The organism is Shewanella sp. SM32 (genome assembly GCF_025654235.1).
GTDB lineage: Bacteria > Pseudomonadota > Gammaproteobacteria > Enterobacterales > Shewanellaceae > Shewanella > Shewanella oncorhynchi.
In genome coordinates this window covers 1-57,547 of the sequence record NZ_JAKKRO010000024.1, presented here as the reverse complement: position 1 = coordinate 57,547, position 57,547 = coordinate 1, and the positions used below count along the sequence as shown (strand labels likewise).

The 57,547-nt window shown below is 45.3% G+C and carries 58 protein-coding genes and 2 pseudogenes (1 of these 60 cut by a window edge); 37 read left to right on the top strand and 23 right to left on the bottom strand.

Going from position 1 to position 57,547, the window contains the following annotated elements:
* Together L5M10_RS11800 and L5M10_RS11795 are read left to right on the top strand one after the other, a co-directional pair.
* Positions 1-559: the 3' portion of an OmpA family protein gene (locus L5M10_RS11800; RefSeq protein ID WP_173497922.1), read on the top strand. Its footprint begins 131 nt before the window's first position; only the last 559 of its 690 coding nucleotides appear in the window; its start codon lies off the left edge, out of view; it ends in the stop codon at positions 557-559.
* A gap of 265 nt (positions 560-824) precedes the next feature.
* On the top strand, positions 825-1,661 hold the full coding sequence (locus L5M10_RS11795) for a molybdate ABC transporter substrate-binding protein (protein WP_263164654.1): 837 nt from the start codon (positions 825-827) through the stop codon (positions 1,659-1,661).
* Positions 1,662-1,740: 79 nt separating this feature from the next.
* Here the strand turns inward: L5M10_RS11795 and mgtE are convergent, their stop codons facing one another.
* The 11 genes from mgtE to L5M10_RS11740 form a co-directional block, all read right to left on the bottom strand.
* Positions 1,741-3,105: a magnesium transporter gene (mgtE, locus tag L5M10_RS11790; RefSeq protein ID WP_113939980.1), complete on the bottom strand. Its 1,365-nt coding sequence runs from the start codon at positions 3,103-3,105 to the stop codon at positions 1,741-1,743.
* Positions 3,106-3,361: 256 nt separating this feature from the next.
* Positions 3,362-3,637, bottom strand: a complete 276-nt coding sequence (locus L5M10_RS11785; RefSeq protein ID WP_006083073.1) for an HPr family phosphocarrier protein — start codon at positions 3,635-3,637, stop codon at positions 3,362-3,364.
* Positions 3,624-4,478, bottom strand: a complete 855-nt coding sequence (gene rapZ, locus L5M10_RS11780) for an RNase adapter RapZ (protein ID WP_263255297.1) — start codon at positions 4,476-4,478, stop codon at positions 3,624-3,626. The genes L5M10_RS11785 and rapZ overlap by 14 nt, the downstream gene beginning before the upstream one ends.
* The gene (gene ptsN / locus L5M10_RS11775; RefSeq protein WP_006083071.1) at positions 4,475-4,918 is read right to left on the bottom strand and encodes a PTS IIA-like nitrogen regulatory protein PtsN; all 444 of its coding nucleotides are present in this window, start codon (positions 4,916-4,918) and stop codon (positions 4,475-4,477) included. Before ptsN ends, rapZ begins: the two co-directional genes overlap by 4 nt.
* 2 nt (positions 4,919-4,920) lie before the next feature.
* Entirely contained in the window at positions 4,921-5,208 is a 288-nt protein-coding gene (hpf, locus tag L5M10_RS11770; protein WP_006083070.1) for a ribosome hibernation promoting factor, read from the bottom strand.
* Between the two features lie 28 nt (positions 5,209-5,236).
* Positions 5,237-6,715, bottom strand: coding sequence for an RNA polymerase factor sigma-54 (locus L5M10_RS11765; RefSeq protein ID WP_105251391.1), 1,479 nt, complete (start codon positions 6,713-6,715; stop codon positions 5,237-5,239).
* A gap of 107 nt (positions 6,716-6,822) precedes the next feature.
* Positions 6,823-7,554, bottom strand: coding sequence for an LPS export ABC transporter ATP-binding protein (gene lptB, locus L5M10_RS11760; RefSeq protein ID WP_105251392.1), 732 nt, complete (start codon positions 7,552-7,554; stop codon positions 6,823-6,825).
* Positions 7,551-8,105, bottom strand: coding sequence for a lipopolysaccharide transport periplasmic protein LptA (gene lptA, locus L5M10_RS11755; RefSeq protein ID WP_105251393.1), 555 nt, complete (start codon positions 8,103-8,105; stop codon positions 7,551-7,553). Before lptA ends, lptB begins: the two co-directional genes overlap by 4 nt.
* A complete protein-coding gene (gene lptC / locus L5M10_RS11750; protein WP_105251394.1) occupies positions 8,092-8,652 on the bottom strand; it encodes an LPS export ABC transporter periplasmic protein LptC in 561 nt (186 codons plus the stop codon). Before lptC ends, lptA begins: the two co-directional genes overlap by 14 nt.
* Positions 8,649-9,200 (bottom strand): 3-deoxy-manno-octulosonate-8-phosphatase KdsC, encoded by a 552-nt coding sequence (kdsC, locus tag L5M10_RS11745; protein WP_028759542.1) that lies wholly within the window; start codon positions 9,198-9,200, stop codon positions 8,649-8,651. Before kdsC ends, lptC begins: the two co-directional genes overlap by 4 nt.
* Positions 9,200-10,177, bottom strand: coding sequence for a KpsF/GutQ family sugar-phosphate isomerase (locus L5M10_RS11740; RefSeq protein ID WP_168825500.1), 978 nt, complete (start codon positions 10,175-10,177; stop codon positions 9,200-9,202). Before L5M10_RS11740 ends, kdsC begins: the two co-directional genes overlap by 1 nt.
* A gap of 643 nt (positions 10,178-10,820) precedes the next feature.
* On the opposite strand from L5M10_RS11740, the gene mlaF reads away from it, so the two are divergent.
* From mlaF to murA, 7 genes are read left to right on the top strand one after another with little or no spacing between them, the layout of a single operon-like run.
* Positions 10,821-11,639 carry a phospholipid ABC transporter ATP-binding protein MlaF gene (gene mlaF / locus L5M10_RS11735; protein ID WP_263164658.1) on the top strand — a complete coding sequence of 273 codons (819 nt, stop codon included), beginning with the start codon at positions 10,821-10,823 and terminating at the stop codon, positions 11,637-11,639.
* A complete protein-coding gene (gene mlaE / locus L5M10_RS11730; protein WP_105251396.1) occupies positions 11,636-12,421 on the top strand; it encodes a lipid asymmetry maintenance ABC transporter permease subunit MlaE in 786 nt (261 codons plus the stop codon). The genes mlaF and mlaE overlap by 4 nt, the downstream gene beginning before the upstream one ends.
* 56 nt (positions 12,422-12,477) lie before the next feature.
* A complete protein-coding gene (gene mlaD, locus L5M10_RS11725; RefSeq protein WP_028759401.1) occupies positions 12,478-12,951 on the top strand; it encodes an outer membrane lipid asymmetry maintenance protein MlaD in 474 nt (157 codons plus the stop codon).
* An 11-nt stretch (positions 12,952-12,962) separates the two neighbouring features.
* On the top strand, positions 12,963-13,625 hold the full coding sequence (locus L5M10_RS11720) for a phospholipid-binding protein MlaC (RefSeq protein ID WP_105251397.1): 663 nt from the start codon (positions 12,963-12,965) through the stop codon (positions 13,623-13,625).
* Complete coding sequence (locus L5M10_RS11715; RefSeq protein WP_105251398.1) at positions 13,622-13,906, top strand: lipid asymmetry maintenance protein MlaB; 285 nt, start codon at positions 13,622-13,624, stop codon at positions 13,904-13,906. The genes L5M10_RS11720 and L5M10_RS11715 overlap by 4 nt, the downstream gene beginning before the upstream one ends.
* Positions 13,907-13,925: 19 nt before the next feature.
* The gene (locus L5M10_RS11710) at positions 13,926-14,183 is read left to right on the top strand and encodes a BolA family protein (protein WP_006086065.1); all 258 of its coding nucleotides are present in this window, start codon (positions 13,926-13,928) and stop codon (positions 14,181-14,183) included.
* 9 nt (positions 14,184-14,192) lie between these two features.
* The gene (murA, locus tag L5M10_RS11705; protein WP_105251399.1) at positions 14,193-15,452 is read left to right on the top strand and encodes a UDP-N-acetylglucosamine 1-carboxyvinyltransferase; all 1,260 of its coding nucleotides are present in this window, start codon (positions 14,193-14,195) and stop codon (positions 15,450-15,452) included.
* Positions 15,453-15,550: 98 nt separating this feature from the next.
* Here murA and degS read toward each other — a convergent pair whose 3' ends face one another.
* Together degS and degQ are read right to left on the bottom strand one after the other, a co-directional pair.
* Positions 15,551-16,633, bottom strand: coding sequence for an outer membrane-stress sensor serine endopeptidase DegS (gene degS, locus L5M10_RS11700; RefSeq protein WP_105251400.1), 1,083 nt, complete (start codon positions 16,631-16,633; stop codon positions 15,551-15,553).
* A 115-nt stretch (positions 16,634-16,748) separates the two neighbouring features.
* Positions 16,749-18,101 carry a Do family serine endopeptidase DegQ gene (degQ, locus tag L5M10_RS11695; RefSeq protein WP_105251401.1) on the bottom strand — a complete coding sequence of 451 codons (1,353 nt, stop codon included), beginning with the start codon at positions 18,099-18,101 and terminating at the stop codon, positions 16,749-16,751.
* Between the two features lie 412 nt (positions 18,102-18,513).
* Here degQ and zapE point away from each other — a divergent pair, with 412 nt between their 5' ends.
* The 8 genes from zapE (at position 18,514) to rlmB (ending at position 26,420) form a co-directional block, all read left to right on the top strand.
* Positions 18,514-19,626: a cell division protein ZapE gene (gene zapE / locus L5M10_RS11690; protein WP_105251402.1), complete on the top strand. Its 1,113-nt coding sequence runs from the start codon at positions 18,514-18,516 to the stop codon at positions 19,624-19,626.
* Positions 19,627-19,916: 290 nt separating this feature from the next.
* The gene (rplM, locus tag L5M10_RS11685; protein WP_105251403.1) at positions 19,917-20,345 is read left to right on the top strand and encodes a 50S ribosomal protein L13; all 429 of its coding nucleotides are present in this window, start codon (positions 19,917-19,919) and stop codon (positions 20,343-20,345) included.
* A gap of 14 nt (positions 20,346-20,359) precedes the next feature.
* Positions 20,360-20,752, top strand: a complete 393-nt coding sequence (gene rpsI, locus L5M10_RS11680; protein WP_006083052.1) for a 30S ribosomal protein S9 — start codon at positions 20,360-20,362, stop codon at positions 20,750-20,752.
* A 138-nt stretch (positions 20,753-20,890) separates the two neighbouring features.
* A complete protein-coding gene (locus L5M10_RS11675; protein ID WP_198573776.1) occupies positions 20,891-21,079 on the top strand; it encodes a DUF2065 domain-containing protein in 189 nt (62 codons plus the stop codon).
* 72 nt (positions 21,080-21,151) lie between these two features.
* Complete coding sequence (locus L5M10_RS11670) at positions 21,152-22,447, top strand: adenylosuccinate synthase (protein ID WP_028759421.1); 1,296 nt, start codon at positions 21,152-21,154, stop codon at positions 22,445-22,447.
* 112 nt (positions 22,448-22,559) lie between these two features.
* Complete coding sequence (gene motX / locus L5M10_RS11665; protein ID WP_113939975.1) at positions 22,560-23,216, top strand: flagellar protein MotX; 657 nt, start codon at positions 22,560-22,562, stop codon at positions 23,214-23,216.
* Positions 23,217-23,255: 39 nt separating this feature from the next.
* On the top strand, positions 23,256-25,679 hold the full coding sequence (gene rnr, locus L5M10_RS11660) for a ribonuclease R (RefSeq protein ID WP_263164663.1): 2,424 nt from the start codon (positions 23,256-23,258) through the stop codon (positions 25,677-25,679).
* Positions 25,680-26,420, top strand: a complete 741-nt coding sequence (gene rlmB, locus L5M10_RS11655) for a 23S rRNA (guanosine(2251)-2'-O)-methyltransferase RlmB (RefSeq protein ID WP_263164665.1) — start codon at positions 25,680-25,682, stop codon at positions 26,418-26,420.
* Between the two features lie 128 nt (positions 26,421-26,548).
* On the opposite strand, the gene L5M10_RS11650 is transcribed toward rlmB, so the two are convergent.
* Positions 26,549-27,991 (bottom strand): MFS transporter, encoded by a 1,443-nt coding sequence (locus tag L5M10_RS11650; protein ID WP_113939972.1) that lies wholly within the window; start codon positions 27,989-27,991, stop codon positions 26,549-26,551.
* Positions 27,992-28,233: 242 nt separating this feature from the next.
* Complete coding sequence (locus L5M10_RS11645) at positions 28,234-28,977, bottom strand: YdiY family protein (protein ID WP_263164667.1); 744 nt, start codon at positions 28,975-28,977, stop codon at positions 28,234-28,236.
* 213 nt (positions 28,978-29,190) lie between these two features.
* Here L5M10_RS11645 and rpsF point away from each other — a divergent pair, with 213 nt between their 5' ends.
* Genes rpsF through rplI form a run of 4 tightly spaced genes read left to right on the top strand, consistent with a single transcriptional unit; the run spans position 29,191 to position 30,629 of the window.
* A complete protein-coding gene (gene rpsF, locus L5M10_RS11640) occupies positions 29,191-29,586 on the top strand; it encodes a 30S ribosomal protein S6 (RefSeq protein WP_105251410.1) in 396 nt (131 codons plus the stop codon).
* An 8-nt stretch (positions 29,587-29,594) separates the two neighbouring features.
* Positions 29,595-29,900: a primosomal replication protein N gene (priB, locus tag L5M10_RS11635; protein WP_105251411.1), complete on the top strand. Its 306-nt coding sequence runs from the start codon at positions 29,595-29,597 to the stop codon at positions 29,898-29,900.
* Positions 29,901-29,912: 12 nt separating this feature from the next.
* Entirely contained in the window at positions 29,913-30,140 is a 228-nt protein-coding gene (gene rpsR / locus L5M10_RS11630; RefSeq protein ID WP_006083042.1) for a 30S ribosomal protein S18, read from the top strand.
* A 36-nt stretch (positions 30,141-30,176) separates the two neighbouring features.
* Positions 30,177-30,629 (top strand): 50S ribosomal protein L9, encoded by a 453-nt coding sequence (rplI, locus tag L5M10_RS11625; protein WP_113939970.1) that lies wholly within the window; start codon positions 30,177-30,179, stop codon positions 30,627-30,629.
* A 542-nt stretch (positions 30,630-31,171) separates the two neighbouring features.
* Here rplI and L5M10_RS11620 read toward each other — a convergent pair.
* Positions 31,172-33,370: a S46 family peptidase gene (locus L5M10_RS11620; protein WP_263164669.1), complete on the bottom strand. Its 2,199-nt coding sequence runs from the start codon at positions 33,368-33,370 to the stop codon at positions 31,172-31,174.
* Positions 33,371-33,495: 125 nt separating this feature from the next.
* On the opposite strand from L5M10_RS11620, the gene dnaB reads away from it, so the two are divergent.
* Both dnaB and alr read left to right on the top strand, forming a co-directional pair.
* Complete coding sequence (gene dnaB, locus L5M10_RS11615) at positions 33,496-34,902, top strand: replicative DNA helicase (protein WP_105251415.1); 1,407 nt, start codon at positions 33,496-33,498, stop codon at positions 34,900-34,902.
* A gap of 102 nt (positions 34,903-35,004) precedes the next feature.
* Positions 35,005-36,081, top strand: coding sequence for an alanine racemase (gene alr, locus L5M10_RS11610; RefSeq protein ID WP_263142828.1), 1,077 nt, complete (start codon positions 35,005-35,007; stop codon positions 36,079-36,081).
* 424 nt (positions 36,082-36,505) lie between these two features.
* On the opposite strand, the gene L5M10_RS11605 is transcribed toward alr, so the two are convergent.
* The gene (locus L5M10_RS11605; protein WP_105251417.1) at positions 36,506-36,970 is read right to left on the bottom strand and encodes a chemotaxis protein CheX; all 465 of its coding nucleotides are present in this window, start codon (positions 36,968-36,970) and stop codon (positions 36,506-36,508) included.
* Positions 36,971-37,704: 734 nt separating this feature from the next.
* Between L5M10_RS11605 and dusA the strand changes: the two genes are divergently transcribed.
* The 3 genes from dusA (at position 37,705) to L5M10_RS11590 (ending at position 39,577) form a co-directional block, all read left to right on the top strand.
* On the top strand, positions 37,705-38,724 hold the full coding sequence (gene dusA / locus L5M10_RS11600) for a tRNA dihydrouridine(20/20a) synthase DusA (RefSeq protein ID WP_263164671.1): 1,020 nt from the start codon (positions 37,705-37,707) through the stop codon (positions 38,722-38,724).
* Between the two features lie 210 nt (positions 38,725-38,934).
* Positions 38,935-39,225 carry a hypothetical protein gene (locus L5M10_RS11595; RefSeq protein ID WP_263164672.1) on the top strand — a complete coding sequence of 97 codons (291 nt, stop codon included), beginning with the start codon at positions 38,935-38,937 and terminating at the stop codon, positions 39,223-39,225.
* Between the two features lie 151 nt (positions 39,226-39,376).
* On the top strand, positions 39,377-39,577 hold the full coding sequence (locus tag L5M10_RS11590; RefSeq protein ID WP_113941528.1) for a PspC domain-containing protein: 201 nt from the start codon (positions 39,377-39,379) through the stop codon (positions 39,575-39,577).
* Between the two features lie 131 nt (positions 39,578-39,708).
* Here the strand turns inward: L5M10_RS11590 and L5M10_RS11585 are convergent, their stop codons facing one another.
* Positions 39,709-40,446 carry an enoyl-CoA hydratase gene (locus tag L5M10_RS11585; protein WP_028761866.1) on the bottom strand — a complete coding sequence of 246 codons (738 nt, stop codon included), beginning with the start codon at positions 40,444-40,446 and terminating at the stop codon, positions 39,709-39,711.
* Positions 40,447-40,479: 33 nt separating this feature from the next.
* On the opposite strand from L5M10_RS11585, the gene L5M10_RS11580 reads away from it, so the two are divergent.
* The 3 genes from L5M10_RS11580 to L5M10_RS11570 are packed head-to-tail and all read left to right on the top strand — an operon-like array spanning position 40,480 to position 42,682.
* Complete coding sequence (locus tag L5M10_RS11580; protein WP_028761867.1) at positions 40,480-40,962, top strand: copper chaperone PCu(A)C; 483 nt, start codon at positions 40,480-40,482, stop codon at positions 40,960-40,962.
* 11 nt (positions 40,963-40,973) lie between these two features.
* Positions 40,974-41,942, top strand: a complete 969-nt coding sequence (locus tag L5M10_RS11575; RefSeq protein WP_105251468.1) for a DUF2333 family protein — start codon at positions 40,974-40,976, stop codon at positions 41,940-41,942.
* A gap of 2 nt (positions 41,943-41,944) precedes the next feature.
* Positions 41,945-42,682: a TIGR04219 family outer membrane beta-barrel protein gene (locus L5M10_RS11570; RefSeq protein ID WP_131524113.1), complete on the top strand. Its 738-nt coding sequence runs from the start codon at positions 41,945-41,947 to the stop codon at positions 42,680-42,682.
* A gap of 76 nt (positions 42,683-42,758) precedes the next feature.
* Here L5M10_RS11570 and tolC read toward each other — a convergent pair whose 3' ends face one another.
* A complete protein-coding gene (tolC, locus tag L5M10_RS11565) occupies positions 42,759-44,066 on the bottom strand; it encodes an outer membrane channel protein TolC (protein WP_105251469.1) in 1,308 nt (435 codons plus the stop codon).
* A 244-nt stretch (positions 44,067-44,310) separates the two neighbouring features.
* Here tolC and nudF point away from each other — a divergent pair, with 244 nt between their 5' ends.
* Genes nudF through parC form a run of 7 tightly spaced genes read left to right on the top strand, consistent with a single transcriptional unit; the run spans position 44,311 to position 52,254 of the window.
* Positions 44,311-44,913 (top strand): ADP-ribose diphosphatase, encoded by a 603-nt coding sequence (gene nudF, locus L5M10_RS11560; RefSeq protein ID WP_263164698.1) that lies wholly within the window; start codon positions 44,311-44,313, stop codon positions 44,911-44,913.
* A gap of 6 nt (positions 44,914-44,919) precedes the next feature.
* On the top strand, positions 44,920-45,360 hold the full coding sequence (locus L5M10_RS11555; protein WP_263255296.1) for a DUF1249 domain-containing protein: 441 nt from the start codon (positions 44,920-44,922) through the stop codon (positions 45,358-45,360).
* A gap of 15 nt (positions 45,361-45,375) precedes the next feature.
* Positions 45,376-46,215: a 3',5'-cyclic-AMP phosphodiesterase gene (gene cpdA, locus L5M10_RS11550; protein ID WP_263255295.1), complete on the top strand. Its 840-nt coding sequence runs from the start codon at positions 45,376-45,378 to the stop codon at positions 46,213-46,215.
* A gap of 26 nt (positions 46,216-46,241) precedes the next feature.
* Complete coding sequence (locus L5M10_RS11545) at positions 46,242-46,817, top strand: YqiA/YcfP family alpha/beta fold hydrolase (RefSeq protein WP_263255294.1); 576 nt, start codon at positions 46,242-46,244, stop codon at positions 46,815-46,817.
* Between the two features lie 56 nt (positions 46,818-46,873).
* Positions 46,874-48,760, top strand: coding sequence for a DNA topoisomerase IV subunit B (gene parE, locus L5M10_RS11540; RefSeq protein WP_105251473.1), 1,887 nt, complete (start codon positions 46,874-46,876; stop codon positions 48,758-48,760).
* Between the two features lie 52 nt (positions 48,761-48,812).
* On the top strand, positions 48,813-49,985 hold the full coding sequence (locus tag L5M10_RS11535) for a PQQ-dependent sugar dehydrogenase (RefSeq protein WP_131524110.1): 1,173 nt from the start codon (positions 48,813-48,815) through the stop codon (positions 49,983-49,985).
* Positions 49,978-52,254, top strand: a complete 2,277-nt coding sequence (gene parC / locus L5M10_RS11530) for a DNA topoisomerase IV subunit A (protein WP_198573784.1) — start codon at positions 49,978-49,980, stop codon at positions 52,252-52,254. Before L5M10_RS11535 ends, parC begins: the two co-directional genes overlap by 8 nt.
* A gap of 166 nt (positions 52,255-52,420) precedes the next feature.
* On the opposite strand, the gene L5M10_RS11525 is transcribed toward parC, so the two are convergent.
* On the bottom strand, positions 52,421-53,500 hold the full coding sequence (locus L5M10_RS11525) for a porin (protein ID WP_263255293.1): 1,080 nt from the start codon (positions 53,498-53,500) through the stop codon (positions 52,421-52,423).
* A 435-nt stretch (positions 53,501-53,935) separates the two neighbouring features.
* Positions 53,936-55,000 (bottom strand): porin, encoded by a 1,065-nt coding sequence (locus tag L5M10_RS11520; protein ID WP_263255292.1) that lies wholly within the window; start codon positions 54,998-55,000, stop codon positions 53,936-53,938.
* Between the two features lie 426 nt (positions 55,001-55,426).
* Here L5M10_RS11520 and tcdA point away from each other — a divergent pair, with 426 nt between their 5' ends.
* Positions 55,427-56,236 carry a tRNA cyclic N6-threonylcarbamoyladenosine(37) synthase TcdA gene (gene tcdA, locus L5M10_RS11515; RefSeq protein ID WP_263255291.1) on the top strand — a complete coding sequence of 270 codons (810 nt, stop codon included), beginning with the start codon at positions 55,427-55,429 and terminating at the stop codon, positions 56,234-56,236.
* 86 nt (positions 56,237-56,322) lie between these two features.
* On the opposite strand, the pseudogene L5M10_RS11510 reads toward tcdA, so the two are convergent.
* Both L5M10_RS11510 and L5M10_RS11505 read right to left on the bottom strand, forming a co-directional pair.
* Positions 56,323-57,300, bottom strand: a pseudogene (locus L5M10_RS11510) (sensor histidine kinase); the annotation flags it as partial.
* A 35-nt stretch (positions 57,301-57,335) separates the two neighbouring features.
* A pseudogene (locus L5M10_RS11505) lies at positions 57,336-57,547 on the bottom strand (IS3 family transposase); the annotation flags it as partial.

The window sequence follows — 57,547 nt, the reverse complement described above, 5'->3', positions numbered from 1 at the left end:
CAGTGGCGCATTGATTGGTGCCGTCGCGGGTGCCGCAATTGGAGTGGTATCTTCGAGCAAGAGCGACCGCGGTAAAGGTGCCTTAATTGGTGCAGCATCGGGCGCTGCAGTCGGTGGTGGTATTGGTTATTACATGGATGTGCAAGAGACTAAATTACGCCAACAATTAGCCTCAACGGGCGTGAGTGTGACCCGTAACGGCGATAACATCATTTTGAATATGCCTAATGAAGTGACCTTCGGCGTAGATCAAACCGAGTTAAGTGACGGTGCTAAACGCGTGCTGAATTCAGTGGCGGTTGTGGCCAAGGAATACAGCAAAACGCAGCTCAACATATTAGGTTATACTGACAGTAGTGGTTCAGACTCTTACAATTTACGTCTGTCACAGGTCCGTGCTAGCGAAGTGGGTAATTACTTGATGAATAAAGGCGTTGCCTCTGCCCGTGTAAAATCAAAAGGTATGGGTGAAGCGAGTCCTATTGCATCAAATGCCAATGCAAATGGCCGCGCACAAAACCGCCGCGTTGAGATCGTACTAATACCAACGGGTAAATAGTCTGGTCTAAGCACAAAGTTCTCGCTGAAAAAGTCGCCTTGGGCGACTTTTTTGTTTTCAGTGATGGGCTAATTGAATGATTAGCTTGCTGTGCTTCAATTAGACAATTTGTCCTTTATGAAGCGCACCTTGAGTGACCTGCACCACAAACATATCACTGCTAATTACCTTGGGATGAGTTCAGCTTGATCCCTTTATCGATTTCACGTTCTGTATGGGAATAAGTCCCAAGAATGACTTTTAGTGTCTAAAGGAGAATATGACTATGATAAGCAAAAATGTGTTAGTAGCCTTGAGTTTAAGTCCTGTCATCATGGTGACAGCTGTACAAGGAGTGCCGATGAAAGCCGAACTGACCACAGGAGTCGCGCCGATAGAACTGCGCGCCGCAGGCAGTTTAAAGGCTGCGATGAGTGATATTATTGCTGCTTATCAAGCACAGTCGCAAATGAGTGTTGTAGCGCAATATGCGCCCTCAGGTTTATTGTTAAAACGCATTCAAGAGGGCGAGAAAGTTGATATCTTTGCCTCGGCAAATATGAAACATCCACAGGCATTAGTGGATTCGGGTCAGGGCGAAGCGGTGCAAATGTTTGCCCGTAATCAACTCTGCGCAATTACCCAAGACACAGTTCAGGTGACGAGTGCGACGTTACTCGATACCTTGTTAGATTCTAAGATTAAAGTCGGCACCTCAACCCCGAAAGCCGACCCCGCGGGTGATTATGCCTGGGCCGTTTTTGCTAAGGCCGAAGCGGTAAAACCCAATGCGAAAGCCGCGTTAGAGACCAAGGCATTACAACTGACGGGCGGCCCTGAGAGCGTTAAACCGCCTAAAGATCGCAACCCCTATGGCTGGGTGATGGAAAACAAGCAAGCGGATATCTTTTTAACCTATTGCACTAATGCTGTGCTGGCTAAAAAAGAAGTGCCGAGTTTACAAATCATCGACTTACCGCTGGAACTCGCCGTGGGTGCCGACTATGGTTTACTGGTTTTACAAGGCGCTAATACTGCCGCTAAGCCGTTAGCTGAGTTTATTCTATCGACCAAAGGCCAAGCGATTTTGAGCAGTTATGGTTTTCAACCTCCGGCAAAATAGCCTTCTTTAGTTTTCCAGCGGGATAAAAAACGGCACCTTTGAGGTGCCGTTTTTGTTATTAGCTCAAACGGTTAAAGCGTTAGTTCATCAGGTAGAGCGTCGCTAACCCGAGGAAGGCGAACAGGCCAACCACGTCAGTGACTGTAGTGAGCACCATACCGCCAGCGAGGGCAGGATCGATTTTAAGTCTTTTTAAAATCAATGGAATACTCGCACCTGCAAGCCCTGCTACTGTCATGTTGATCAGCATGGCGCTACCAATTAAGCCCGCCAGTGCCATATCATCCTTCCATAGCCACACGGCGACAAAGACTAAAATCGACCACATCAAACCATTGAGAAAACCAATCGATAGCTCTTTACCGATAAGCCAGCGAGCGTTGCTTTGGCCGATATGGCCTAAAGCAATACCGCGGATCACGAGCGCTAAGGTCTGATTACCGGCAACACCGCCCATGCTAGGGACAATCGTCATTAGGATGGCGATAGTGGCAAATTGCTCAATAGTGCCTTCAAACATATTGCTGACCGACGATGCGAGCAGGGCGGCGAATAAGTTTATGGTGAGCCAGAGCGAGCGACGTAGGGTACTTTTTAGTACAGGACCAAAGGTATCTTCATCTCCGTCCATCCCCGCCATACCCATCATGGAATGTTCAGCATCTTCGCGGATAACATCGACTACGTCATCGATTGTGATACGCCCGAGCAGCTTACCATCACTGTCGACGACAGGTGCCGATACCCAGTCATTGCGTTCGAATTTCTGCGCGACTTCGCTGTCGGACATGCTCACCGGAATACTTTGAATATTGGGATCCATGATATTGCGAATTGTGGTGCTTGGCGCGCAAGTCAGCAGATCTGCCAGCCTAACACCGCCAAGGACTTTGTCCTGTTTGTCGACCACATATAAGGTATCTGTGGTGTCGGGTAGGTTGCCCCTTTGCCGAAGATAGCGCAGCACCACATCGATATTCACATCGGGTCTTAAGGTGACAGTATCCGTGTTCATCAAGCTGCCGGCGGTCTCATCTGGATAAGATAGAGCTTGTTCTACCCTCAGGCGATTTTGCTCCGTCATCGACTGCAACACTTGTTTGTAAACGGCGTCGGGAAGACTTCGCAGAATATAGGCGAGATCGTCGGTGTCCATGCTTGCTGTCGCTTTCGCGACTCGCTCAGGGCTCATGCTGCGGATCAGTGGGTCTTTGAGCTCTTCACTCAACTCATCGAGTATGTCGCCTATTTGTTCCTGATCGATGAGCTGCCACAATACTTGTCTGGCACTTGGCGGTGATGATTCTAAGATCAGCGCGATATCTGAGGCGGCCATTTTTTGCAGCATATTGCGCACGTGTACGAACATGCCGCTGCTAAGCGCTTGGTTTAACTGGTCAAGACTATGTCCGGTGTGATCGTTTTCTGCATTATCTACGGGCATTTGTCCTCCATTGTGCGGCAAATTGGTTTGAGATCTTAGTGTTGGGCTAGGATTTTACGGTGACTAAGCGTCAGTCGATGACACAGATTAAGACGGCTAAGGTAAGGTTAAGGCCAGCGCCAGCGCAATGACCGCTAGTGTAATCGCCTGTGGCTTGTATCGTCGAGCGACAAATGTTTTGCCATGTGTGAATGGCAAGTTTTTTAAACTAGACATGAAGTGAAACTAACGATGAAGTGCTTAGTGTGAAGTGAAACTAACAGGCTTCGTCAAACTTAGCGTCGATTAAGGCACAAATGGCATCGAGAGCCGGCTCTGCATCTGGGCCTTCGGCGATAAGCTTGATGGTCTTACCCATGCCAGTTTCAAGCATCAGTAAGCCAAGTACACTGGCGGCCGATGCTTGTTTATCGCCTTGGATTAAGGTGATGGTCGCATCAAACTCGGAAGCCAGTACCACCAACTTAGTGGCGGCACGGGCATGTAAACCGAGCTTATTACAGATGGTTATCTGACGTTCAAGTTTTGGCATTATTGAGCTCTCGATGACGGGTATAAACTTTATGTTTACCGTTACTAAAGCGTTTGGCCAATTGCTCTGCGACGTAAACCGATCTGTGCTGTCCACCTGTGCAGCCAATGGCTACCGTTAAATAACTGCGATTGTTACGCTCGAGGTGCGGCAGCCAAGTCTCCAGTAAATTTTCGATTTGCCAGATGAACTTATTAACCAGTGGTTGACGATTTAAGAACTCAGCTACGGGTTCATCTAAGCCAGTCAATGGCCGCAGCGCCAACTCCCAGTGGGGATTGGGCAGGAAGCGCACATCGAACATAAAGTCGGCTTCGGTGGGCATTCCGTGCTTAAAGCCAAAGGACTCGAAGTTGATCACGAGTTCTTTATCGACACTACCAAGGAGAATTTGTCTGACTTGGTCGCTTAAATCATAGATATTCAAATTCGACGTATCTATGTAGTGATCGACCAGTTTTGACATAGGCTCGAGCAGTTTCCCCTCCAGCTTTATCGCTTCTTGCAAAGAGACTCGGCTCTTCGACAAAGGATGCAAACGGCGGGTTTCGCTGTAACGCTTGAGCAGAATTTTATCGCTGGAGTTAAGGAAGAAGCTCGTTAACTCAGTATCTGGAGGTAGGCTAGCGAGTTGTTTTACTAAGACCTTATCCTGCTCAGGCATGTTACGCACGTCGACACTGATGGCGACGAGATCGTTTCTGCCTTTGAGTTGCTCAAGCAAACTGCCAATCAATGGCAAGGGAAGGTTATCGACACAATAATAGCCGAGATCTTCGAGTACCCTAAGGGCGACAGATTTGCCTGAGCCTGAGCGGCCCGACACTATGACCAGTTTCATCCAGTGATTACCTGATAGAGTTCCGTTTCATCATGCGTCTTGCGTAATTGCTTTAATATTTGCTTGTCGCTCAGCTTTTCGGCCATGCAAGACAAGGTACTTAAGTGCTGCTGACATTGGTCTGCAGGCACCAGTAGTGCAAATAAAATATCAACAGGTTGCTTATCGATAGCATCAAATGCTATCGGCTCTTCACACTTAATTAGTATGGCAATGGGCTGATCTATATCGGCTAGTCGACCATGTGGAATGGCGATGCCGTTACCTATACCTGTGCTCCCCATCTTTTCGCGCGCCACTAGGCTTTCGAATATCTCTTGAGATGAGAGGGTCGGGTACTGGGCAGCGACTAAGTCGCTGATGAGTTCCAGTACCTTTTTCTTGCTGCCCGGAGTGGCGCAGGTAGTGCACTCCGGCCGCAGTATGGTACAAAGTTCCATTATTAGTGTTTTGTTAACTTCTCTTTGTGTTTAATAACCTGACGGTCAAGCTTGTCAATCAGGGCGTCTATAGCGGCATACATGTCAGCATGCTCTGAAGTAGCAAAAACTTCACCACCTATGAGGTTTATTCTCGCTTCGGCAATCTGTTGCATTTTCTCAACATTGAGCACAACGTGCACATTATTGATCTGTTCGAAATGGCGTTCAAGTTTTGAAAACTTTTCTTCTACATATGCACGTAACGATTCGGTAATTTCGACATGGTGTCCACTTAGGTTTATTTGCATAGAAACGTCCTCCGATATCCACTGTAGGTTATAAACTTTTACGCTGATTAGAAGGTGGAATAAGCATAGCCTCTCGGTACTTCGCAATGGTTCTGCGGGCTACGTTGATCCCTTGTTCTGCCAGAAGTTGTGCCATCTTACTATCGCTTAATGGTTTTTTCTGGTTTTCCGCTGCCACCAGTTTCTTTATAAAGGCTCTGATTGCTGTGGATGAGCACTCACCACCATCGTCAGTACCGACGTGGCTAGAGAAGAAGTATTTTAGTTCAAAAAGTCCCTTAGGGGTATGCATGTATTTTTGAGTTGTGACCCGTGAGATGGTGGACTCATGCATTTCTACCGCTTCGGCAATATCGTTAAGCACCATAGGCTTCATGGCTTCTTCACCATACTCAAAGAAACCTTGCTGATATTGCACTATGCAATTAGCAACTTTAAGCAAAGTATCGTTACGGCTTTCTAAGCTCTTAATAAACCATTTAGCCTCTTGCAGATGGCCGCGAATAAATTGGCTATCGGCTTGGTTTTTGGTACTGCGTGCCATAGAAGCATAATGTTGATTTACATTGATTTTTGGCATGCAGTCAGGATTAAGCTCAACGACCCAGCGGCCATTTTTCTTCGACACAGACACATCTGGGATAACGTATTCGTCATTATTGGGCGTGATCAACAAACCTGGGCGAGGATTGAGGGTTTGGATAAGTGCTATACCATCCCTTAATTCATCTTCTTTTAATTTAGTCTTACGCATCAATAACCTAAAATCACGGGCGGCGATCAGATCTAAATGATCTTTGATCAGCATACGGGCGTTTTCTAGGTTGGGAGTATCAGCGGCGAAATGCGACAGTTGGATCAGCAGGCATTCACTTAAATCGCGGGCGGCAACGCCTATGGGATCAAAATGCTGAATACGCTTGAGTACGGCTTCGACTTCGTCAAGCTCAACTTCAGGATTGCCCATGGCTTCGAGAATTTCTTCAGTGCTTTGGGTGAGATAGCCCTGATCGTCGATGGCATCAATAATGGCGGTGGCAATGGCTAAATCGGTTTCAGAAAACGGCGTGAGGTTTTTTTGCCATTCTAAGTGTTCGTACAAACCTTCACTGGTCTCGCCTTGGAAGGGCATATCGTCTTCACGACTGCCGCCGGGGCCTGAGTTTGGGGAGGCGGTAAACACTTCATCCCATGTGGTGTCCATGGGGAGCTCATCGGGCATGGATTCTTTGGTTAGCGACTCTGCCGTATCTATGGTGGAGCTGTCTTTTTCTGGTGGCAGAGTGCTAGATTCACTGAAATCCGTATCGGATAGCGTTTGGTTTACAGGGGTTTTAGTGGCGTCGAATTGATCCTCTTCCAGCTCGAGAAGGGGATTAGAATCTAATGCTTGCTGGATCTCTTGCTGCAGTTCTAATGACGACAGTTGCAACAGACGTATAGCCTGTTGTAGTTGTGGCGTCATGGTTAACTGTTGACCCAGTTTGAGCTGGAGTGACGCTTTCATGTTACCGCTGATCCCTACGTTATTATTGTTGGATGAGGTCGCTTATTATCATTTTGAGTGAAGCCCAATGGCGGTATAAATTGCCTCCATTGGCTTCGCTCGATTAACTATAGCCTGAATTGTTCACCTAAGTACACAGCCCTAACTTGCTGATTGTCTAAGATCTCTGCTGGAGTTCCTTCGGCAATCAGGTTTCCGTGACTCACAATATAAGCATGTTCACATACATCTAATGTCTCGCGGACATTATGGTCTGTGATCAGTACGCCAAGGCCGCGACTTTTGAGTTGTTCGATAATCTTCTTGATGTCGATAACCGAAATAGGATCGACGCCGGCAAACGGTTCATCGAGCAAAATGAACTTAGGATTAGCGGCTAAAGCCCGCGCAATTTCGACGCGACGACGTTCGCCACCCGACAATGACATGCCTTGGCTGTCACGGATGTGGGTGATATGAAACTCTTCGAGCAGATGTTCTAGTTCTTCTTCTCGTTCTTCGTTTTTAAGTTCTTTACGAGTTTGCAGTACGGCCATGATGTTGTCATGAACAGTTAGCTTACGAAAGATACTGGCTTCCTGCGGTAAGTAACCTATGCCTTTGCGGGCACGCAGATGCATAGGATCTGCGGTTAAATCATCATCGTCGATAAAGATATGCCCCTTATCGCTCTTCACTAGCCCGACAACCATGTAAAAGGTCGTGGTTTTACCGGCACCGTTTGGACCGAGTAGGCCAACGACTTGACCGGTTTTTACCGTCAGACTGACGTCTTTAACCACTTGGCGACTCTTGTAACTTTTTGCCAGATTTTGTGCTCTTAAGGTGATTTGGGTCATTTAGAGTCCTGCTTTTTTACAGGTTTATCCGCTGGAGCATCTGATTTAGCATCATCTTGATAGTTTTCTGGCTGAATAATAGTGATCACGCGATCGTCACCACTGCCAGTACTCTCGGCCATCAATTTCTGTTGAATCATGTTATAGCGGATTAAATTGCCTGTAACTTGGCTACCCGCTTGATCTAATGACGCCATACCTTTCAGAGTTAAGGTGCGGCTTGCCATATCGTAACGAATTTCTTTCGCGCTCGCCGATGCAGGACGGCCATCGTCTAATATCTGGCTATACGTAGCAGGGTTGCCTGTGGCGACTAAAGTTTTGCTATTTTCACCTTCAGCGGAAAATGCACGCAGTTCATTTGCTTGGATTTTTATTGAGCCTTGGGTAACTTCCACCGGACCAAAGAAGATGATCTGGTTGTTTTTGATATCCGCAGTTTGGCTCACAGCTTTAATTTTGACTTCTTGCTTTAAGTCGCCCACTTTCGCGAAAGCACTCATGCTCATAATTAGCATTAGGCTGGCAAGTAATACGTTATTTTGCTTCATATGTTCCTACTACCTGACTGGTCAATTGCACTTCTTGCGCGTTGAGGTCGGCATAAAGGCCTTGGCCTTGAATATTAAAATCTTTCCCTGTGACGTAAATGGTACGGTCAGAGGTCATTATCATAGTGTTGAGATCGAGTTCCAGATAACTGGTGGACAAGGTCTGAATCGGTTCTTCTGGGCTAATGGCATCGATAATAACATTATTTTCTAATACAACCTTGCCAGTTTCCTTGTTTAGCTTGCCCTGATCTGCCCTGAGTTGCCATTGTGCTTTACCTTGGTCTGGATAAACAAGATAAACAGGTTGAGTAAAGAAAGTTTGATTCGTTGAATCATAATGTTCCATGTGTTTCGCCGTCACACGGCTATTCACTAGTCCTTGCTCATTGAACTCAACACTGCGCAGATCTTCAACGATGAAATCTGGGGTATTTTGATCTTTTACTCTGTTATCGGAATCACCGCTGTGTTTGTTCTGGACCTGCCAGTAAAGCGCTAGTGCGGTTCCAAAAAAAGCGATAATCGCGAGTGTCACACGACTCATATACTCATTCCATGGGCCGAAGTGAATTTATTTTGACTTAGGAGTAACAGATCTGTGAGTTCACGCAGTGCACCGTGGCCACCATTGAGCGTAGTCACAAAATGGGCGTGTTGGCGTACATAGGGGTGGCCGTCAGCAACACTGACCGCTAAACCGACGACATTCATCACGGGGAGATCGACAATATCATCACCGATATAAGCCACTTCTTCTGGGGTGACACCATAAAGTGCGAGCAATGCTTCATAGGGCTCGAACTTATTGTCTACGCCTTGGTAAATATGGGTAACACCAAGGGCTGTCATACGGTTTTCAACGATTTTGGATTGACGTCCTGTGATCACGGCGAGGTTGAAACCGCTGGTGAGTAGTGAGCGCACGCCATAACCGTCACGGGTATGGAAGGCTTTGAGCTCTTCGCCGCTATTGCTCAAGTAAATACGGCCGTCGGAAAACACCCCATCGACATCACAGATTAACAGTTTAATCTTTTGCGCCCGTTGCCACACATCATCACTGATTGGGCCGTAAAATCCTTGCTGTGGCATTAAATGACTCCTGCTTTTACCATATCGAGCATGTTAAGAGCGCCAATAGGATGGCGATCTTTATCGATAACAATTAATCCGTTGATATTTTTTGAGTCCATCACTTGCAGTGCTTGGGCGGCCAACACATTATCTGTGATCGTGACGCAGTTACGGGTCATCACATCGGCAATGGGCGTCGTGCGTAAATTCACTTCGGCATCAATAACGCGGCGTAAATCACCGTCGGTGAAGATACCAACCAGCTTGCGCTGATCATCGATAATCGCCGTCATGCCTAAGCCTTTCTTGGAGATTTCGTACAGGGCTTCTGTGATGCAAATATCGTGGTTAACGAGCGGTAAGTCATCACCGCTGTGCATGACATCGCAGACTTTTAACAATAACTTGCGTCCTAAAGCACCGCCAGGATGGGACATTGCAAAATCATCACGGGTAAAGCCTTTCGCTTGTAGTAGCGCAATGGCGATGGCATCGCCCATCACTAAGGTCGCGGTAGTGCTCGACGTTGGGGCAAGTCCAAGTGGGCAAGCCTCTTCTGGGACTTCAATACATAAATGCACTTTAGATAATCGCGCCATATTCGATTCGGGTTTACCCGTTACCGCAATAACAGGCACGCCCATACGTTGGATGACTGGCATTAAGGTGAGGATTTCACTCGACTCACCAGAATTTGAAATCGCTAAAATCACATCGTTATCGGCCAATACACCCAGATCGCCGTGGCTGGCTTCCCCCGGATGCACAAAAAATGCGGGCGTTCCTGTGCTGGCGAGGGTGGCAGAAATCTTATTGCCGATATGGCCCGATTTGCCCATTCCCATGACAATCACTTTGCCTGTGCAGTTGAGGATCAACTCGCAAGCCTCTGCAAATTCAGCCGAATCAACATATTGATAAAGATTGTCTAGGGCTGACTTTTCAATGTCGATAACTTTACAACCCCATTGGCGCAGTTGTGATTTGTCTACCATGTCTATCTCTCTTTTTGCATTGTCTTTGTCGCCCCATTGATGGGATTGGAATAGCACAATTTGGTACGCGATAAAGATGATATGTAATAGGCTTTCTGCCAAGTATTAGTTTGTTTTCAGACAATTTAGCTTATGTCTTGCTGTGGTTAATTACCGAAAACAGCAAAACAATTGCGGAAGGCTAGAGCGATTGATCCGACTCGTCAAGTTCAGCTGCGTTAGCTATTCATGCACAATAACGTGTTTAGCGGCAGAAGGCCTTGAGCAATATCATCGTCTTTGTCGTTTATTTCAATGGATTTATCCCATATCGCAGCGGGTATTACCCTATGGGATGCCTCTATTGCGCAATTGCGTATCGACTCTCCCCGATAAACGTGGGCGAAGAGTGAGCTAAGTGCGAACGAATTAGCCAATACTGCCAATTCTGCAACTAGGTTGAAAACATTAAGTAACATTTTACCTGTGCAGAGTGAAAACTTAGGGCGCATTTTCGCTGTAAATGAGGCAAATTGAAAGTATCGCAGGGCGATAGTGTCGATTCGGTTGTAGGTTAAAGCGCAATTACGTACAATTTGCGGCTCTTCGATTGGTCAGTCTCGGAAGACTAGGATCACCTCATTTGCAAATGTCGGAATCAAGCATGACTCAAGAACAAACGCCGTTGGTTGAGATCCGTAATTTGGGGTTTAGCCGCGGTCAGCGTGTGATATATGAAGATATTAGCCTGTCCATTCCAAGGGGCAAGGTGACGGCGATCATGGGGCCGAGCGGCATAGGCAAAACGACCCTGTTGAAATTGATTGGCGGCCAATTAACGCCTGACCATGGACAAGTGTTATTCGACGGTCACGATATCCATGGCGTGAGTCGTAATGAATTATTTAGTCTGCGTAAGCAGATGAGCATGCTGTTTCAAAGTGGCGCGCTGTTTACCGACATTAATGTGTTCGATAACGTGGCGTTTGCGCTGCGTGAACATTCTGGACTGCCTGAAGACATTATTCGCACTATCGTGTTGATGAAGCTTGAAGCCGTAGGTTTACGTGGTGCAGCTCAGATGATGCCAAGCGAGTTATCCGGTGGTATGCAACGCCGCGCCGCATTGGCTAGAGCCATAGCGCTTGAACCTGAAATGGTGATGTACGATGAGCCTTTTGCAGGGCAAGACCCAATATCGATGGGTGTGTTAGTAAAGCTTATTCGTGAGTTATCCGATGCGCTGAATCTGACTTCAATTGTAGTGTCCCACGATGTGGATGAAGTGCTTGGCATTGCCGATTATGTATATGTGGTGGCTGACAAAAAAGTCATCGCCCACGGCACCCCTGAAGAATTAAAGTACGCTGATAATCCGCAGCTGAAACAGTTTATTCAAGGTGCTCCGGACGGCCCTGTGCCGTTCCATTACCCGGCAAATGATTACCAGCAAGAATTAATGGCAAAAGGAGTTGGCAAGTGAAGTTAATCGACAGTATTGCCGACTTAGGCCGCAGCGCGATTGAGCTAGTGCTCGGTTTTGGCCGTGCAGGCCTTATGCTGTGGGGGGCGATTTTTCGCTGGCCACGCGTGCGTAAAGGTTTTCCATTATTAGTGCGCCAGATTTATGTGGTCGGTGTGCAATCCATGGTGATTATTTTAGTCTCAGGACTCTTTATCGGCATGGTGCTCGCACTGCAAGGCTATAACATCTTAGTTGGTTTTGGCACCGAAGAAAGCTTAGGTCCTATGGTGGCGCTCAGTTTACTGCGTGAGTTAGGGCCAGTTGTTACCGCGTTATTGTTTGCGGGACGGGCGGGTTCAGCATTAACCGCTGAAATTGGTTTAATGAAAAGCACTGAGCAGCTTTCCAGTTTAGAAATGATGGCGATTGACCCATTAAGGCAGATTATTGCACCGCGCTTTTGGGCTGGAGTGATCAGTATGCCATTGCTGGCGTTGATGTTTACCGCTGTAGGTATTTATGGCGGGCACCTTGTTGGCGTGGAATGGAAAGGGATCGACAGTGGTGCGTTTTGGTCGATTCTGCAGGCGTCTGTCGAATGGCGTCAGGACATAGTTAACTGCTTGATCAAAAGTGGTGTGTTTGCCGTAGTGGTCACTTGGATTGCGTTATATCGCGGTTATCAAGTGATCCCAAATCCGGAAGGCATCAGCCGTGCAACGACCCAGACTGTCGTTCAGTCGAGCCTCGCTGTATTGGCATTGGATTTTTTACTGACAGCCCTGATGTTTGGCCGCTAACGGAACACTGCGGATTTCGACACAGGTTAGATGGATTAACAGAGTGGTAGCTGAACATGTTGACACGAAAAATTGAATTATTAGTGGGTGTGTTTCTTTTAACAGGATTGGCCGCTTTTTTGGTCTTAGTCTTTAACGTCGCCAATATTGAAGTGAAAAGCAGCGATAGCACTTATACCATACAAGCCAATTTTACCAACATTGGTGGTTTGAAGGTGCGTTCGCCAGTCAAGGTTGGCGGTGTTGTCGTTGGCCGAGTGAGCAGCATAGATTTAGACCCAGTTAAGTTAGTGGCTGTGGTCACATTAGTGATGGACAAGCGTTACGATAAATTCCCTGAAACCAGTAGTTTAGCCATTTTGACTTCGGGTTTGTTGGGCGAACAATTCTTAGGGTTAACACCGGGTTTTGTCGACGATGATGTCAGTATGCTGAAAGATGGCGATAAGATTGACGACACTCGTTCGGCATTAGTGTTGGAGGAGCTGATTGGTCAGTTCTTATATAGTATGGGTTCGAAGGATAAATAGGGGTTACCGCTATGTTTAAAAACTTATCTCGTTTTTTATTGCCGTTAGTGATGGTTTTAGGGGCAACGAGCGCAGTTGCCGCTGATGTGGTTGTCGATACGACAGATCCGTATGCCATGGTGAAAGCCGTTGCCAATAAAACCTTCGATCGTTTTCACAAAGATAAAGCATTAATCGACGCAAATTCAGACCATTTAAAGGTGATTGTTCGTGAAGAACTCATGCCTTATGTCGATTATAAATACGCTTCTTATAAGGTATTAGGCCAATATCTTAAGGATTCAACCGAAGAGCAACGCAATCGTTTCGTCAATGCTTTTGAAGGTTATTTAATCTCTACTTATGCCCAAGCCTTTACTGAATATACTAATCAAAAAGTGGAATTCTCACCTGGGATTGATTTCAGCAAAGAGAAAATGGTCGATGTAAACGTGCAGATCATCGAAGCCGGTCGCCCACCGATTAAACTATTGTTTAAGGCGCGCCGTTTAAAGGATGACTCATGGAAGGCATTTGATTTAGTTGCCGAAGGTGTGAGCTTACTGTCTTCTAAGCAGTCGGAAATCTCTAATCTAATTCGCCAACAGGGTATCGATCCCGTGATTAAGATGCTCGAAGATCGCACTAAAGAGAAAGTGGTCATGAAGGCTAAGTCTGGGAAGTCACAGTCGTGATTGAATTTGTGCAACAGGGGACAGTTTGTCATCTTAAAGGGCGCATAACCCAAGCCGATGTCATTACACTTTGGCCACAGCGGCAACAACTGCTAAATGAGTCAACCCAGATATTGTCTCTGTCTGGGCTCGAATACAGTGATAGCGCTGGCATGGCATTTTTGCTGGCGTTAGTGCGTGAACATCGCAGCCAACTTGTATTGAGTTCTGCTTCACCACAACTTAAAAAACTAATTGATTTATATGATTTAGATGCCTTCTTTACCGAAGAAGCGCATTGAGAATAGGGTAATAGATTTCATGGAATGCAGCTTAATCGAACAGATTTTACGTGATGCGTTAGGGCTTGAAGAAGTTCACGCTAGCTCGGATGGTAGCCATTATAAAGTGATCGCCGTAGGTGAATGCTTCGATGGTATGAGCCGAGTCAAACAGCAACAAGCCATTTATGCACCGTTGACGGCACACATTGCCAGCGGTGAATTACATGCATTAACGATCAAAACTTTCACGCCGACTCAATGGAAACGCGAAAAAGTTTTCAACATGCCTAGCTAGTGAGGAAAAGTGGATAAACTAACAATTCAGGCAAGCCCCCCGCTTGCCGGTGATGTGATTATTTCGGGTGCTAAAAATGCAGCTTTGCCTATTCTGATGGCGGGTGTATTGGCTGAAACCGATTTTGTGGTTTCTAACGTGCCCAATCTGCGTGATGTGAGTACGAGCTGTAAATTATTACGCTGTCTCGGCGCTGAAGTGACTGAACTCGGTGACGGACAGATCCGCATTTCTACCACTAATCTGAATGAGTTTTGCGCTCCCTATGATCTAGTGAAAACCATGCGTGCTTCTATCTTGATCTTAGGGCCGTTATTGGCTCGTTATGGTACTGCTGACGTGTCATTGCCTGGTGGCTGTGCCATTGGCGCAAGACCAGTGAACTTGCACTTACATGGCCTCGAAATGATGGGCGCCAAGATTGAAGTGAAAGAAGGTTATATCAAGGCCCGTGTTGATGGTCGTCTTAAAGGCGCACATATCTTTATGGACATGGTGAGTGTTGGTGCGACCGAAAACTTACTGATGGCCGCAGCATTAGCCGATGGCGAAACCGTGATTGAAAACGCGGCCCGTGAACCTGAAGTGATCGATCTCGCTAATTGCTTAATTGCCATGGGTGCAAAAATCACTGGTGTAGGCAGTGCGACATTGCGTATTCAAGGGGTTGAGCGTTTACAGGGCTGTAATTACCGCGTGATGCCAGATCGTATCGAAACCGGTTCATTTTTGGTGGCCGCTGCGGTGACTCGTGGCCGTATTCGTTGTTTAAAAGCCGATCCTGCTTCACTGGAGTCGGTTATCGCAAAACTTGAAGATGCAGGCGCGACGATTACTACGGGCGAAGATTGGATTGAGCTCGATATGCAGGGTAAACGTCCGAAGGCGGTGAATATCAAGACTGCACCTTATCCTGGTTTCCCAACCGATATGCAGGCGCAGTTTTGTGTGCTCAATGCCTTAGCACAAGGCACGGCAACCATAACTGAGACTATCTTCGAAAATCGTTTTATGCATGTGCCTGAACTTATCCGTATGGGCGCTACCATGGAGCTTGAAGGCAACACCTGCATCATTCAAGGGATTGAATCTTTAAGTGGTGCTCAGGTAATGGCGACGGATTTACGTGCGTCAGCGAGTCTAGTGATTGCGGGCTTAGTGGCCGATGGTAAGACGATTGTCGATCGTATCTATCACTTAGATCGTGGCTATGAGCATATTGAGAATAAGTTTCAAGGTTTAGGCGCACAGGTTGTGCGTATTCAGTGATCTGTTACTGACTTAAGCTAATTTTGAATCATTAAAAAACCAGCTTAAAGCTGGTTTTTTTGTTTTCTGCATTTGAGCTCGTAATACTGAGTGACACTCTAGTTATCGATCACAACCTTCTCATCGATAATCACAGGTAACTCTTGTTGTTTACCTTGGCGTATCACAGTCATCATCACTTTTTTACCCGGTGTGGTTTCAGCTATGCGGTCCATTAGCATTTCAACGCCTGGCACATCTTCACCATCGTATTTAATAATCACATCCCTTGGCATTAGCAGGGCACGGGCCGCAGGGCCATTAGGATCGACACCCGTAACGAGCACACCTTTTAGATCGGGTAGATTAAGGATTTGTGCCACTACAGGGTTAATCGGCTCGCCAGAAATTCCTAAGGCACCACGGATCACGCGACCATTTTTAATCAACTTACCCATGATGCTGTGGGCTAATTTAATCGGGATAGCGAAGTTAATCCCGTGGCCGCCGCCTTCTTCACCCACTTGGAATGCTGCGGTATTGATACCGATAAGGCTGCCGTTAGTGTCAATGAGTGCGCCACCCGAGTTACCCGCATTAATCGCTGCATCGGTTTGTAGGAAGTCTAAGTAACCTGAACTTAAGCCGTTACGCCCCGTGGCACTGATGATGCCTTGGGTAATGGTCTGGCCTAAATTGTAGGGATTACCAATAGCGAGTACGACATCACCGACTTGAGGCGGACTGTCGAGATTAACGGGGACAATCGGTAAGTTATCGCCTTCAATTTTAAGTACCGATAAATCGGTTTCAGGATCGAAGCCAACCACTTCAGAGGTAAATTTGCGTCCATCTTGCAGGGCGACAACAATCTCATCGGCTTTCTTAATGACATGATAATTAGTGAGAATATAACCTTCTTTACTCATTATCACCCCAGAACCTAGACCTTGAAGTGAGCCTGAATTAAGCGGCCGATTCTGATCTATGCTGAGGCTATAAATATTCACAACGGCAGGAGCTGCACGGCGTACCGCCTTGGCAAAGGATAGCTCGACTGTGTTGTTGGCACGGGTTTGTAGCAGACTACTACCGAGGGATTGGTTATCGAAATAACGTGTCACCAATAAAAACATGGCCGCCATGATAAGGCCGAAAAGGGTGGCTTTACCGAGATATAACAGAGTGTCTTTTATAGTCATGGCAGGATGGATCTAGAAAAAGGTGAGTTAGATTAACATGTTTAATCGATGTAAGCATAGGGAACCTAAGCTCCCTATGCTTATCTATGGCAGAAAAAATGGCCTATTTTGTCGATTAACGTAGGACTAAATACAACATGCTCTTATCACGCATTATCTTCAGTGCAACGGCACCTTCTTGATCTTTAAGTTGTGCTTTCAGTGTCTTAAGATCTTTAATCGCAGTACGGTTAATACCGACAATCACATCTCCTTTTTGTAAGCCACTCATGGCCGCTGGTGAGCCTTGTGCGACATCGGTAATTTCAATGCCCTTAGATGAGTTTTCTAAGGACGCACCTTGCAGCATAGGATGCACGGCACCAGCCGCTGTTTCACTGGTTTGGCTCGCTTCACCTAAGGTCACTTTAACTGTTTTCTTATCACCGTCACGGATGAGTCCTAACTCAACGTTAGCACCTGCACCCATAGTGGCGACTTTAGCCCGCAGTTCTTGGAATGACTTAATACCACGGCCATCAACGCTGATGATAATATCACCTGCTTTTATACCGGCCTTCTCTGCGGCACTGCCCTTGGCTACTTCATTCACGAAGCCGCCGTGTTGAGTGTCTAAACCGAAACCTTGGGCGAGTTGGCTATCGAGATCACGTCCCGAAATACCTAATACACCGCGGCGTACTTCTCCGTGTTCGGCAATTTGTGCCACGAGGTTTTTCACCATATTAGCAGGGATGGCAAAGCCAATACCGACGTTACCGCCGCCCGGTGCTACGATTGCGGTGTTAATCCCAATTAACTCGCCGTTAAGATTGACGAGTGCGCCACCCGAGTTACCACTGTTAATCGCGGCATCGGTTTGAATAAAGTTTTCCAGCATTTCAATGCCTAAGCCGCTACGGCCTAAAGCACTAACAATGCCCGAGGTGACGGTTTGACCTAAACCGAAGGGATTACCAATGGCAACGGCAAAGTCACCTACGCGTAAATCATCGGAATCAGAGGCTTTGATTGCGATGAGGTTTTTCGCTTCAATTTGCAATAATGCGATATCTGACTCTGAGTCAGTACCAATCAGTTTTGCTTTTACTTCACGGCCATCGTGAAGACCAACTTGAATATCATCAGCACCGTCAATCACATGGTTGTTCGTGACGATATAGCCTTTTTCTGCGTCAATAATGACGCCTGAGCCTAAGCCTCTAAAAGGACGTTCTTGCACTTGCTCCTGTGGCGCATTAGGGCCGAAAAAGTAACGGAAAACATCAGGTACTCTTTGCTTAGAAACATGAGTCCCCGTTACCGCTACTGATACGACTGCGGGCGTCGTGCGCTCAAGCATGGGCGCAAGACTTGGAATGGATTGTCCCTCAACCGTCTGTGGAATGGCGGCCTGTGAGACGACAGGCATTATAGTCAGGGTCGCGGCTAACATTGCGGCTGAAAGTACAGATAATTTTGTTTTCATCTATTCATAACTCCAAATAAGGGTTGAAAGATCTGGATGTAATGCATCAGCAATCGTGCGAGTGCCAGATCAAATCTGTATCGGTACCGGCTATTTGCCTAGGTAATCACTCTGACTCGCACCTCATTGAAAAAGTTCATTATATTAATAAATGTTAATTTTTTTAGCCTATTTTATCGGCTGTTTCATACTTGTTTCTGAACAGAAATCTGTGGGCGAGATTAGGATTTTTCAAGCCCTAATGTCAGCGGATTTTGCCGATTTAAATGACCTACAGCATAGATGCTTATTAGACGTTTGTATGCAGTTTAGCGTTAAGGTAAAAGTCGTATTCTGCATTAATATATCCTGCGTCATATTGGCCGTGCTAATATCGTCACAGTTTTAATAAAGGACATAAGAGAATTTAAACGTGCCTCAGTTAAGCCCTTGGCAGCATTATCAAAAAGATCTTACCCGTGACGGTTTTTCCCATGATCCGGCTCAAGAAATTGCCGTTAAGGCGTTACAACGCGTCTATGAAGACTTAACTACGGCAGAAGAGCCGAGTTCTATTGTGGGGAAATTGTTTAGCGCATTAGGCTTAAAATCGGCACCAGCATCACCTAAAGGTCTGTATCTTTGGGGCGGAGTTGGGCGCGGTAAAACCTACCTGATGGATACTTTTTTTGATGCCTTGCCTGGTGAACAAAAATTGCGGGCTCACTTCCATCGCTTTATGCATCAATTGCATTTAGATTTGGATGAGTTAAAAGGCGTTCGCGATCCTTTGTTGGTGATTGCGAAAAAGATGGCTGCGAAATATCGCGTTATCTGTTTCGATGAATTCTTTGTCTCTGATATTACCGATGCCATGCTATTAGGTACGCTGTTTCAAGCGTTATTTAAAGAAGGCGTTGTGCTGGTTGCAACTTCGAATATTATCCCCGACGACTTATATAAAAATGGCTTACAGCGCGCACGTTTCTTACCTGCGATAGCCTTAATTAATCAACATTGTGAAGTGCTCAATGTGGATTCTGGCATTGACTATCGATTGCGTACCCTTGAGCAAGCAGAAATTTATCATCATCCATTAGATGCACAAGCTGATGCCAATCTTATACGTTATTTTAGTCAGTTAGCGCCTGAGTCTGAGGTGCTTACTGCTGACATCGAAATAGAAGGCCGCAGTATTAGTATTCGGCAGCAGGCGCAGGGCGTATTGTTGGCCGATTTTAGAGCGCTCTGTGATGGTCCACGAAGCCAGCGTGATTACATGGAACTTGCGCGGATTTATCATACTGTCCTCGTGAGTGGCATAGAACAAATGGGCGCCTTTTTGACAGGCGATGACATCGCAAGACGTTTTTTAGCTATGGTCGACGAATTTTACGAGCGCAATGTGAAGCTGATTGTATCGGCTCAAGTGCCACTCGAAGATATTTATGCCGATGGTTTGCTTAACTTCGAATTTAGGCGTTGCCGTTCACGCTTAATTGAGATGCAATCCCACGATTATTTAAAAACCGAACACCTGCCGTAACCCAGTAGTGTAAGAGTTTTGCATTAGCTGCGGCCTTAAATCACCAGAGGCTTGTTAATCCTTAGGATGACAAGTCCGATTGGTCGATATTTTATAATTTTTATCAAAATATCAGGTGATTTTTAACTCAGCTTTGTCTATACTCCGCCACCTGCCCACGTTACTCCGCCAATTGGGCGGAAGTTGTAAGCCGAAGTCGGTGCTCGAAGGGGTACTAAAAGGCAATTTTGTGTTGTTTGCAAATGCAGACAGCATGTGAGACAGAAAATTAACTTTGGGTTTTTGTAATAATGAAGACTTTTACTGCTACACCAGAAACTGTAACTCGTGACTGGTTCGTCGTCGACGCAGACGGCAAAACTTTAGGTCGTATCGCTACTGAAATCGCTGTCCGTTTACGCGGTAAGCATAAGCCAGAATACACTCCACACGTTGATACCGGTGATTACATCATCGTTGTTAATGCTGAAAAAGTGACTGTTACTGGTAACAAAGCGAAAGGCAAAACGTACTACTCGCATTCAGGCTTCCCTGGTGGCATTAAGCAAATCAGCTTTGAAAAGCTGCAAGCGCAAAAGCCAGAAATGATCATCGAGAAAGCAGTTAAGGGTATGTTACCAAAAGGTCCTCTGGGCCGTGCCATGTTCCGTAAACTGAAAGTTTACGCTGGCGCAGAACATAACCACACTGCACAACAACCTCAAGTTCTTGATATCTAAACGGGATTAAGCAAATGGCTGCAACTCAGTACTACGGCACTGGCCGTCGCAAAACCTCTACAGCTCGCGTTTTCGCTAAAGCAGGTAGTGGCAACATCGTTGTAAATCAACGTCCTTTGGATCAGTATTTTGGTCGTGAAACTGCTCGTATGGTTGTTCGTCAACCTTTAGAGTTAGTTGAAATGACTGACAAGCTGGACATCTATGTAACTGTTAAAGGCGGTGGTATCACTGGCCAAGCAGGCGCAATCCGTCACGGTATTACCCGTGCTCTGATGCAATTAGATGAAGCACTGCGTCCATCACTACGTTCTGCTGGTTTCGTTACCCGTGACGCTCGTAAAGTTGAGCGTAAGAAAGTGGGTCTACGTAAAGCACGTCGTAAGCCACAATTCTCTAAGCGTTAATTCGTTTTTGGAATATCAAAAAACCCAGCCTGTGCTGGGTTTTTTATTGGCTAAAAATTGACGGTATAAGAAAACTCTTCGGTTGGAGTATGCTGATATACAATAAATTTATATTAAGCGAGTGAGTTTGAGGTAAGCATGACTTTTCAGATTTTTATGCTAGCAGTGGCACTTGTGTTGGTTTTGGAAGGCCTTGGGCCATTATTATTCCCAAATAAATGGCGTCGTTATTTAAATGAACTCTCCCATCAAAATCAGCAAGTTATCCAGCGACTTGGTGGGGCATTAGTCACGGCTGGAGTCGTTCTTTGGGTTATTTTTGCATGAAAAATAGCCTGCTTGCCCTTATTAACTAAGATCTGTTAAAATTCTTTTTTAACCGCAACCTTGCAGCAAATAATGGGCAAAAACGTAGTTGTTCTCGGCACCCAATGGGGTGACGAAGGAAAAGGTAAGATTGTCGACCTTCTAACAGAACAGGCAAAATATGTAGTTCGCTATCAAGGCGGCCACAATGCTGGTCATACCTTGGTTATCGACGGTGAAAAAACCGTTCTTCATCTGATCCCATCGGGTATCTTGCGCGATAATGTGAAATGCATTATTGGCAACGGTGTGGTGCTTGCACCTGACGCCCTGATGAAAGAGATCAACATGCTAAAAGATCGTGGAGTTCCTGTTGAGGAACGTCTGTTGATCTCTGAAGCGTGTCCGCTGATCCTTCCCTTCCATTGTGCCCTTGATATTGCCCGTGAAAAAGCGCGCGGTAATAAAGCTATTGGTACAACTGGCCGTGGTATTGGACCTGCGTATGAAGACAAGATTTCTCGTCGCGGTCTGCGAGTAGGCGACCTGTTCAATGCTGAACTGTTTGCTGAAAAGCTGAAAGAAGTTATGAAATACCATAACTTTATGCTGACAGAGTACTATCAAGTCGAAGCGGTTGATTACGAGCAAACGCTAGCAGATGCTTTGGCTATGGCCGATTATCTGAAGAGCATGTGTGTTGATGTGACTGAACTATTGGATACTGCGCGTAAAGCCGGTGAGCCAATTCTGTTCGAAGGCGCTCAAGGTACATTACTCGACATCGACCACGGAACATACCCATTTGTAACCTCTTCAAATACCACTGCCGGTGGTGTTGCGACGGGTTCAGGTTTTGGTCCGCGTCACTTAGACTATGTCTTAGGTATCATGAAGGCTTACACTACTCGCGTAGGTGCAGGTCCATTCCCAACTGAACTATTATGTGAAGTCGGTGATCATTTAGGTACTAAAGGTCATGAGTTTGGTGCAACAACGGGTCGTAAGCGTCGTCCAGGTTGGTTGGATGCTGTGGCAATGCGCCGCGCAGTTCAAATCAACAGTGTTAGCGGCTTCTGCTTGACTAAGTTAGATGTACTTGATGGTCTGAAAGAAGTGAAGATTTGTGTCGGTTATCAGAATCCTGATGGCACTATCTCTAAAGTCACTCCGCTGGCCGCTGAAGGTTATGAACTGGTTACGCCGGTTTATGAAACTATGCCGGGTTGGAGCGAGTCGACTTTTGGCGCGACATCAATTGAGCAACTGCCTCAAGCAGCGATCAATTATATCAAGCGTCTTGAAGAGTTATTAGAAACACCTATCGACATTATCTCTACGGGTCCTGATCGTAACGAAACCATGATTTTGGTTAATCCGTTCAATTAAGATCTGTTAAGGCCGTGTTTCACGGCCTTTTTCTCTGCTTCTTTATACCTTTCTCTGTTTTATTCTGCGGTTAGAAATTCAGCTCAAGCTCAAGAAATAGGTTATACTGCCGATGCAAGTATTCATCCTACTGTCATTGAGAGTCGTTATGCTACGTACAGCACTCGTTGCGCTACTGCCTTTAGTATCTTCAATGTGCTTTGCTGAAACGCAGGCGGTGGATATTTATAGTCAAGATCAATTGCTTGATTTGATCCGTAGCAATCAATACTTAGCGAAAGTGAAACGTGATGATTGCCAGTTAGTCCAAGACATTGAGGCGCGAGCCCAAGTCTTAAAACAGCCTTTATATCAATTTCTTTGGGGCGAAATGCTCAATCATGGAACGTGTGTGAAGGCTAACCCTGTGAAGGGTATTGCTTTGTTACGTGACTCGGCCGAACAAGGTAGCTCAGAAGCGATGTTAAAGCTTGCCGAGTATTATCAGAGTGGGAAATTTGTCATCCGCAATAAAGACAGAGCAGTGCATTATTTACTGCCTGCGGCTGCAAGTGGCAGTTTATCCGCTCGTATGATGTTAGTTCGTTTATTCGGTGAAGGTTATGGTAGTCCTAGGGATTACGAGATGGCCTATCACTGGTTATATAACGATGTATTTGCGGACGAGGCGACTAAGAATAAAGCCTTGTCTTTACTGCAGGTGTTAGCAGCTAAAATGCCCCCCAGTGCAGTGGCGCGGGCCCAGCAAGAACAGTTGCGAACCCGTTAAGTGGTCTCTTAATCTAGAGACACATTATTTGGATATTGAATGATCAAAGACCCTCATTTTGAGCGTGAACAGGATAAGTACGAAAACCCTATCCCAAGCCGTGAGTATATTCTCGATTACTTACGTTCTCAAAAATCACCTATCACTCGTGACAGCATTGCTGCGGCGTTAAACATCCAAGAGGAAGAACAACTTGAGGCCTTGCGCCGTCGCCTACGTGCGATGGAACGCGATGGCGAACTGGTGTTCACCCGTGGGCAAAGCTATGGCTTACCCGAGAAAATGGATCTGATCCCCGGCACTGTGCTCGGACACAGAGAAGGCTTCGGCTTTTTCAAACCCGATGAAGGCGGTGATGACTTATTTATTTCGAACCGCGACATGCTGATGTATTTCCACGGTGATAAAGTGCTGGCGCAAAAAGCGGGCACAGATCGTCGTGGCCGTCGCGAAGCACGTTTGGTTCGTCTGATCCAGCCGCGAAGTGCCGCGATTGTTGGCCGTTATCATGTCGATAGCGGTATGGCATTTGTTATTGCCGATGATAAGCGTATTACCCAAGAAATTTTAGTCGCAAATGAAGATCGCAACGGCGCCCGCCAAGGCGATGTGGTTGTGGTTGAATTAACGCGTCGCCCAGGCCGTTTTGTTAAGGCTGCGGGTAAAGTGACTGAAGTGCTCGGTAAGCAAATGGCGCCGGGGATGGAAATCGAAATTGCCCTGCGTAATTATGATTTACCCCATACTTGGTCACCAGTGATCGAGAAGAAACTGCGCCGTATTCCCGATGAAGTAACCGACGCCGATAAAGTCGGTCGTGTGGATTTACGTCATCTGCCATTAGTGACTATCGACGGTGAAGACGCCCGCGATTTTGATGATGCCGTGTACGCGGAGAAAAAAGCCGGTGGCGGCTGGCGTTTATGGGTTGCGATTGCGGACGTCAGTTATTATGTGCGTACCGATTCTGCCTTAGATACCGAAGCGCGTGCCCGTGGTAACTCAGTGTATTTCCCGTCGCAAGTGATCCCTATGTTGCCGGAGAAAATCTCCAACGGCCTATGTTCGCTGAATCCCCACGTCGACCGTTTATGTATGGTCGCCGAGATGACCGTATCTGCTAAAGGTAAGTTATCAGGTTATAAGTTTTATCCGGCTGTGATGTATTCCCATGCCCGTTTCACTTATACCCAAGTGGCAGCAATGTTAGAAGGCGGCCCCATTGCGCCTGAGCATGAAGCCTTGTTCCCGCATCTGCAGTGTTTACAGTCATTGTATTTAGCGCTAGATGAGCAAAGAGCTGAGCGTGGTGCGATTGCGTTTGAAACCATGGAAACGCAGTTCATTTTCAATGAGCAGCGCAAGATTGATAAAATCGTGCCGCGTGGCCGTAATCAAGCTCATAAAATCATTGAAGAATGTATGATTTTAGCCAACGTTTCGGCGGCTAAATTTGTGAAGAAGCACAAAGGCGAAGTCTTGTATCGTGTGCATGAAGCGCCATCCGAGCAAAAATTGGCGAACTTTAAAGAGTTCCTTGCTGAGCGTGGTTTAAGCATGCCAGGTGGACTTGAGCCAACGCCGTCAGATTATCAGAATGTGATGTTGCAAATTGCCGACCGCCCTGATGCTGAACTTATCCAAGTGATGTTACTGCGCTCTATGCGTCAGGCAATTTATACTCCGGATAACGAAGGTCACTTCGGTTTAGCCTTAGAAGAATATGCGCATTTTACCTCACCCATTCGCCGCTATCCGGATTTAGTGTTACATCGTGTGATCCGTTATTTACTGGCGAAGGAAAGAGGCGAAGCCACTGAGAAGTGGACGCAGGATGGTGGCTATCATTATCAACTCGATGAGCTCGACCAATTAGGCGAAGAGTGTTCAACCACAGAACGTCGTGCCGATGAAGCGACTCGCGATGTTAGCGATTGGCTGAAGTGCGAGTTTATGCAAGATCACGTCGGCGATACCTTTGAAGCTGTGATTGCCTCAGTGACCAGTTTTGGTTTGTTTGTGCGCTTAAATGAACTGTTTATCGATGGCTTAGTGCATATCTCAAGTCTAGGTAGCGATTACTACCAATTCGACCCTATGCGTCAACGTCTTATCGGTGAGCACACAGGTCAAGTTTATCAAGTCGGCGATCCTGTGACGGTTAAGGTCGCTGCAGTCAACTTAGATGACAGACAGATTGATTTGGTTATGCTGGGTGATGACGGCAAAGGTGGTAAACGTAAAGCATCTGCCAGCCGTGATAAGCCGATGACAGCCCGTGAGCGCGTTAATCGTGAAGGCGCTAAGCAAGGTAAAGCAGGCAAAACCGCGGCATCTAGCGCCAAGGCTGAAACAGGCAAAACCAAGCCTAAGGCCAAAGCTGGCACTAAAGCTAAAAAAGCAGCAGTAAAAGATCCGGCTAAAAAGCCAAAAGCCGCTAAGCGGAGCACGAGAAAGAAATAAATGAAAAAACAAGATATTATTTTTGGGATCCACGCAGTTGAAGCCCTGTTAAAACACAGCCCTGAACGCATTATTGAGTTGTGGCTCTTACAAGGTCGTGATGATGAGCGCTTAACTGTACTGGCCGATCAGGCCAAAGCCTTTGGCACGACGATTCAAGTCGCTTCTCGTAAAGCCTTGGATGACAAAGCGGAAAGCAGTCAACATCAAGGCATAGTCGCGCGCGTTAAAGCGGCGAAAGTGTTGAATGAGCAAGATTTAGATGTGCTGCTTGCTAACACTGAGCAAGCATTCTTGCTGATTTTGGATGGCGTGACGGATCCCCATAACTTAGGCGCTTGTCTACGTAATGCTGATGCGGCGGGCGTGCAAGGTATTATCGTGCCTAAAGATAATTCAGTTGGCTTAACGGCCACGGTAAGTAAAGTTGCATGTGGCGCTGCGGAAACAGTGCCTTTATTCCAAGTGACTAATCTTGCGCGCACTATGCGTCACCTGCAGGATAAAGGTGTGTGGATTGTGGGCACTGCGGGCGAGGCAGATTGCGAGCTTTATCAAGCCGATCTCAAGGGGCCATTGGCGATTGCCATGGGTGCGGAAGATAAAGGTTTACGCCGATTAAGCCGTGAGTCTTGCGATTCACTGATCTCTATCCCTATGGCCGGTAGTGTGTCTAGCTTGAACGTATCGGTTGCAACGGGTATTTGCTTGTTTGAAGCAGTGCGTCAGCGTCGTAGCTAATATGCTCACGTTTGCCTGATCTCACACATGGAGTATCAGGCTTTAAGTCACAACCTGCAGTAACCACTGGTCGTAATAAAAAAGGCGGATTAACGATATAAAGTTAATCCGTTTTTTATTGGCCTTTTTTACGTCAGAGCTTTGTCTAGGTTAACCTGATTGCTATCAGTTTCATCTATTTGAGCGGCTTCAGGCTCTGCTTGCTCAATATCGAAACTAAAGGCGAGTTGTTCCTCATCACTGTCATTATCATCGATAATATCGTCATCGACGCCATCGGCCCCTAAATCATGCTCCGATTCATCTAAGTTAGCGCTGGGCGTCATATGCTCTTGAATTGATTCAACATCAACCCGTGGGTCCAACGCTGCCGCCAGTGGTGACGAGACTAAGTCGCCCGTCGCCATTATGTAGTCTTGGGTGACATTGGTTTCGACTTTTTGCTGTGAATGTACATAACGTAAACGCACAAAGAGTATTAAGGTACAGGCTGACATAAAGCCATATAACATGTTATTGCCAAACCATTGCATTAATGTCGATGCGATAAGCGGACCGATACTGGCGCCTAAGCCGAAGGTTAATAATATTGTTGCTGATAAGCCTACCCGCTCATTTTGCTCTACTCGAGAGTTGGCAAGCGCTGTGGCGAGCGGATAGAAAGTGAAACCTAAAATACCAAATAGGAAAGTCATCACCAGTGAAATCACCGGATGATAGGGGGTTAAGGCGATAGCTAAGGCTAAGATACCGAGCAATATACAGTTGATACGGATAAGGCGACTGCGGGACATAATGTCGGACAATTTTCCCATTGGCCACTGTGCCAGTAATCCCGCTAAAATCGTTGCCGTCATATACGTGGCGACTTTTTCAGGCGGTAAACCTAAGTTACTGGCGTAGGCGGGAGCGAGACCATAAAACGAACCCACTATCATGCTACCAATCGCGATTGTCGTGAGTGCTTGTGGCGCTTTTTTCCAGTAATAGGCAATTTTGAGTGGGGCTGGCACTAAGGGCGCAGGGTGAAGACGACGCGTGAGTGAAATCGGTACGATACAGAGTGAAAAACAAATTGCGATAAGCAGTAGTGGCTCTAGTCCTAATTCGGGGAAAATACTGATCGCACCTTGGCCCAAGATTAAGCCGAAGTAAGATACGATCATATAACTCGCAAACACTGTGCCCCTTTGATTACTTTCAGCTTGTTCGTTAAGCCAACTTTCTAACACCATGTATTGGCACATCATCCCCATGCCTACCACGAGTCTGAGGAGCAGCCAAACCGCTAGCTCATCCACGAGTGCATGGCCTAATGCCGATGCAGCGACTATGCCTGCACTGGCGACAAAGGCGCGGATATGGCCCACTTGAGCGATAAGTCGATGACCAATCTTAGAGCCTGCCACTAGGCCAACATAGTAGGCCGACATCATGCCGCCAATCCATATTTGTGGCACATTCATCACTGAGAGCCTGAGCCCAAGATAGGTGGTAAGCAAGCCGCCGGCTAATACCATTAATAATGTGGTGCTATATAAAGAGGCGAAAGTGCGCAGCGGATTAGTCATATACAACTCCGAAAACACAAACTAGATTGATAATGAGGAGTGAGTATATCAGGGGTTAGTGTTTATGTTGTGTTGCAAATTGTTGGTAAATCTTGATTAATTGCGCATTACTGCTCAAAAAATCACTGAATTATGTCGGAACAACTCAAGAGGATGCTTGTAAAGCATTCACATAGACGCCAGCCGAGTAGGCTATTAGCGTCATGTTAGTCTATGTATTTCGTCGTATTTTTTAAAAGGAGTTATCTAAAAGTGTAAAGCAAGTTGAAGGTGGTGATGGTATCCATGGGTTGGCTTCCTTCTGGTACCACTTCAGTGTATTTGATGTTCATACCGATCTTAAATGCCCAATCTTGGAACACCAGATTTTTATAGTTCATATCTAAGGTGAGGGTGTTGTTGTTCTCGCCCACTTCCGCAGTGAGATCGGCATTGAGACTGCTGTATTCCTGTAGTTTTTGAGAGAATTTGGCAGCGGTACGAAGAATGACATCTTTTTCGGCATCAGGGTTGGGAATGGTTACCGACTCTGCAGGTAAGTTATATCGATAACCTGGGCCGAACTCGAGACTGAGTTTTGTTTTATAACTACTGATAGCATTGAAACCGTAACCACTCGAAAGCGTTGATATTTGCGTGTAACTACCGAATTGATCCCAAGTAAAATCACCACGTCCGAAGACATAACCCTTAGTCAGTTTATAGCTCGATTGTAACTGTAGCTCATATTTTTCGGAGGTTGTTTGACTTTTTTCTGAGGCAAAATAGGCTTTTAGTGTGGCTTCTTGCTTGGTTTGCTTTGTATCGTAAATCAGTTGGGTTCGACCATTAAAGCTGCTGGATTCGGTATTGCCTGTGTTCAGTTGCAAGCCAGCTTCGATTTCCGCCGTAAAATCGCTGGGTGGTTCCTGATAATCAGGTGGAACAAGCGCAAGCGCTGGAAATGAAAGGAAAAACAAACCGATTGGCGCAATAACTTTTAGCATTATGTTTTATTCTTGGTTAGCTGATTTCAGACGTCCGAATGTAGGCGAACCGCCATCATACCTGTATTGATTGGCGAGGCAAAGTTATTGCTTGAGTTTCTGGCTTGCTTTCTGTACTATCTCGCGCTCAAATCAGTCACTATTTTTCGTTCCTTGCCTCCATTTGGTCTGACTGAGCCAATACCGAGGCTACATAACCGTAAGGAGCAATAAATGCGTCATTACGAAATCGTATTTATGGTTCACCCAGATCAAAGTGAACAAGTACCAGGTATGATTGAGCGTTACACAGGTGTTATCACCGAAGCTAACGGCACAATCCACCGTTTAGAAGATTGGGGCCGTCGTCAACTGGCTTACCCAATCCTTGACCTGCATAAAGCTCACTACGTTCTGATGAACGTTGAAGCTAAAGCAGAGACGATCGAAGAGCTAGAAACAGCTTTCCGTTTCAACGACGCAGTTCTGCGTAACATGGTAATGCGTACTAAAGTTGCCGTTACTGAAGCATCTCCAATGGCTAGAGCTAGAGATGAGCGCGATTCACGTCGTGGCCCAGCTGGCGAACGCTCATATGATGAAGCTCACGCTGAAGAAATCGCTGAGTAAGGTAATCTGTGACCACCAATAACTTGGTGTTGTCAGGAACGATAACTCGTTCAAGACGCTTTAAAAGCCCAGCAGGTATTGCACACAGTGTGATTATGTTGGAACACAAATCGCAGCGTTATGAAGCCGAAATGCTCCGCAACGTCTACGTACAAATTCAAGTGATATTGAGTGGCCCACGCTTTGAAAGCGTCGCAGAAGATCTGAAAGCAGGTGTGGAAGTACAAGTGCAAGGCTTTATGACGCTTCAACAGGGGCGTAATGGTCAGAACCGCTTAGTCATCCATGCCGAAAATGTCGAATTGAAAACTTAGGAGACTGTCAACATGGCACGTTATTTCCGTCGTCGCAAGTTCTGCCGTTTCACCGCTGAAGGTGTTGCAGAAATTGATTACAAAGATATCGTTACTTTAAAGAACTACATCACTGAAAGCGGCAAGATTGTTCCTAGCCGTATCACTGGTACTAGTGCTAAATATCAGCGCCAACTAGCTCGCGCTATCAAGCGTGCTCGTTATCTTTCTCTACTGCCATACACTGATTTACATCAGTAATTGCAGTATTCCTAATCGAATATAGAGGATTTGATAATGAACGTTATTCTGCTTGATAAAATCGCTAACCTAGGCAACTTGGGTGACCAAGTTACTGTTAAAGCTGGTTACGCTCGTAACTACCTTTTGCCACAAGGTAAAGCTGTTGTTGCTAACGAAAGCAACGTTAAAGTATTTGAAGCTCGTCGCGCTGAATTAGAAGCTAAATTAGCTGCTGAATTAGCTGCTGCTAACCTACGTGCTGAGAAAATCACTGCACTGGAAGCTGTTGTTATTGCTTCTAAAGCGGGTGATGAAGGCAAACTGTTTGGTTCAGTTGGCAACCGTGACATCGCTGATGCAGTGACTGCTGCTGGTGTTGAGCTGGCTAAATCAGAAGTTCGTTTACCATTAGGCGCTCTGCGTACTACTGGCGACTTCGAAGTTGAAGTTCAGTTACACACTGAAGTTAAAGCTGTTGTTAAAGTTTCTATCGTTGCAGAAGCTTAATTACTCCTTGCTTTAATCTTAGCTTGTATTAAGAGAAACACCGCTTTGGCGGTGTTTTTTTATGGCTGAAATTCAGTATTTAGCTGTGGTCAATATGGTTTGATATTGGTTTGCGATGGATGAATACCAATCACATTAAATATTTAATCAGTTCAGAGCCTCACAGGCATCTCAATCCAAGGCGCATTGACGCAGAAATGGTTATTCCCTTTTAAGTCAATGCAACACGGGAGTGGGATGCCTGTGTTGCTCCCGAGGGCGGCTGATGTTAACGGCATGGCAACGCGCTTTATACTGCGTTTAAGGCTTTCGACAGAGCACCACTATGCCTTCAAGCCTTCGCTTTGTCTAAAGCGCGTTGAACTCCCGCTGAATGAACAGATATTTAATACGATTGGTATAATGCGGTAAGTGATATGTCTACTCATTCAGTCTCAAAGCGTATCCGCGTTTAAAATACTAGCCCAAATAAAAGCCGCTCACTGTCATGACAGTGAACGGCTTTTGACTAGATGGGTTGAATCCGTGTTTGGCTCAGAGTATTAATTTCTCACTAAATCCAATTCTTGGATTAAGTTATCGGCATGGTCGACTTCATCCATCATCCACAGGATATAGCGAATATCCACGTGCACCGCGCGAGTGATGGTTGGGTTGAAGAACCAATCTTTAGTGATAGCTTCATAGGTTGAGTCGAAGTTAAGGCCCACTAACTCACCTTTTCCGTTGAAGACTGGTGAGCCGGAGTTACCACCTGTGGTGTCCACGCTGGATAAGAAATTAACCGGTACTGAGTTAAATTCTTCTGGTTTATCTAAGCAAGAGAACAGACGGCAAATCCAGCCACGGGGATCTTGATACACGGATTTGACCAAGTGCTCACCAAAACGTTGCTCGTGAATTGCATCGAGGAGTTTTTTCGGCGCATTATAGGGCTCAACGCCTGTGTGTTTTGCGACTATGCCATCAAGACGAGTAAACGGCTGTTTATAGAGCGCATCACGTGATTGATAACCATCAACCATGCCATAGCTGATCCGTAGCGTACCGTTGGCGTCAGGATAGACTGGCCAGTTGTTTGCTTTGTAGTATTCGATCACGGCCGCCATATAATCAGGGCGAGCACTAGACAGCTTGCCGTCTAAGATTTTTTCTGACTTTTCCTGTGCCATATTCGTGTCATAAAGTGCTACGGCTAAACGAATAAAGGGATCGGCACTGGTTTCGAAAGCGCTAGCATCGGCATTCATCCACGCGAGGCGCTTAGCTTGGTCTGTGAGCGTAGTGAGTGAGTACAAACCATCGAGTTTAGCTGCGAGATCGGCATCTTTAGTGTTCGCACTTAGCATTTCATCGAGTGCAGCTACGCGATTTGATTGGCTAAGGTAAGCATTTAAATCCTGTAGCCACAAAGTCTTATCAACAGTGACATCAAAACTTGAATCGATACGTTTAAGACGTGAGCTTAGCATAGCAATATCACGTTCTTGGTAGCCTTGCTCACGCTCGGCATCGGGCTTTTGTTTTTCTTTAGCAAGACGGTAGAGGCTGTTTGCTGCGGTTAACAATGTGCTAGATTGGGCATTGGTAAAGTAGTAATTACTTTGGAATGCTTGTTGTTGCTCGGCGAGTAACACTTCTAACTCAGCAATGAGATTTTGATTTAGCTTAGGGTTTTGTTTAAGCCAAGCTAAAAAATTATCTTCACGGCTTTGCTTAATGCCAATGATATCCGTTGCTTTAAAACCCGCTAGTAGGCCGTTGAGTTTCTTCATCCGGTTGGCCATTGAGGCCATATTACCTGCGTACTTAATGGCGATATCGGCATCTTTTTGTCCCATCGCCTCGATAGTATCAATCTGTAATTGATAACGCTTAGCTTGAGTTGGGTACAACCAATCACTGGCAAATTTAAGTTCACTGGTCAGGTTGTAACGGCTAGTCGTGCCTGGGTAACCCGCCACAAACACGCCATCACCGGCTTTTACGCCATCGGCATTGACCTTAAGGTAGCTCTTTGGTTGGTAAGGAATGTTATCGTCGCTATAAGCAGCAGGTTTGCCATCTTTTCCGACGTAAGCTCGTAGGAAGGCAAAATCACCCGAATGGCGTGGATATTCATAGTTATCAATATCGCCACCATAGCTCCCAACACTTTCAGGTGGTGCGTAGACTAAGCGCACATCGCGGATCATCAATTGCTTGATTAAGTAGTATTCTAAGCCGTTATGGAAACTGCGCACATTACAACGATAGTTAGCATCGGCTTCACAGCTTTTGATGAGCGCTTTACTGTGATTTTGGATATCTTCGTAACGACTTAGCGGGTCTTGGCTGAGGTCTTTATTGATTTGCGCGGTGACATTGGTCACTGCTTCTGTGATGTATAAACGTTCGTTGGGACCGGCAGAGGGTTCCTTGTCCATCGATGTTGCTAAAAAGCCTTGTTCTAGGTAGTTATGCTCTTGCTTAGTGTTATATTGTATCGCCTTGTAGGCACAATGGTGGTTTGTCACAACTAGCCCTTGGGGGGAGACAAAACTGGCGGTACAATAGCCCAGCCCAACCACAGCGTTCATTGGATAACTTGTCAGATCGGCCAGTTTTTCTGCCGGAATATCGATTCCGCGTTCACTGAGTTTGTCTGCAATTGAAGGCATTTGATAAGGTTGCCATTGTCCTTCGTCGGCAGTTGCTATGCCGGATGTCAGTACTAAGGCCGCAACCAATGCAATACGCATGTTCTTTCCTTATTGATTGTTAGAGTGTCCGTTGGAATGAAATAACAGGCGAGTGTAAACATCCTGTTTGCTTGACGCGGGTTTTATATCATATTTTGTTAAGTTGTTGGAAATCGGGAGCGTTAATGTCACAACAAGGTGCTTTTAAGCCTAAAAGTAAGCCAAGAGATTTGCAGCTTGATGGACTCAAGCTGCCACCGCATTCAATTGAGGCTGAACAATCGGTATTAGGCGGCTTGATGTTAGATGCCGAAGCGTGGGACAGGGTCGCTGAGGCTGTAGTAAAAGAGGATTTTTACTCTCGCTCACATAAGATGATCTTCTCTGCCATGCACAGATTGGTTGATTTAGGGCAACCGATCGATTTGATCACGGTTTCTGAACAGCTCGAAGTTGAAAATCAATTAGAAGATGCCGGTGGTTTTGCCTATTTAGGTGAGATTGCGAAAAATACCCCAAGTGCGGGTAATATTTTATCCTACGCCGAAATCGTCCGTGAACGCGCCGTAGTGCGTGACATGATCCGCGTCGCACATGAGATTGCAGATGCGGGCTATAACCCAGAAGGTCGTGACTCGGGTGAATTACTCGACCTGGCTGAGAGTAAAGTCTTTAAGATCGCCGAGATGCGAACTAATGCTAACGAAGGTCCCGAAGGCATTAAAACCATTCTGGAAAAAACAGTCGATAAGATTGAGCAGCTTTATAACAACCCCCATAACGGTGTGACTGGAGTATCGAGCGGTTTTAACGATCTCGATAAAATGACCGCAGGCTTCCAGTCCGGTGACTTGATTATCGTTGCGGCGCGTCCTTCTATGGGTAAAACCACCTTCGCGATGAACTTGTGCGAACAGGCCGCAATGAATGAAGATAAACCCGTACTTATTTTCAGTCTCGAGATGCCGTCCGAACAGATTATGATGCGTATGCTGGCCTCCTTGGGTCGTGTTGATCAAACTAAGATCCGTACTGGTCAACTCGATGACGAGGATTGGGCGCGGGTTTCATCGACTATGGGTATCATGCTCGAGCAAGGCAAAATGTATATTGATGATGGTTCGGGGTTAACGCCGACAGAAGTTCGTAGCCGCGCGCGTCGTATTGCCCGTGAGTACGGTGGTTTATCTATGATCATGATAGATTACCTGCAGTTAATGCAGGTGCCCGCCTTAAAAGATAACCGTACCTTAGAAATTTCTGAAATTTCACGCTCGCTGAAAGCATTAGCCAAAGAGTTGGAAATCCCGATTATTGCCCTGTCGCAGCTTAACCGCTCGCTCGAACAAAGGGCCGATAAACGTCCTGTTAACTCGGATTTGCGTGAATCGGGCGCTATCGAGCAAGATGCGGATCTCATCATGTTTATTTATCGCGATGAAGTGTATAACAACGATTCTCAAGATAAAGGCACGGCAGAAATCATCATTGGTAAGCAACGTAACGGCCCCATTGGTCGGGTGCGGCTCACTTTCCAAGGGCAATTTTCGCGTTTCGATAATTATGCTGGGCCGCAGTTTGAAGAAGATTAATTGACGTTTAAAAACAGTCAGTTTGCGTTTGCAGAAGATGAGCTGTATTGATGTATTTTTTATATCCGTGACTTTTTATTTCCTGAGTAAACAAGGTAAATTTTGAACCCTTTTCCCCGTGCAGAAATTAGCAGTAGTGCACTGCAAACCAATCTCGCTGCGTTGCGTCAACAGGCACCAGCGAGTCGTGTGATGGCCGTCGTTAAAGCGAACGGTTATGGTCATGGATTATTGAATGTCGCTAATTGTTTAGTCAATGCCGATGGCTTTGGCCTAGCACGATTGGATGAGGCCTTAGAATTACGAGCGGGCGGCGTGACAGCGCGTTTATTGTTACTAGAAGGTTTTTTCCGTGCCACCGATCTCCCGTTACTCGTCGGGCATGATATTGACACTGTAGTGCACCACAGCTCTCAGCTTGAAATGTTAGAGCAAACTGTGTTGTCAAAACCTGTCACTGTCTGGCTTAAAGTGGATTCAGGCATGCATCGTTTAGGTTTTACGCCCGAACAATTTTCAACGGTTTACGCAAGGTTAATGGCCTGTCCCAATGTGGCAAAACCGATCCATTTGATGACACATTTTGCCTGTGCGGACGAGCCTGAAAACACCTATACCTCAGTACAGATGGCGGCTTTTAATACGTTAACGGCAGGCTTGCCCGGATTTAGAACCTTAGCAAACTCTGCTGGTGCTTTGTATTGGCCTCAGAGCCAAGGCGATTGGATCCGTCCTGGTATCGCACTCTATGGTGTATCTCCTGTTACTGGTGATTGCGGTGCGAATCACGGGCTAGTTCCTGCGATGGAATTGGTATCACAGTTGATTGCGGTACGGGATCATAAAGCCAATCAGCCAGTGGGCTATGGTTGTTTCTGGACCGCGAAGCAAGATACCCGTTTAGGTGTCGTGGCGATTGGCTATGGTGATGGTTATCCTCGCAATGCACCGGAAGGCACACCCGTGTGGGTCAATGGTCGTCGCGTACCCATAGTAGGCCGCGTCTCTATGGACATGTTGACTGTCGACTTAGGCCAAGATGCGCAAGATAAGGTTGGCGACAGTGCTTTGTTGTGGGGTAAAGCATTACCCGTTGAAGAAGTCGCTGAACATATCGGTACTATCGCTTATGAATTAGTCACTAAGCTCACCCCAAGGGTTGCGGTTTGCTTAGCTTAACCCTGACAAATGGAAGTATTTGGGGACACTTTTTAGCAAGAAAACGGTGATTAAACACCGTTTTCTTTTATGTAAAGTGTCAGGATGAATAATTGCCTCTACACGAATGGTTACTGCAAATAACACTATGAATTATAGTTATTTGTTAGCGAGAGAAGTGTCGAACCTGTAGGGCTGAGATAAGCGAAATAGTGGTTTGCAGTTCACCGTTGGCGACGCAATATGTTTTGGACCTGAGGATGAAGCTGTGCTGAACTGGTGTTAGGCGGCAAAATAGACGATAAAAATATCTCAATTCAGGTTACGGTAAACCAGCTGTTCTGATCTTTGTTATCTGGCTTTAAAAAAGCGAATGAAACATAAGATCCAGAGCGACAGGATAGTTAATGTATTTTGAGCTGACTGGCTTGATGTATTTAAGCTATTAGTTTTCAAAACATATTTCAATATAAGCAGTACCATGCGGGCTTGTAAATGGCATGATAATCTTAGTGCCATTAGCTTTATGGGAAATAGTATGGCCTTTTCCTGATACGACCATAGGAGTGGCCATTTCAAATTCATAGCCTTTTTGACCCAAAAGATTTTTTGCGCCACCAGTCACCATATTCGTAATTTCGCCTACTAAGTCAGTCACTTCCTCGTTAATTTTACCCGGGTTTTCGCCCAGCATATTCTGCATTATCTGCAAAACAAGCTTTTGTTCGAAGGTAATCGACAGTGATCCTTTTGTTTGGGGTCCAACAAGACCTATTAGGCCGGATACATCACCCTTAGCTAAGTTATCTACTTTGATTTGGGGTTTGCCCGGCGTCAAATCCATGCTCGCCATCGTAGATATGACATTGAGCAAAGATTGGAGGAAAGGATTAATAAAATTAACGTTCATGCCTAAGTTTGTCCTCTTTTGAGCCTAAACCATGGAGTAATGGCATTGCTTAAGGCTATTAGAAAAGTTGCTTATCGACAGCAATCTTGATCACACTCTATCAGCTTAGATGAGACCGCTATAAATGTGAGGCTAATTTAAAGATATTCTTATCATTTATCTGAGTTATAGGCAGCTAAAGCTCCATATAACCGTTTCCTTTATTGTTTAGATCGTTTTGTATGATGGTTCATAAGTTTGCTTGGAAGACGCTTATCGTCAAATGGCGTTGTTTTACGTCTCATACATACAAAAATGGGCTGCATTAGCCCCATTCATAGTGGCTCATGAGTGCCGATGCTGCAAAGTTTTTTAGCCTTTTTATGGAGTAACTCGACTTTTATTTGCACTTGAACTTGTGAGAAGGCGTTGCTACTCAACTCTCTATCCCATCGCGTCTTACGTAATCCCATTTTATATGGCTATTTTCGGCATTGTGGAGTGCTATCAAAAAGGCGTCTTGGCCTTGAGTGTCTTAGCTGACTTTGTAAAAGTACGATGTTCGCTGTAAACTGTCTCACTTTTTGCTTCACCCTAACGACGCATTTGTAGTGTGTTGTTCAGTACGTGTTTTCAGGTCAATTACTGGGAACACCATCTTGAGCGCTCAATCTTATAATTTGGGATACCTCACAGGATGCCCGGCAATTAGACAAATGCACAAATGTGTAAAAACAGCTTAAAATGTGAGCGTGATGATTCAGTCTAAAATGAGTAAAAACCCTGTTATATCAACTATTCCAATCGATAGAACCTTTTCCATTGCGCCCATGTTGGATTGGACAGACCGGCATTATCGTTATTTTGCACGTTTGATGTCGGCTAATGCTTTGTTGTATACGGAAATGGTGACAACAGGAGCGATATTGCATGGTCGCGGTGATTACTTAGCGTATAACCAAGAAGAACATCCTTTGGCGTTGCAGTTAGGTGGTTCTAATCCCTTAGATTTGGCTCGTTGCGCTAAACTCGCTGCTGAGCGTGGCTACGATGAAGTTAACCTCAATGTGGGTTGTCCTTCCGATCGAGTGCAGAATGGTCGCTTTGGCGCGTGTCTGATGGCGGAACCTGAGTTAGTGGCTGAGTGTGTTGACGCCATGAAACAAGTCGTTGATATTCCTGTGACTGTGAAAACGCGTATCGGAATTGATGAACAAGATAGTTATGCGTTTTTAACCCAGTTTATTGATGTGGTCAGTGCAAAAGGGTGTACGGATTTTACTATCCATGCGCGTAAGGCGTGGCTTCAAGGGTTAAGCCCAAAAGAGAATCGCGAGATCCCGCCGCTCGATTATGAGCGTGTGTATCAACTTAAGCGTGATTATCCTGCACTTAATATTGGTATTAATGGCGGCGTAACAACTCTCGAGCAAGCACAAGTTCATTTAGTGCAGCTCGATGGAGTAATGATGGGGCGCGAGGCTTATCAGAATCCTTATATTCTGGCGCAGGTGGATCAAATATTGTGTGGCAGTCAAAAAGCAGTGATCAGCCGAGAGGCTGTGATTGAGGCTATGTTGCCTTATATTGAAGCGCATTTGCAGTCTGGTGGCCGGCTCAATCATATTACTCGTCATATGATAGGTTTATTTCAAGGTTTACCAGGTGCCCGCGCTTGGCGTCGTTATTTGAGTGAAAATGCCCATAAAAACGGCGCTGGGATAGAAGTGGTAAAACAGGCTTTTCAGAGTATTCAAGCTGAAGTCACTGAGTGATTTCTAATCAACTTAAAAGATGGTGAAATTTACTAGTTTGAGTAGTATTTTTCACCACTTGTTATTTCCCAATTCATTCCTATATCTCATCCTGTTCACTTAAAATACTTTAAAGTGATTAGAATCATGCTGTTAAGAATGTTTTTATAAGTTGGCACGCAGTTTGTAATACTCCTTTCGTCAAGTTAATTAATCGAAAGGGATGCCATCATGTTTATGTTAACCATTAAAAAATCAGTACAAATGAGTGTGTTATTAGGCGCGTTAGTCGGTAGCGTTGCAGCACACGCAGAAGCCGCACCAATATCAGATGTTGTGGGAACTATTGAGCAAACATTAACTGTGCAGACACAAGAATTGTTCGTCAGTGTAAAGCGTGAATTTGTGATGTCATTGCAAACACAACTGGCTGAAAGTATGTATGACTTCAACAGTCAACTTAGCTTAAACGCTGAAAATAAAGGTGAATCGGCAGGTGCCGATGAATATAGCGCTAAGTAAAGGATCTGCTTATGTGGTTTGTAGCACCTTTGATGACATTGCTACTGTTACCTGTAATTAGTCTTGCGTTGTTTTCAGGCATTATTTGCTGGTTTCAGTGGCATAGTGTTAATGATAAATAAGTTAGCGATCAACTGAGCCGAGGTTTTAGATGAAACGATTAAAAGTGCGTATGGAGAGTCCAGAGCGATTAGTGTGTGGTGTTGCCGCTGGTATGGCGTGGAAATTTGATTGGTCTTGTTTTTGGACTCGTGCGGTGTGGGCTGGTGCAGTTGTATTTATGCCGGGTGTGAGTTTGCTAATTTACTTTGTTTTAGCATTGTTAGTTGACCAATGGAAAAAACCAGCCTAAGCATGCAGTGATGGCTGGCGTTGATGAGCTAATAAGTGGCTTGTTTTGATTTAAAATGATGCAGTTAAACCTATCAACAAGAGGGCACTTTGACCCTCATGCGAAAATGTATGTGCATACTGCCTTGCAGACTACTTTTTCAAAAAAGCTTGAAATCTGCTTTTGGCTTCATCACTTTTTAGCCTAGCGCTAAATTGTTCAAGTTCTTGGTGCATTTGGTGTTGTACACGATTTTTATGCGGACGCATTAATTGACGTGTGATTTGTAGGGCTTGTGGCGGTTGATTTGCCAATTTTTTTGCCTGAGATAGTGCATAACTGAGTAAATCTTCATGGGCCACAATTTCGTTGATCATATTGAGTCTATGGGCCGTCTCGGCATTAAAACTTTCACCAAGTAGCAGTAACTCAGCCGCTTTTTGATAACCAATGAGTTCTGGTAAGAGTAGGCTAGCCCCCGCTTCCGGCACGAGAGCCAAGTTGACGAAGGGAAGTTGAAATTTCGCCGTGTTGTCAGCGTATACCAGATCGCAATGTAGCAGTACGGTTGTACCTATACCGACGGCGGCACCAGAAACAGCAGCCACCAGAGGTTTTTTGAGTTCGAGCAGACAAAATAAGAAACGTACTGCGGGATGATTTGGCCCTAAGTCACTATTTTTCAAAAAGTCAGCAACATCATTGCCTGAGGTGAAACAATTATCTTGGCCATGGAGCATAAAGGCACGAATGTCGTTGTCTGCTTCACCTTCGATCAGGTATTCTGTCAGTTGTTTATACATATTAAGATCAAGTGCATTGCGTTTATCAGGGCGATTAAAGCTAATAATACGCACGCCCTGATCATCCTGAACCTGTATATGACTCATGGGTTGTTTCCTTTACGACGACATTGGGTAGACATGGAGTTTAAGACATTGAAACCAATATTCAAACAGCTGTTTAATTGTCTAGTTTTATCTTGTGCATCATTTTCAGCGTTGGCGAACGTAGTCATGACTGAAGGTCATATACGCGCCATGCCTGAGACAGTACCAAATACTGCGGCTTACTTTACGCTTGAAAACCACACAGATAAAGCGATTCGTCTTATCGGTGTCAGTACGACTGTGGCAAAGGATGCCCAATTACACACGATTATCGAAGACCAAGGCATGGTGAAGATGCGCCATGTTGAAGGTTTTGACATCCCCTCCCATGGCACATTAACGTTAACGCCGTCAGGGGATCACGTCATGTTGCTTGGCTTAAAAGCGCCATTGGTGTTAGAGCAACAAGTTGAACTGCAATTAGAGTTTGACGGTGGCGAGAAAATGGCAATTACCCTGCCTGTTAGTAAAGCAGCAGAAAACGCCGCAGAGCAAGAGCATCATCACCATCATTAAGGAGTCGCTTGATGCAAATTACATGGAAAAAAGTTACCGGGGTCGGTTTATTTTTAGTATTAATCGGTTATGGCGTGAGTGTATGGTGGAGTATCGAACCGGATCCAATTAGCCCTCAACAATTAACAGCATCCAATAAGAATATTGTTGGGTACGCTACTACTACATCGCTAATCCTCACAGTCGAAAATTTACTCGATAAGCAAGGTGGTTGGCTATCAAACGATGTGATGCCACCTTCCATCTTCATGGATAACATGCCCGCATTTGAATATGGTGCTTTGGAGCAAGCCCGTGATTTAGCCTTGATTATGCGTAAAGAGTTTAGCCGCTCACAGTCACAATCTGCGGCGGACAAAGATTTAGGCGAAGCCCAATCTAAGCTCAATATTGACCACACAAGCTGGTTAGTACCGAGTGCCGAAAGCGAATATCGCGATGCAATCAAATTGCTGAAGCTTTATCGTGCCCGCATGATGGACCCAAATAATCAAGATGCACAGTTTTATGCCCGTGCTGACAACCTTAATGAATGGTTGAAAGAAGTGCAGAAACGTCTGGGCAGTATGTCGCAGCGTTTATCTGCCAGCGTTGGCCAAGAGCGCTTAAATACAGACCTAGCTGGTGACAATTCGGCGCGTCAATCAACCCCAAATTTGACCAGCCATCAGGTAAAAACCAGTTGGTGGAAAATTGATGATGTCTTCTATGAGAGCCGTGGTGCTTCATGGGCGTTGTTGAACTTTATGCGCGCAGTTGAAGTTGACTTTGCTGACGTATTGAAGAAGAAAAATGCTGAAGTAAGCCTAAGACAGATCATTCGTGAACTGGAGGCGACTCAGCAAACTGTCTGGAGCCCTGTTGTGCTGAATGGCAGCGGTTTTGGCTTAGTCGCTAATCATTCATTGGTTATGGCTAACTATGTATCCCGTGCGAATGCCGCGGTGATTGATTTAACGAACTTGCTATCTCAAGGTTAATTATGAAAAAAACTCTCCTCGCCAGTGCGGTATTAGGATTCTGTATGGCCTCATCTGCCCAAGCGGCAACTGTGGTTGGTTTTACTATTGGTGGTGATTACTGGCGCGCCGATACTAGCGGTACTTTTGCTGATAAAGGTCAACCACAACAAACATTTGATTACAGTTCATCTGCTCAAGGCAGTTATTGGATTGCAGTTGAGCACCCATTGCCATTTGTCCCTAACATTAAAATCCGTGAAAATAGCTTAGATCAGAAAGGCGGCATGTCGGATGCTGATTTCAACTTCAATGGTCATGATTTTAAAGGTAATGTTACTGCTTATACTGATTTGAGTAACACAGACTTCGTGCTGTACTACGAAATATTGGACAACGACATAGTGTCGTTGGATCTCGGTGCAGCATACAAGTTAATGAATGGTTCACTGCGTGTTCAAGATCCTGGCCATCCAGAAGAGAAAGATGTCGATAGCGGTATTGTGATGGGTTACGCCAGTACGCATGTAGGTATGCCTGGCTTAGGCTTGTACGGTTTTGCTGATTTGATGCAGGGCGTCAATGAGTCAAGCGTGCACGACTATGCAATTGGTTTAGGTTGGCAATTTGATGGTTTGGCCGTCGATACGCGTGTACGTGTAGGCTACCGTGAATTTTTATTCGATGTGAGTAATTTCTCGGGTGTGAGTGCTGATACTAAATTTAAAGGTTATTTTGCGGGTGTTGAAATCAACTTCTAATTTTGTTGATTTTAACTTCTAAGCATAAAAAAACCGCCAAATGGCGGTTTTTTATATTTAATGACTGAGAGTGTTGTTACTGTGCAATCAAGCCATTATTGATGGCGATAACATCATCTTCATTCAATGTACCCGCAGCTTGCTTTAGTGCAACAACTGAGTTGATGTAGCTATAGCGCGCATCGGATAATTTACGTTTTGAGTCGTACAAGTCACGGGTACGGTTCAAAACATCAACGATAGTACGAGTACCCACTTCGAAACCCGCTTGAGTGGCTTTTAGGGCACTTTCTGATGAAATAACAGATTGCTCATAAGCTTTGATTGAGCTGATAGAAGCACCTACGTTGTTGTAGTTATTACGAACGTTTTTCACTACACCACGGTAAATTTGCTCAAGCTTTTCACTTGCTTCAACATACTGGAATTGTGCTTCATTAACTTGTGAGCTGACTTTAAAACCTTCGAAAATCGGAATGCTTAAGTTGACACCAACGCTGACATTATCAAAATCAGGTTCGTTGAGATTACCCATTTTTTGCTCAAGACCTTTGTTGTAACCGGCATTTAAGCTTAAAGACGGCATGTGGCCTGCTTGATAAAGCTTAATAGTCTCTTGGGCAATATCTTTACCAATACGTTGAGTCATTAAATCAACACTATTGGTTTCAGCAATTTTTAACCATTCGCTAGATGACGTTGGCGCTGGTGTAACGGCTGAGAAACGGTTGGTATCTAGCACATTAATCGTCTTGTGATCGATGCCGGTGATTTCACGTAAGGCTTCATAACTATTGGCGAGCGTGTTTTCGGCTAAAATTTCAGTGGCTGAGGCTAAGTCATATTGCGCTTGAGCTTCATGCACATCGGTAATCGCGGTTAAACCCACTGCGAAACGTTGTTTAGTTTGTTCAAGTTGACGCTCGATTGCGCGTTTTTCTGCACCTTGGAACTCGTAGTTGTCTTTCGCCGTTAATACATCGAAATAGGCTTTAGTGATACGAGTAATCAAGTTTTGTAATGCGGAAGCATAAGCGGAATCAGCTTGAGAAGCGGCTTTCTCAGCAAGACTTAAACCAACCCAAGCACTGTGATCATAGATGACTTGATTTAATTTCAGGCTACCTACTAGACCACTTGCATCATCCTTCGGATCATTCCAAGCTTTGTCATAACCGACGTTTGCACTAATGGTTGGCAACAGCGGAGCGCGGTTTTGCTCGATTTTCTCAAACAAACCATTACGCTGGGCTTGGGCTTGCAATACGAGCGGGTCGCTGGTCAGTGCTTGCTGATAAATTTGCAACAAATCATCTGCTTGCACCGCTGAAGCGGAAGCCGCAAGTGTTAATGCTGCGCATAAATTATGGATCTTAAATTTCATTTGCTGTCCTTATTAGACAAAATCCCCCCACGGAGGAATATTTTAACTTCGTTTAGACTAAGTAATGCCTTTACCAAGGCGGTTTGCGCTTCCCGACGCTTCCCGATACAGCTAAAACTTAATGACCTAGAGTCTAAGAACTCTGACACTTTCAAGTCAAATTCGAAGTGTAACAGATTTTATTTTAAAAATGTGCTCAAATTGCCTTGATTGTAGGCGCAAATTTAACTTTTAAGGATAGAGTATGAAACCCCCTGTTTTTTCGCAAACGGATATTGAGATCTTAGGAAAAAAATCCCTTTATCAAGGGTTTTTCTCAATGGACGAATACACTTTCAAGCATAAATTATTCGCTGGTGGCTGGAGTAAGCCTGTCACTCGCGAAGTGTTTGAACGGGGTCATGCTGTGGTCGTTCTGCCCTATGATGCCAAGCAAGATAAAGTCGTACTCATTGAACAGGTACGTTTTCCTGCATTAGCAACCGCTAAATCTCCTTGGCTTCTTGAGTTAGTCGCGGGTATGATTGCGCCCGCAGAAACGCCTCTGGATGTTGCACACCGCGAATTAATGGAAGAAACAGGCTTAATGGCTAAGCAAATACACAGTGTAAATAGCTATTTAGCGAGTCCAGGTGGTAGTACAGAACGTTTCTATTTCTATTGGGCTGATGTCGATTCAAACAACGCCCGTGGATTGCATGGATTAGCTGAAGAGCACGAAGATATTCGATTGCATGTCATGAGCCGCGAGCAAGCTTATGAGCGAGTGGTTGCGGGTGAGATCGATAATGCGTCGACCGTTATTGGATTACAATGGTTACAATTGAACTATCAGCAACTGGTTTAAGTTGGGATGAATTTGGCTACTTCGAGTCTAAAACGGCGCTATAAACCCAACGTCAGTGATTTTTTAGCACTGTGCGGGCGTAATTATGGTTACATGTTGAAATGGTTACCGTTAGAGATAGCTATCGGTGAGTCATGGCGACTCGAAGGTGAGTTTGGTATATTAGTAGTGCGAATTTTAGAAAATACCAAATATACTCAGCTAGTTGAGATATTTCGTCCCATCGAAATCAAGGAGTTTATCAATACTCCCAAGGTGTTAGTGAGAATTTATCACGATGCTAAATTAGCAGAAGTGTTAACTGGCCAACAGATTTACCAATTACGCCCAGTGTATGATTATCCCAATGTACGCATGTATCAAAGTGATGAAAAGTACCAGGTGAATGCATTCCTGGGAGAGTTATTAAAGATTGGTTACCAACACAGTGTCGTGTGCCAGTCTTAGAATTGGGTATTCAATGTGCTGAAAGAGGCTGTCTCTTACTCCATAGCTGAAGGGGAAAGCGTGCGTATCGTGCAAGTCACAGATCCGCATCTTTTTGCCGATCCTGAAGCTCAGCTATTAGGAGTTAATACTAGCAAAAGTTTTGCTGCCGTATTAAATACGATTAGAGCTGTGGACTATCCTGCTCACTTGATGCTCGCCACGGGCGATTTGAGTCAAGACTATTCGGCTGAGTCCTATCAGCAATTTGTGAAAGCAGTCACCCCCGTTGGCTTACCTTGCCATTATCTTCCTGGAAATCATGACGATCCACGGATCATGTATCTGCACATGCAGGGTGAACAGATTTTTGGGCAGCAGCGTATTCTGGCGGGAAACTGGCAAATCCTCATGTTGGATTCAACCGTGCGGGGAAAGCCTGGCGGCAATATGGCCGAGACTCAGTTCGAATTAATTGATGAAGCCATTGCCGCACATCCTGAATGCCATACTTTACTGGTGATGCATCACAATCCCATCGTCGTGAGTTGTACTTGGTTGGATCAGCACTGCATGGACAATGGCGCCGAGTTTATCGCGCGAGTGGCAAAGTATCCGCAGGTCAAAGGATTGCTCTGGGGACATGTGCACCAATGTATTGATACCCATCATAATGGACCCTATGGCACGTTGCAGTTGATGGCGACACCCTCCACTTGTATTCAATTTAAGCCGTTATCGCCTTATTTTGCCTTGGATGGCGTTCAACCGGGTTATCGTTTGCTGGAGTTGAAAGCCGATGGTAGCATCAACACTAAAGTGTATCGCGTACCGGGTAACCATTTTTCCCCCGACAACAACTCTAGCGGTTATTAACGCGAATAGCCGCAGCCTGAGGAAATATGCTGCTTTATATTCACGGTTTTAATAGCTCTCCATTTTCAGATAAAGCTGTGATGACGGCTAAGTACATGGCGCGGCATCATCCTAGTGTGGCCTTCCATCAGCCCCAATTGCCTAATACACCTAAGGCTGCGATGGTGCTCTTAACCGATTATGTTGAGGCTGCGATTGATGCCAAAGAGCCATTAGCTTATATAGGCTCATCTTTAGGTGGGTATTTCGCCAGCTATTTAGCCGAAACCTACGGTGGCAAAGCGGTGTTAGTTAATCCTGCGGTAAAACCCTTTGAGTTGTTCGATGAGTTTATGGGGCCGCAATTCAATCCTTACACTGAACAGCATTATCTTGTCTTACCTGAGCATAAGTCTGAAGTCGCTGAATTTAATACGGCTGTGATCCGCAATCCGGATCGTTTTTTGGTATTATTGCAGACAGGTGATGATGTGCTGGATTATCGCGAAGCGGTCAATAAGTATCATCACTGTCAATTGCGAGTTGAAGCGGGTGGTGATCACAGCTTTGTTGGTTATGAGTCGCATCTGCAAACTGTAAGCCAATTTTTACACTTACCTTGACAAACTGACATGCCGAGCCGCAACATGGCCGGATATAACAACCTATAGCGTGCCCTATGACAAATCAATACACCTCTGACGCCATTGAAGTTCTCAACGGACTCGATCCTGTTAAACGCCGTCCAGGTATGTATACCGACACCTCCAGACCGAACCATTTGGGCCAAGAGGTCATAGATAACAGTGTCGATGAGGCATTGGCAGGTCACGCGACAAAAATTGAAGTTGTTCTACATACAGATAATTCCCTCGAAGTCACTGATGATGGCCGTGGTATGCCAGTGGATATCCACCCAGAAGAAGGCATTCCTGGGGTTGAGTTAATTCTGACCAAATTGCATGCTGGCGGTAAATTTTCGAATAAAAACTACCAGTTCTCCGGTGGTTTACACGGTGTTGGTATCTCGGTGGTTAACGCTTTGTCGCGCCGTGTCGAAGTCACGGTTCGCCGTGATGGCCAAGTGTATGACATCGCTTTTGAAAATGGCTTTAAGGTTGAAGATTTACGCCCAACAGGGACCTGTGGCCGTCGTAATACGGGGACTCGAGTGCATTTTTGGCCCGATGCGAGCTATTTTGATTCGGCTAACTTCTCAAATTCAAAACTGATTTATCTGCTGCGTGCTAAAGCGGTACTGTGCCCAGGTTTACGGATAAAATTCACCAATAAACAGACAAATGAAGTCCATGAATGGTTCTATGAAAGCGGCCTAACCGATTATTTAAAGGCGGCTATCGGTGACAATTTAAGATTGCCAGAAGAGCCGTTTGTGGGGTGCTTTAAAGGTCAACTAGAAGCCGCAGATTGGGCCATTACTTGGTTGCCTGAAGGCGGTGAATCCATTGGCGAGAGTTATGTAAACTTAATTCCGACTCCACTGGGTGGTACCCATGTGAACGGTTTCCGCCAAGGTTTATTGGAATCGATGCGCGAATTTTGTGAGTTCAGAAATTTAATCCCCCGTGGTATTAAACTTTCACCCGAAGATATCTGGGATCGCGCCGCGTTTATATTGTCGGTGAAGATGCAAGAACCGCAATTCGCTGGTCAAACAAAAGAAAAGCTTTCTAGTCGCCAATGTGCTGCTTTTGTGTCTGGCGTTGTGCGTGACGCATTCTCACTCTGGTTGAACTCAAATACCGAGTTAGCTGAATCCTTAGCCGAAATGTGCATTAATAATGCCCAGAGCCGCTTAAAGGCCGCCAAAAAAGTGGCCCGCAAAAAGGTGACTTCGGGACCTGCACTGCCGGGTAAGCTAACAGACTGTAGTGGCCAAGATCCGATGCGCGGAGAGTTATTCCTCGTGGAAGGGGATTCTGCGGGTGGTAGTGCTAAACAGGCCCGCGATCGTGAGTTTCAAGCCATCATGCCGCTGCGTGGCAAAATCTTGAATACCTGGGAAGTCGATGCTTCGCAGGTATTAGCTTCACAGGAAGTTCATGATATTTCGGTCGCGATTGGTTGCGATCCCGATAGCAGCGATATCTCTGAATTACGTTATGGCAAGATTTGTATCCTTGCGGATGCCGACTCAGACGGACTGCACATTGCTACCTTGTTATGCGCGCTATTTTTGAAGCATTACCGTATCTTAGTTGAGCAGGGTCATGTGTATATTGCTATGCCGCCGTTGTTCCGTATTGATATCGGCAAAGAGGTTTATTACGCCTTAGATGAGGCAGAAAGAGCGGGTATTTTAGACCGTATTGCCGCTGAGAATAAAAAGGGTAAGGTACAAGTCACCCGCTTTAAGGGTTTGGGTGAGATGAATCCTTTACAACTTCGTGAAACAACGATGGATCCAAACACCCGTCGTTTAGTACAGTTGACGATAGATGACATCGAAGAAACGGATGCTTTGATGGATATGTTGCTCGCTAAGAAGCGTTCGCCGGACCGTAAAAACTGGCTTGAAGATAAGGGTGACATGGCTTTACTTTAATGTTGTGCACTATTGCCGATAACAATAAAACATAGGCATAAAGAAAATTACAATGTTGTATATTAAAACTAATAATTATAATTGCTTAAAGGTGTTTTCTGCCGGTTTTACACTCTTAGCGAGTGTGACGTTATTGCTCTGCAATAGCGCCTTTGCGGGTTCCCAATCGATCATGATTACCGTCGCTAAGGGGTTTGGTTTATCGCTTTATGCCTCGGATATTGGCGATGCTAAGCAGATGGCGATGGGGGCTAATGGCACTTTATTTGTCGGTTCCAATAAGAGCGGCACTATCCATGCTCTCGTTGACAGTAATCAAGATGGTCGTGTCGATAAGCGTTATGTGATAGCCAAAGGGCTTGAATCACCCGATGCGATTGCATTCCACAATGGTGACTTGTTTGTCGCCACTGAAAATCAAATCGTGCGCTTTGTTGATATTGAGCAAAGATTGCGCCGCCCGAGTCGACCCAAAGAGATTTACAGTGACTTGCCTTACTCAGAGAAGAAAAGTTCTCGGGCAATTAATTTTGGCCCAGATGGCCTTTTATATGTGTCTATTGGTGCGCCCTGTAACGTCTGTGAAGCGCCAGTGCCTTACAGTAGTATCATAGCGATCAATGTTGATACTGGCGCGAGTGAGCAGATTGCGGCTGGTGTGCGTGATGCAAGTGGATTTGATTGGTCGCCAATAGACAAAAAATTATGGTTTGCCGATCAAGGCCGTGATTGGATGGGGGACAACTTGCCACCCGATGAGATTAACCGCATCGATGTGATAGGGAGTCATTATGGCTTCCCTTATTTACATGCCAGTAGTGTTGTCGAACCTGCCTATGAAAAACCGAAAAATTTAAAAATCACTCTGCCAATGTATGAGTTGCCAGCCCATGTTGCACCCACGGGACTTGCATTTTATCGCGGCAGTCAATTTCCCGATATTTACCATAATCAGTTGTTTGTCGCCGAAAATGGCTCGTGGAATCGTTCGAGTAAAGTTGGCTATCAAGTGGTAATGTTGAAGATTGAAGATCAAAAAGTGATGAGTCGTGAAACGGTTGTTAGTTTCCTTGACGGTGAATTTCCCGTTGCTCGACCCTTTGCGCTGTTATCGGCATCCGATGGTGCTATGTACATCTCCGATGATTTAAAAGGTAACGTGTATCGCTTGTTTTATAAGGGCGATAGTACTGAAGAAACACAGGAACTAGAAGAAAATGAGTGACGCTATCAAGTTAAGTCTCGATGGGGTAGAGCAAATGCCATTGCGGCGCTTTACCGAAGAGGCTTATCTGAACTATTCCATGTACGTCATTATGGACCGAGCCCTGCCACACATTGGTGATGGACTTAAACCGGTACAGCGTCGAATTATCTATGCGATGAGTGAGTTAGGTTTATCGGCTCAATCTAAGCATAAAAAGTCGGCCCGTACGGTTGGTGACGTATTAGGTAAATACCATCCTCACGGCGATAGTGCCTGTTATGAGGCTATGGTATTGATGGCGCAGCCATTTTCATATCGCTACCCGTTAGTCGATGGCCAAGGTAACTGGGGTGCCCCCGATGATCCTAAGTCATTTGCGGCTATGCGTTATACCGAAGCACGTCTCTCTAAATTCTCTGAAGTGTTACTCAGTGAACTGGGACAAGGTACGGTTGAATGGGGTGCTAACTTCGATGGCACTTTGAAGGAACCTAAAGTACTGCCTGCACGTTTACCGCATATCTTACTCAATGGTATTACTGGTATTGCCGTAGGTATGGCGACGGATATTCCGCCGCATAACGTGAGAGAATTAGTCTCCGCCTGCGTAGCATTGCTCGATGATCCTAAGCTTGAACTCGAGCAATTGATGGCCTTTGTACCAGGCCCTGATTATCCAACTGAAGCCGAGATTATTACCCCGTCTGCCGATATTGCAAAAATTTATGAGTCGGGCCGTGGGTCATTAAGAGCGCGCGCGGTTTACACTGTCGATGGCGGTGAAATCATCATAACGGCGCTGCCGCATCAAGCCAGTAGCGGTAAAATTTTAGAGCAAATCGCTGGTCAAATGCAGGCGAAGAAATTGCCTATGGTGGCCGATTTACGCGATGAGTCGGATCATGAAAACCCAGTGCGTCTTGTGGTGGTACCGCGCTCCAATCGCGTTGATTGCGATCAACTGATGGCGCATTTGTTTGCCACCACAGATTTAGAAAAGAGCTTTAGAGTTAACTTAAACGTGCTGGGTCTCGATGGACGTCCGCGAGTTAAAGGGTTGAAAACCTTATTAACTGAGTGGTTAGAGTTCCGCGTTGATACGGTTAAACGTCGTTTAGAATATCGTTTAGACAAGGTGGTATCGCGGTTACATATACTCGAAGCCCTAATGATCGCTTTCCTCAACATTGATGAAGTGATCGAGATTATTCGTTTTCACGATGATCCTAAAGCCGAGTTGATGGCCCGTTTTTCACTCAGTGATAAACAAGCCGAATCGATCCTCGAGTTAAAGTTACGGCATTTAGCTAAGTTAGAAGAATTTAAGATCACGGCCGAACAAAATGAGCTTGAAGCCGAACGCGAAAAACTGGAGCAGTTATTGGGCTCAGAGCGTCGCTTGAAGACTTTGATCAAGAAAGAATTAATTCAAGATGCCGAAACCTATGGTGATAATCGTCGCTCGCCAATCGTATTGCGTAATGAGTCCAAAGCATTAACTGAACAAGAGTTAACGCCGACAGAAGCCGTGACGGTTGTCTTATCTGAAAAAGGTTGGGTGCGTTGTGCTAAGGGCCACGATATCGATCCTTTGTCGCTCTCCTATAAGTCTGGCGACCAATATCTATGTAGCGCGATGGGACGTAGCAATCAGGCCGCAGTGTTTATTGATTCGTCTGGGCGGGCTTTTGCGACGGATAGCCATACTCTGCCATCGGCCCGTAGCCAAGGTGAGCCTATTACGACTCGCTTCAATATGGCTCCTGGCGAAACCATGCAGCATGTGTTGATGGGTGAAGAAGACCAATGTTACTTGTTAGCAACGGATGCGGGTTACGGTTTTATTTGTTCATACAACGATATGGTGTCGCGCAATAAGGCAGGTAAAGCCTTGCTGAGTCTACCAACAAACGCTAAATCATTAACGCCTAAGTTGATCGACCGCACTAAAGAAATGTCACTGCTAGCGATTACAAACGAAGGGCGGATGTTACTGTTTTCGCTAGAAGCGTTACCGCAATTATCCAAGGGTAAAGGTAATAAAATTATTGGCATACCAACCGAAAGGGCCAAGAATCGCGATGAACTTATGACGCATTTACAATTAGTGCCGAGTGATACGCCGGTTACCTTGTGGGCAGGTAAGCGCAAACTCACACTGAAGCCAAGCGATCTTGAGCATTATCGAGGTGAACGTGGTCGTCGTGGTGCAAAATTGCCTAGAGGATTACAACGTGTCGATAGCGTTGAATTAGGTGACGGCGGTGATGCTTTAGCGAGCATCTAATGCTTTGTAATGGTTTCAATGCTGTAAAGAATTAAATGGGTTAACTAAAACCACCTTAGTTTGGCTTAGGTGGTTTTTTATTTTTGGCGCTTTTGGATTAGATTTGAGCCATAAAAAAACCTACTGTATTACTACAATAGGTTTTTATTATCTCTTAGGTAAGAGATTAGAAGTCGTAACGTACGCCTACAGAGAATACGTTGTCATCTTGTAGATCTGTTTTAGCATTAGCAACAGTAAAATCACCACGGTACATAGCGTATTGACCATAGATCATAGTTGATTTCGCTAAGCGATAATCAGCACCAATGTTGAAGTTTTGGAAATTGATGTCATCAGCACCTTTTACGCCGCCCAGTTTAGTGTAAGCGCCACCTAAACCAGCTTCATCAATGCCGTATTCAGCCTTCAGGTTTACACCGTTCAGATCATAAGAAACGTTAACAAAGTAAGTGTTACCTTCGATGTCATTGTTCACAATATCTTCAGAGTTTTGGAATAAACCACCAACTTTGAATTGACCGAATTTTGCTTGGCCAACTAAACGGTATGCATCAACACCCGCAATGCCTTTGTTATAAGCCACTGCAGCATAATAGTTTTGCTCTTTAAACTTACTGTCACCCAATGTCGCGCTTAGTGCGTATAAGCTTTCATTCGTTGCTGGGGCTGGTTTACCGTCGATTAGCTGATCGTTATTATCATCAAATTGATAGTTAGCGTTTAATGTTACTAAGCCTGCAATTTTTGGCGAGTAATACCATACGCCATCAGCACTACGAGTTTGGGCACTGACTAAACGGTCGATATCGGCGTTAGTGTTACCGAAAATATCCACAGCACCTTCGGCTTGTTTAAATACGGTATCGTTACGACCCACTAACACAGTACCTGCGTTAGTTTTTAAACCTAAGAAAGTGTTACGTGCTTTGAAAACATCACCTGCACCAGAAGTGTTTTCAACTTGGAATTCCATTTGGTAGATAACGTCAAAGCCATCAGCGATTTTTTCTGAACCTTTAACACCTAATAGAGAGAAGTTGTTTTCTAAATAAGTACCTGCGTTATTCTCATCGGCATAGTTTGCTTCTAAGCCGTTAGTACCTGATTGTAGAGTGGCACCTGTGTCAGTATGGGTTAGAGCAAGCTCTAAACGACCATAGAAGCTTGGGCCTTCGGCTAGCGCACCGAATGAAGCCAATGCCAATACTGATGCAACTGATGCAGAGATGAATGTCTTTTTCATGTTTTGTGCTCCCTCGAACCTAAGTTCTTATCCATTTTTCATGGTTTTTGTGTGGTTTAACGCATTTGCTACCTGAGTCGGTAACAAAGTTGCCGCCGATTTTTACAGTTTTACGACTCGCAGGCTGTGGCGCAGATCATGTTTTTGGCTCTCCTTGCCTATATTCGGGCCATTTCTGGGATCTTTCCTTATATCTTGACTGCAAATTTACCTGAAAGGGGTAAAACTCTATTTTTCACTTACTACTTAAGTGGTAGGTAAGGCGGATTGCCTTAGATAGTGCGTCGGCGAGGGTAACTGTAGCATATACTAATGCTGTAGCAAGTCTGTCATATTGGTTATAGATTTGTGTTTGGGGGCGATATCTAAGCAGAAAAAGCGGCCGAAGCCGCTTTTTTATCAATAAATAACCTTGGGGTTAGTTGATTAATCTATTTAAAAATCAACGCGTAAACCGACAGTAAAGATGTTGTCATTCAGGTCTTGCTTTACATCGGCCAACATAAGATCACCATCGAAGCGCGTGTAGTGACCATAGACCATAGTCTTAGTGCTCAGGCGGTAATCAGCTCCCACACTGAACTGTTGCAGGTCAACATCACGGACCTGTTCTAGGCCACTGTTGTTTTGGTCACCAACATAACGGCTCACGTATTTACCTAAACCTGAGTCATCTTTGCCGTACATCATCTTTAGTTTTAAGTCGCCAATTAAGTAGGCTGCGTTCACAAAATAGGTATCGCCTGAGAGATTGGCAAACTTATTATCTACATGCTCACTGTGTTGATATAAGGCACCTAAGATTACGTCACCGAATTTAGCTTGGGCCACACCACGGTAGGCTTCAACGTTATCAATACCCTCACTATAGGCGGCAGCGACATAGTAGTTTTGTGCTTTAAAGGCTTTATCCCCTAAGGTGGCGCTCAGAGCATACATTTGATCTTTGCTATACACGTCGTTGCCATTCTTATCCACTTGGTCATAGTTATCACTCATCAGATAAGTGGCATTAAGCGTCACGAGATCGGCAATTTTAGGTGAATAGTAAGAAATGCCATCGGCGGAGCGTGTTTGGCCTGCAACCAGTAAGTCGATATCAGCATTGGTATTACCGAAAAGATCGAAGCTACCTTCAGCTGCTTTAAATACGGTATCGTTACGACCCACTAAAGCCGTACCTGCGGCACTTCTGATACCTAGGAATGTATTACGGGCATTGAAGGTTTTATTTGAGTTGTCAAAGTTTTCGACACCAAATTCCATTTGATAAATGATGTCAAAGTAAGGGCTTACAGTTTCAGAACCTTTTACGCCTAACCAAGAGAAGTTGTTTTCAAGAACAGTGCCCTCCTTTTGGTTTTGAGTTGCATAACCTGTGTCTGAATTGGTAATGGCAAGATCAGCATGGCCATAGAATTCAGGGCCATCGGCGAGTGCTGTGAATGAATAGAGTGTGAGGCTAGAAATAATAGCCGTCGTCAGTAGATTCTTTTTCATCTTCATTTTCCTGTGCTTATCGCTGTTATATGCATTGATAACTTCAGTATCTATGCATGCTGTTGAGCTTTTATGCGGCAAAGTCTGCACAGACTTGAAATGATAAAGTGTGATCTTGATCATGTTTCATATAAAGAATGGCTTATTCAACATATTGTTTTACAAGTGAAATACATGTTTTTATTAAGTCGATTACCAAATGGCTCGGTGGTAAATGATGGGCCTTTGCTTTTATTACACTCATTTAGTATTCGTATCCCTTTGCATCTAGTGTCTGGTGTCTGAGGATCTGATTTCGGTTTATGTCGATATCGTTTAGAATCCACGGCACATTTCTGGTGTTGCTTTTAAGCTGTCCCAGCTGGTGTTTACTGGATGCTGGGGCAAGCGTTCCTGCTGTTATTGGGTAATATAAGGTAAGTATTTATGACTGAGGCCTATCAAAATCGATTTGGCGGAATTGGCCGTTTGTATGGACAAAAGGCGTTGGCTAAATTTGCCACATCCCATGTGATGGTAATTGGTATTGGTGGCGTCGGTACTTGGGCGGCAGAGGCCTTAGCGCGAAGCGGCATCGGACAGATAAGCTTGATGGATTTAGACGATATCTGTGTCACTAACACTAACCGTCAAATTCACGCGCTCAGTTCCACTATCGGCAGCTCTAAAGTCGCTGTGATGGCGCAGCGGATCCGTGAAATTAATCCTGATTGCCAAGTGAATGAAATTGAAGATTTTATTACATTGGATAATCTAGGCGAGTATTTGCTCGGGGCTAAAGATGGGGGCAATATTGATTATGTTATTGATTGTATTGATGCCGTTAAGCAGAAGGCTGCGTTAATTGCTTGGTGTAAACGTCAAAAAATTAAGATAGTGACAGTGGGCGGTGCGGGTGGACAGACAGATCCGACGCAAATTCAGTTAACTGATCTCGCTAAAACCTACCAAGATCCTTTGCTAGCCAAAGTGCGTAATATTTTGCGCCGCGAGTATAACTTCTCTAAAAACCTGCAACGCCGGTTTGCTATCGATGCTGTTTTTTCCAGTGAGCAGTTAGTGTATCCCCAAGCCGATGGCTCAGTGTGCGGTACTAAAGCGGCGGCTGATGGCAGCATGAGGATGGATTGTGCTTCTGGTTTTGGTGCTGTAACTATGGTCACTGGGACATTTGGTTTTGTGGCGGCAAGTCGCGTATTAGCGCGATTGGCACAGCAGGCTCAAGAGGCGGTTTAAACTCTTAACCTAGATTCAGTCAAGATATCACCGCTTTCAAGGGCGGTGATGCCCCTTCAATATTATGTAATTTCATTAGGTTATACCTAGATATAAAAATCTTGTTGATTATTGACTGGTTCACATTGAGTGTATGGAAATTTAATATCAAATTGTGGGCCGCCTAGTTTTGAGTCTGCGCGATAACTCATAGTGCCTTTCAACAGTGTTGCGGCATTAAAGGCCGCTGATAATCCTAAGCCAGTACCACCTTTATTACGATTTGTAGTAAAGAAGGGTTCGAACATGTGCTCAGCAACATCGGCTGGAATGGCTAAGCCATTATTTTGAATGCTGATTTGAATTGATTCTTCATCCAAAGTCGCACTAATGTGGATAAGATTGTCTTCATGTCCTTGGAATGCATGGGTAAAGGCGTTCGAGAGAATATTACTAACAATTTGATTTAACAAACTGATATTGGTTTTGATATTGAGTGTAGGCTCCACGTTGATCTCCGTTGAGGCGTTAACATTGGGATGCATAATTAATGTCGACTCTAGGATTTCATGTAGCTGCTGGTTTAGATTACAGCATTGGTGTTCTTCGTGACTGCGATCGATGGCGATCGTTTTAAATTTTTGAATTAAACTACTGGCTTTAGTGATATTACGGACAATGAGTTCACAGCTTTCTTGGTACTCATTAAGTATTTCATTTATCTCATCTAATGTGGCTTGATCGCTGTGGATCAGGTCGATCAGTTCTTCAATATGGCTGAGCTGCGCACTTGCCGCCGTCAAACAAATGCCAATTGGGGTGTTTATCTCATGGGCAACCCCTGACACGAGTCCACCCAAGGCCGCCATTTTTTCTTGCTCAACTAAAACCTGTTGTGCTCGTTTTAGTGCACTAAGGGATTGTTCTAACTCTAGTGTTCTTTCTTTAACTTGTCTTGCTAGCTCTTCTTTATAGCTACGTTCGAGCTTGAGTAGCCGCTCTCTATCTTCTAAGGCTATTTGCAGTTCCGTCTTAGAATTCTTTAAGGCGCTAAATGAGCTTCTAAGTTGTACTTGCATGCTATCGGAGTTTTTCAAGGTAGTTGTCCGATTTTCCCGTTTTATGCTGCTGCCTGAGCCTGCACGATTTCCCGCTCCGGATTCAAACTTACTGGCCCTATAGGGCTCCAGTTTCTGGTTGCTCTGCCAGCCCACCGTTGTGGGTAGTCTGACTTAGCTTGTTCATATACCGCTTTACGCTTCTCCAGCAGAGCGACATCTTGTTGCTGATGCCGCTGCGCCGGTGTCACGAACCTTATGCCGCTATGGCGAT

Coding starts and splice junctions, on each gene's coding strand:
- L5M10_RS11795 (WP_263164654.1), top strand. CDS start 825: ATGATAAGCAAAAATGTGTTAGTAGCCTTGAGTTTAAGTCCTGTCATC.
- mgtE (WP_113939980.1), bottom strand. CDS start 3,105: ATGCCCGTAGATAATGCAGAAAACGATCACACCGGACATAGTCTTGAC.
- L5M10_RS11785 (WP_006083073.1), bottom strand. CDS start 3,637: ATGCCAAAACTTGAACGTCAGATAACCATCTGTAATAAGCTCGGTTTA.
- rapZ (WP_263255297.1), bottom strand. CDS start 4,478: ATGAAACTGGTCATAGTGTCGGGCCGCTCAGGCTCAGGCAAATCTGTC.
- ptsN (WP_006083071.1), bottom strand. CDS start 4,918: ATGGAACTTTGTACCATACTGCGGCCGGAGTGCACTACCTGCGCCACT.
- hpf (WP_006083070.1), bottom strand. CDS start 5,208: ATGCAAATAAACCTAAGTGGACACCATGTCGAAATTACCGAATCGTTA.
- L5M10_RS11765 (WP_105251391.1), bottom strand. CDS start 6,715: ATGAAAGCGTCACTCCAGCTCAAACTGGGTCAACAGTTAACCATGACG.
- lptB (WP_105251392.1), bottom strand. CDS start 7,554: ATGACCCAAATCACCTTAAGAGCACAAAATCTGGCAAAAAGTTACAAG.
- lptA (WP_105251393.1), bottom strand. CDS start 8,105: ATGAAGCAAAATAACGTATTACTTGCCAGCCTAATGCTAATTATGAGC.
- lptC (WP_105251394.1), bottom strand. CDS start 8,652: ATGAGTCGTGTGACACTCGCGATTATCGCTTTTTTTGGAACCGCACTA.
- kdsC (WP_028759542.1), bottom strand. CDS start 9,200: ATGCCACAGCAAGGATTTTACGGCCCAATCAGTGATGATGTGTGGCAA.
- L5M10_RS11740 (WP_168825500.1), bottom strand. CDS start 10,177: ATGGTAGACAAATCACAACTGCGCCAATGGGGTTGTAAAGTTATCGAC.
- mlaF (WP_263164658.1), top strand. CDS start 10,821: ATGACTCAAGAACAAACGCCGTTGGTTGAGATCCGTAATTTGGGGTTT.
- mlaD (WP_028759401.1), top strand. CDS start 12,478: ATGTTGACACGAAAAATTGAATTATTAGTGGGTGTGTTTCTTTTAACA.
- L5M10_RS11720 (WP_105251397.1), top strand. CDS start 12,963: ATGTTTAAAAACTTATCTCGTTTTTTATTGCCGTTAGTGATGGTTTTA.
- L5M10_RS11710 (WP_006086065.1), top strand. CDS start 13,926: ATGGAATGCAGCTTAATCGAACAGATTTTACGTGATGCGTTAGGGCTT.
- degS (WP_105251400.1), bottom strand. CDS start 16,633: ATGACTATAAAAGACACTCTGTTATATCTCGGTAAAGCCACCCTTTTC.
- degQ (WP_105251401.1), bottom strand. CDS start 18,101: ATGAAAACAAAATTATCTGTACTTTCAGCCGCAATGTTAGCCGCGACC.
- rplM (WP_105251403.1), top strand. CDS start 19,917: ATGAAGACTTTTACTGCTACACCAGAAACTGTAACTCGTGACTGGTTC.
- rpsI (WP_006083052.1), top strand. CDS start 20,360: ATGGCTGCAACTCAGTACTACGGCACTGGCCGTCGCAAAACCTCTACA.
- L5M10_RS11675 (WP_198573776.1), top strand. CDS start 20,891: ATGACTTTTCAGATTTTTATGCTAGCAGTGGCACTTGTGTTGGTTTTG.
- L5M10_RS11670 (WP_028759421.1), top strand. CDS start 21,152: ATGGGCAAAAACGTAGTTGTTCTCGGCACCCAATGGGGTGACGAAGGA.
- motX (WP_113939975.1), top strand. CDS start 22,560: ATGCAAGTATTCATCCTACTGTCATTGAGAGTCGTTATGCTACGTACA.
- rnr (WP_263164663.1), top strand. CDS start 23,256: ATGATCAAAGACCCTCATTTTGAGCGTGAACAGGATAAGTACGAAAAC.
- rlmB (WP_263164665.1), top strand. CDS start 25,680: ATGAAAAAACAAGATATTATTTTTGGGATCCACGCAGTTGAAGCCCTG.
- L5M10_RS11650 (WP_113939972.1), bottom strand. CDS start 27,991: ATGACTAATCCGCTGCGCACTTTCGCCTCTTTATATAGCACCACATTA.
- L5M10_RS11645 (WP_263164667.1), bottom strand. CDS start 28,977: ATGCTAAAAGTTATTGCGCCAATCGGTTTGTTTTTCCTTTCATTTCCA.
- rpsF (WP_105251410.1), top strand. CDS start 29,191: ATGCGTCATTACGAAATCGTATTTATGGTTCACCCAGATCAAAGTGAA.
- rpsR (WP_006083042.1), top strand. CDS start 29,913: ATGGCACGTTATTTCCGTCGTCGCAAGTTCTGCCGTTTCACCGCTGAA.
- rplI (WP_113939970.1), top strand. CDS start 30,177: ATGAACGTTATTCTGCTTGATAAAATCGCTAACCTAGGCAACTTGGGT.
- L5M10_RS11620 (WP_263164669.1), bottom strand. CDS start 33,370: ATGCGTATTGCATTGGTTGCGGCCTTAGTACTGACATCCGGCATAGCA.
- dnaB (WP_105251415.1), top strand. CDS start 33,496: ATGTCACAACAAGGTGCTTTTAAGCCTAAAAGTAAGCCAAGAGATTTG.
- L5M10_RS11605 (WP_105251417.1), bottom strand. CDS start 36,970: ATGAACGTTAATTTTATTAATCCTTTCCTCCAATCTTTGCTCAATGTC.
- dusA (WP_263164671.1), top strand. CDS start 37,705: ATGATTCAGTCTAAAATGAGTAAAAACCCTGTTATATCAACTATTCCA.
- L5M10_RS11595 (WP_263164672.1), top strand. CDS start 38,935: ATGTTTATGTTAACCATTAAAAAATCAGTACAAATGAGTGTGTTATTA.
- L5M10_RS11590 (WP_113941528.1), top strand. CDS start 39,377: ATGAAACGATTAAAAGTGCGTATGGAGAGTCCAGAGCGATTAGTGTGT.
- L5M10_RS11585 (WP_028761866.1), bottom strand. CDS start 40,446: ATGAGTCATATACAGGTTCAGGATGATCAGGGCGTGCGTATTATTAGC.
- L5M10_RS11580 (WP_028761867.1), top strand. CDS start 40,480: ATGGAGTTTAAGACATTGAAACCAATATTCAAACAGCTGTTTAATTGT.
- L5M10_RS11575 (WP_105251468.1), top strand. CDS start 40,974: ATGCAAATTACATGGAAAAAAGTTACCGGGGTCGGTTTATTTTTAGTA.
- L5M10_RS11570 (WP_131524113.1), top strand. CDS start 41,945: ATGAAAAAAACTCTCCTCGCCAGTGCGGTATTAGGATTCTGTATGGCC.
- tolC (WP_105251469.1), bottom strand. CDS start 44,066: ATGAAATTTAAGATCCATAATTTATGCGCAGCATTAACACTTGCGGCT.
- nudF (WP_263164698.1), top strand. CDS start 44,311: ATGAAACCCCCTGTTTTTTCGCAAACGGATATTGAGATCTTAGGAAAA.
- L5M10_RS11555 (WP_263255296.1), top strand. CDS start 44,920: ATGAATTTGGCTACTTCGAGTCTAAAACGGCGCTATAAACCCAACGTC.
- L5M10_RS11545 (WP_263255294.1), top strand. CDS start 46,242: ATGCTGCTTTATATTCACGGTTTTAATAGCTCTCCATTTTCAGATAAA.
- parE (WP_105251473.1), top strand. CDS start 46,874: ATGACAAATCAATACACCTCTGACGCCATTGAAGTTCTCAACGGACTC.
- L5M10_RS11535 (WP_131524110.1), top strand. CDS start 48,813: ATGTTGTATATTAAAACTAATAATTATAATTGCTTAAAGGTGTTTTCT.
- parC (WP_198573784.1), top strand. CDS start 49,978: ATGAGTGACGCTATCAAGTTAAGTCTCGATGGGGTAGAGCAAATGCCA.
- L5M10_RS11525 (WP_263255293.1), bottom strand. CDS start 53,500: ATGAAAAAGACATTCATCTCTGCATCAGTTGCATCAGTATTGGCATTG.
- L5M10_RS11520 (WP_263255292.1), bottom strand. CDS start 55,000: ATGAAAAAGAATCTACTGACGACGGCTATTATTTCTAGCCTCACACTC.
- tcdA (WP_263255291.1), top strand. CDS start 55,427: ATGACTGAGGCCTATCAAAATCGATTTGGCGGAATTGGCCGTTTGTAT.